Consider the following 57671-nt stretch of genomic DNA (forward strand, 5'->3'; position numbering starts at 1 on the left):
GGAACCGCACAGCTCGGCCTGCTTGAATCGGTAACCGCACGAGGGCGGCGATTGGTCAGAAGCAACAGGCCTTGGCTAAGATGGACGCTGCAGATTTCCGGGGTGCGCGGTCTTCCGTGACGTTCCCGGTGAGAGGTTACAAAATGAGGCAGCAAACAGGGCTTGAGGCGCCGGTCCCGGCAGCTGCCCCACCCAAGCCGGGCAGGAAGCCCGGTTTCAGGCCCGAGATCCAGGGCCTCCGCTCGCTGGCCGTCCTCATGGTCATGACGTACCACATCTGGTTCGGCCGCGTCTCCGGCGGGGTGGACGTGTTCTTGCTCGTCTCGGCCTTCCTCATGACTTTGCAGTTCGTCGGCCGCTACGACGACGGCCGCCCGACGGCACTGCTCAAACACTGGCTGCACCTCTTCCGGCGCCTCATCCCGGCCGCCGTCGTCGTGGTGGTCGCAGTGATCGCGGCCAGCGTCCTCTTCCTGCCCCGGACCCGCTGGCTGGACATCATCGGCCAGGGCTGGGCCTCCCTGTTCTATTCGGAAAACTGGCTCTTGCAGGCCCAAGCCACCGACTATTACGCCTCCAACCACGGACTCGCCAGCCCCTTCCAGCATTTCTGGTCCCTTTCGATCCAGGGCCAGGTCTTCCTTCTCTGGCCGGCCATCTTCGTGGGAGCCGCACTGGTCGCCCGGCGCCACAGGCTGAAATACCGACCCCTGCTGGGCTACATTTTTGCCCTTATCTTTGTCGTCTCCCTGGCCCGTTCAATAGCGTTCACCGATGGCAACCAGACCGAGGCGTATTTCGATACCCCCGCGCGGCTGTGGGAGTTTGCGCTGGGCACCCTCGTGGCGTTAGCCCTGCCGGCGCTTCGGATACCGCAGCCCTGGCGCGTCGGGCTTGGCTGGCTGGGCCTGGCGGCGATGCTCAGCTGCGGCTTCCTGCTCGACGTCCAAGCCTCCTTTCCGGGAAGCATCGCCCTTTGGCCCACCCTGGCTGCAGCCTGCGTGATCGTCGCCGGCCAGACCGGCAGCAGGTACGGAGCCGACCGCTTCCTCAGCACCGGCCCCCTGGTCAGGCTCGGGGACATGTCCTACGCGCTGTACCTGTGGCACTGGCCGGTCCTGGTCATCTCCCTGGCTGCAACCGGCCGCGATCACGCGGGCCCACTGACCGGGGCCGTGATTATCGCGGTCTCGCTGGCCTTGGCCTACCTGACCACCCGTTTCATCGAGAAGCCCTGGCGGCAGTGGAAGTGGCCGGAGCTCCGGCGGCGCCGCGCCGTCACCGCGATTGCGGCCGCCCTCTCCGTCGCAGCCGTGCCGCTCGCCGGACTCCAGCTCAACCTTTACTTTGAGAACCAGGCCGTGCTCGCCAAGGCCGTTCGAAACAATCCGGGTGCCCGCGCGCTGCTTCCCGACTTTGTCAACCAGGCGGACGCTGACGCCGTCCTGCTTCCCGCCCCGGAGAACCTCGGCAAGGACTGGGCGGGCCTGCCCCAGCCCTGCAGCGGAGGGCTGGAGCCACAGGACCGGGTGCTCCGTGAGGCCTGTGCAGAAATCCCGCAGAACGGCACCGGCAAGAGGTCCGTGCTCGTCTGGGGCGACTCGCACGCCGAACAGTGGCTGCCCGCCATTATGCCGGTCAGCCAGGACAAGGGCTGGCGACTTTATGCGATGCTGCTGGGCGGTTGTAAGCCGAGCACCACCGACCAGCACGAGAACGCCGACTGCGACCGCTTCAACGCGCGGGTCACTGCAGAGATCAAACGGAACCCGCCGGACGCCATTGTGGTGGTCGGCACGGCGGCGGCGCCCTCCTCGGCAGAGGAGACGCTGATCCCCGGCCTCGAGGCGAGCCTTAAGACCTGGGCAGAGTTGGGCATTGACGTGGTTCTCGTACGGGACAACCCCCGGTTTGGCTTCAACATGGCGGACTGCGTCGTGACCAAGGGCGCCGACGCGCCGGACTGCAGGCCCGGCCGGGAAGGTCTGGTCGCCGCCACCAGCCCCTTCGATGCTCTGCAGGAAACGGCGCCGGGCGTCGTCACCATCGACATGACCGACCTGATCTGCGAACCGGGCGCCTGTCCGGGCGCCGTCGGGAACATGTTTGTGTATCTGGACAACAACCACCTGAGCCGGACCTACGCCGCCAGCCTGGCACCGATGTTCCGCGACCGGCTCCTGGCTGCCACCGGGTGGGACTAGCCGGCCACTTCCCTCAGCGGCGGGGCTGCTGCGTCTTCCGGCGCAAGCGGACCGCGGCGTCCCGGGGCAGCCGCTTGGTGATGATCCGGTAGAACACCAGCACTGCAACCGCCGAGACTACGAGCCCGATCAGGTTCAGGAAGAGCTGGAGCGCGGACCCCGCCGCCTTCTGATACTCACCCAGCACCAGGGCGACCGCCACATAGCCGGCTGCCGGGACCGTTGTCACCGAGATGAAGACGCCGACCAGGGCCGTCGACCGGCGGCTGATGACGGACAACATGCCGGCAGTTCCGGCCAGCAGGGCGACAATTACGGAGTACGGCCCCGGGTGGTAGATGAACTCCACTGCCGAACCCCGGTCCAGTGCGTCGGTGGGAAAGAGCCCCAGCGGAACGGAGAGCCAGGCGGTCAGGGCCGCCGCCAGCATGGCCACCGGAAAACCCACGCCAAGGGCCAGCGCCGCGCGGCGTCCCAGCCGCCACTGGCGCCGCACGACCGCCACGGCCAGCGCTGCGAGCGGGCCGAACTCCGGGCCGACGGCCATGGCCCCGACGATCGCGATGGTGGAATCGGTGACGATCCCGATCGCCGCAAGCTGGGTTGCCAGGACCAGGAACGCCAGAAAGCTCCAGGTCAGCTTGGAGTCCTCCCCGGTCTGCCGTGACACCTCATCCCAGATCATGGCGTCCGCGCCCTCACCGGGCGCCTCCGCCACGGCCTTGTCCGCGCGGTCGGACAGCAGCAGTTCCGGTGTGGTGACCGAAATCGATCCGCGCTCCTGGACGTTCAGGGCATGAAGCTTTTCGATCAGTGCCTCGACGGCTTCCCGGGCCAGAAAAACCAGGATGACGTCACCCGGCGGCACCACCGAGGCGCCCCGGTGCAACGCCACCTCTGCCACCCCGGGCTCGCCCGAGCAGGACTCGATCACAGCCTGCGAGAGCTCTTCCGGGACACACATCCGCACCTGAACGATCACCGTGGCCTCCTTCGACTCGTAACAGACTAGCCGTGCCGGCCCGTGCCGTGGCGCCGGAGCGGCCACGGATTGGCAATGAAAATTACGGTTCAGTAACATTGATGTTTTTGGAAGCATGCCCGAGGGAGCACGACGTGTCGAACGAGCCCGGTCCAGCCAGTCCGCAGTCCGCGGCGGCCGGCTCGCCGGCGACCCGAAAATCCCGCTACCGGCCCGAGGTGCAGGGCCTGCGCGCCCTGGCCGTCCTCATGGTCGTCACCTACCACGTGTGGCTCGGCCGCGTGTCCGGCGGCGTGGACGTCTTCCTGCTCATCTCGGCGTTCCTGATGACCCTGAGCTTCGCCCGGAAGGTCGAGAGCGGAAAACCGCTCCGGCTCCTGCAGCACTGGTTGCACCTGCTCAAGCGCCTGCTGCCCGCCGTCGTCGTCGTGGTACTCGGCGTGCTGGCCGGCACCTGGGCCATCCTGCCGGCGAGCCGCTGGCCGGACATTCTCGACCAGGCCTGGGCGTCCCTGCTGTACCGGCAGAACTGGCTGCTCGCCGACACGGCCGTCGACTACTACGCCCAGGACCACTCCGGCGCCAGCCCGCTGCAGCACTTTTGGTCGCTTTCCATCCAGGGCCAGGTCTTCCTGCTCTGGCCCCTGATTTTCGCCGGAACCGCCCTGCTGCACCGCGCACTCCGCCGTTGGACCGGCGTCGACGAACGGCTGAACTTCCGGCTGCTCCTGGCCCTGGCGTTCGGGACGGTGTTTGCCGCCTCGCTGGCCTACTCCATCGACCAGACCGCCAACAACCAGGCCTACGCCTACTTCGACACCCGGGCCCGGCTCTGGGAGTTCGCCCTCGGCTCCTTACTGGCGCTCGCCTTGCCCCACCTCAAGCCGGGCAGGGCCCTGCGCGTCGTGCTGGGCTGGGCGGGCCTGGCAGCGATGCTCTCCTGTGGGCTGCTGCTGACGGTGGACCGGTCCTTCCCGGGTTATGTCGCGCTGTGGCCGACGCTCGCTGCCGCGGCGATTATCGTCGCCGGGCAAAGCGGCAGCCGCTTCGGCGTCGACCGCTTCCTCTCGTGGCGGCCGCTGGTCGCTTTGGGGGACAACTCCTACGCCTTGTACCTCTGGCATTGGCCGTTGCTGGTGCTGGCGCTGGCCGGAATGGGCCTCAGCGCCCCCGACCTGTGGCAGGGGCTGGCGATTGTCGCCGTCTCCGTGCTGCTGGCTGTGCTCACCACCCGGTTCGTGGAAAGGCCGCTGCGCGAATGGCACTGGCCGCAACGACAAACTTGGCGCACCGCCGTCGTCATCGCCGCCTGCGGTGCGCTGCTGGCGGCGCCGGTCACGCTCTGGCAAAGCCACATAATTGCCGATGAGGCCGCGGCGGCCTCCCAGCCCAAGGAGTTGACCCCCGGCGCGGCTGCCCTGGCACCGGAGAACGCCGGCAAAACAACGCCCGCAGCCAAGATCATTCCGGTCCCTGCCGCCATGAAAAACGAATGGGCCGACATCGACGGGCTCTGCACAGGCAACAACGTGCCCAGCAACCCGCTCCTGCAGGGCTGTCTGCAAAACAGCCGGCCCGATTCCGCCAGCAAGAAGATCGTGGTGCTCGGCGACTCACACGCACAGCAGTACATGGCGGCGCTGGGCCCCATCGCCAAGAGCCACGGCTGGGAAGTCGTTACCCTGCTCAAGGGCAACTGCCGCTTCGGCGGGGAATCACCCCAGCGCGACGCCGACTGCAACGCCTTCAACAAGGCCAGCGCCGAGTACGTCCTGGAGCACAGGCCCGACGCCGTCTTCACCGTCGCCTCGCTGACCCACAAGGACGCGCCGTACGAAACGGAAGTTCCGGCGTACCTCGAGGGCATCAAACCGTTCACTGACGCCGGGATCGACGTCGTCGGTATCCGCGACAACCCGCGGTTCACCTTGAACATGCCCGAATGCGTGCAGAAGAAGGGCCTCGACGCGGCCGACTGCAACGTTCCGCTGATGCAGTCCCTGGCCGCGTCATCACCACTGGATGCCTACCGCGGCAAAGTGGCGCGGCTCCGCCTGATGGACATGAGTGACTTCATCTGCGCCGACGGCACCTGCCCCGCCGTCGTCGGCAACGTGTACGTCTACAAGGACGACAACCACCTCACCAAGACGTACGTGCAGACCATGATCCCGATGTTCGAGGAGCGGCTGCTCGCGGCGACGGGGTGGAACTAGCCCGGCCGGGAACGGGAGATGCCGTTGCTCACACCGGCCGTACGGAATATGGGGATCGGCGCCGAGGTTCTACTATTTATTCAACACTTCTGCACAGGCCATGCCCGTAATGACGGGCTGGTCATCTGCTGCAACCCCTACCCGTGAACCCAGAAAACAAGGTAAGAGGCGCACTCATGACCCAGCCCGAACACGACCCCTTCGGCTTCATCGGCCTGACCTACGACGATGTGCTGCTCCTGCCCGGGCACACGAACGTCATCCCGTCCGAGGCTGACACCTCCTCGCGGATCTCCAAGCGCATCACCGTGAACACCCCGCTGCTCTCCGCCGCGATGGACACCGTGACCGAGTCCCGGATGGCGATCGCCATGGCCCGGCAGGGCGGCCTCGGCGTCGTGCACCGGAACCTCTCCATCGCCGACCAGGCGGATCAGGTGGACCGGGTCAAGCGCAGCGAATCCGGCATGATCACCAACCCGCTGACCATCGGGCCCGAGGCCACCCTCGCCGAACTGGACGAAATCTGCTCGCACTACCGGGTCTCCGGCCTGCCGGTGGTGGATGAGGGCATGCGCCTGCTGGGCATCGTCACCAACCGCGACACCCGCTTCGTGCCCGAAACGGACTTCCCGATCCGGCTGGTCAGCGACGTCATGACCAAGATGCCGCTGGTCACCGGCCACGTGGGCATCAGCCGCGAAGAAGCCTCGCACAAGCTCGCCACCAACAAGATCGAGAAGCTCCCGCTCGTTGATGACCAGGGCCGGCTCAAAGGCCTGATTACCACCAAGGACTTCACCAAGGCCGAGCAGTACCCGCTGGCCACCAAGGACGACGAGGGCAGGCTGCGCGTCGGCGCCGCGATCGGGTTCTTCGGTGACGGCTGGGAGCGCGCCATGGCCCTGATCGACGCCGGCGTGGACGCCCTCTTCGTGGACACCGCCAACGGCCACTCCCAGGGCGTCCTGGACATGATCCGCCGGCTGAAGTCGGACCCGGTTGCCGCGCATGTGGACATCATCGGTGGCCAGGCGGCCACCCGCGAAGGCGCGCAGGCACTGATCGACGCCGGTGCCGACGGCATCAAGGTCGGCGTGGGCCCGGGATCCATTTGCACCACCCGCGTGGTGGCCGGCGTCGGGGTTCCACAGATCACCGCGATCTACGAATCCGCGAAGGCCGCCATCCCGGCGGGCGTGCCGCTGATCGCCGACGGCGGCCTGCAGTACTCCGGCGACATCGGCAAGGCCCTGGTCGCCGGCGCCGACACCGTGATGCTCGGCTCCCTGCTGGCCGGCTGCGACGAGTCCCCGGGCGACCTGATTTTCGTCAACGGCAAGCAGTTCAAGCTCTACCGCGGGATGGGCTCACTCGGTGCCATGCAGACCCGCGGGAAGAACACCTCATACTCCAAGGACCGGTACTTCCAGGCCGACGTCTCCGGCGACGACAAGCTCATCCCGGAAGGCATCGAGGGCCGGGTCGCCTACCGCGGGGCCGCTGGCCTCGGTGGCGTACCAGCTGGTCGGCGGCCTCCGCCAGACCATGTTCTACACCGGCGCCCCGACCGTCCCCGAGCTCAAGGCCCGCGGCAAGTTCGTCCGGATCACCCCGGCGGGGCTGAAGGAATCGCACCCGCATGACATCCAGATGACGGTGGAGGCACCGAACTACGGTTCACGCTAGTCAGCACCCGCATGTCCGAACTCCTGCCGGCGCGCGAGCCCAAGCGCAAACTGGCGCTGCGCCCCTACGCCCGGGCCGTGGCGCAGGTATTGCGGGTGAGCTTCCGGGCCTCTCCCGCCGCCGTCATCATGAAGGTTGTGGGTTCGCTCATCTCGGCCCTGCTGCCGCTGGTCACCACGTATTTCGCGGCGCTGACCACGACGGCGCTCGCAGCCGCCTACGCCGGGAACGCCGCGGCCGGGCAGCAGGCCATCGTTTATGTCATCATCACGGCGGCGCTCGGCCTCTTCTGGGGAGCGTTCAGCAGCGTGGACCGCTACATCCAGCAACTGATGAGCTTCCGGGTCGGCGCGATCGTGGGCGACCTGATGTACGAACGGTTCCTGGCCCTGGAGTTCTGGCGCTACGACGACAAGGAAACGGTGGACCTGTACGACCGGGCCAAACGGTTCTCTGACTCCTACGCCCGGGTCCTGGACCGGATCGCGGCCATCTTCACCCAGCTGGTTTCGGTGATCCTGGCCGTCGGGGCGCTGCTGCTGGTCAGCTGGTGGATCGCGGTGATCGTGCTGGTCGCGATCGTGCCCAGCGTCTACCTGCAGTTCCGGCTTTCCCGGGAGCAGATCGCGCACTGGAACACACAGGTCGACTCCCGACGGCAGCGCCGGATGATCGAAACCAACCTCCTGCGGCCGCAGCACATCGCCGAGATGCGGCTCTACGGGGTGGTCGGGTACCTGATGGGGCTGCGTTCCCGGCTCCGGGATGCCGATGAGAAACGCCGGCTGGATTTCCAGAAGCGCTACATCCCCAAACAGCTCGCCGCGGACGCCCTGCAGTACGGCGCCGAAGTGGTGTCGCTGATCTGGGTGGTCGGGCAGATCATCGCCAGGGCTCAGCCGGTGGGGCAGTTCCTCTATGTGCAGCAGATCGTCAGCCGCGCACTGTCCACGGCCAACAGCCTGGTCTCCTCGCTCAGCTCCATCGACGAGGACCTGGCGAACCTCAAGGACTACGAGCTGTTCATGGCGCTGCCGGTGCACTCCGGGCACGCCCCGCCCCTGCTTCAAGCACCGGGAGTGGTGGAGCTGCGGGACATCCGCTTCACCTACACCGGAAGCGAACTGGAAGTCATCAAGGGCATCTCGCTGACCATCCGCCAGGGCCAGCACATCGCCATCGTCGGTGAGAACGGCGCGGGCAAGTCCACCCTGATCCGGATCCTGGCCGGACTCTACCGGCCGGACTCCGGGCAGGTGCTGCTCGACGGCGTCGACCTCGCCGCCGTCGACGTTAAGTCCTGGCACCGCCACCTGGCCGTGCTGAGCCAGGAGTTCCTGAAATACGAGTTCGCCACCGCCGCGGAGAACATCCTCTTCGGCGACGTGGACGCCCCCCGCGACGACGAACGGATCCGCCGGGCCGCGGCCGACGCGGAGGCCCTCGAATTCATAAACAAGCTGCCCAACGGGCTGGATAACCATGTCAGCAACTGGATGGAGGATCCGCGCGGTCGTAAGGGCAGCGGACTCTCCGGGGGCCAGTGGCAGCGCCTCGCCATGGCCCGCAACTTCTACCGGAACGCTACTTTCATGGTGATGGACGAACCGACCTCGGCGATTGACGCACTCGCCGAGCACCGGATCTTCACCCGGCTCTTTGCAGACCGCGACAGTACGATCATCGCCATCAGCCACCGGCTCGCGACCATCGAGAAAGCCGACGTGGTCTACATGCTGGAGGACGGCCGCGTGGTGGAGCAGGGTACCCATAAGGAACTCGTGGCCTTGCGCGGGCGTTACTTCCGGATGTTCGAGTCCCAACTCGCCGTGGACGAAGCCGGGGGGCTCTAGGGGCCCGTCACGGTGGTGCGAACCCGTGCCAGGCTCGGTGCCGCGGGAACACTGCTGAAGCCAAACGTTACGGCGGGCCGGATGGCGGCGAGAGCCCCGGCGTCGGCGCCGTCCCAGCCGACCTGGGCGGAACTGATGCGGTGCAGGTCCGTTACGCCGTAATACTCCTGCCGTCCGCCCTTGGCGGTTCCGGCAGTGCTCGCGCCGGGGCTGATCCGGGCTGCGAGCGGGCTGACCGCCCGCAGCCAGTACGGATGCACCGCCACCGGCCGCGGGATCAGGCGAACCAGGCTTCCGAGCCTGGCGCGGACGCCGACGGCGGCGCGGACGCCGAGCGGACCGGCGTCGAGGCTCAATTGCCGGTTATCTAGGGAGGCCGCGACATCCACCACCCGGGTCTCATCAAAGTTGTAGACCGCGGCAATGAAGTCGCAGATCTCGGCGGTCGGAGCAAGCAGGACTCGGTGGCCGGAGGGCAGTTCCACCATGGCGTCGGCGAAGGAACCAAAGGGGGACAGCTGCCAGATGCCCGCCACCACCCGGAGGCCTGATTCCGTTCCCAGTCCGGCGATGTGGCCGTCGAAGACCCAGCGTGTACCCATGCCGCCAGCGTACCGTCCGAGCAACCGCGCCAAACAAGAACGGGCATGTCCTCCGGGGAAAGGAGGGCATGCCCGTTCTTGGTGCGGGTGGTTCGCGGCAGGCGCGGTGCTAGGAGGTTGTCACCGAGGTGTCGTCGATGAAGAAGTAGGTCTTCAGCGAGGAGTCCTCGACGCCCAGGAAACGCAGCGTGACGCTCTTGCCCTTGAAGGCGGACAGGTCCAGGGTCTTCAGCACGTAGCCGGTGGACTTATTCAGGTTCGAATAGGTGGCCAGCGTCGTGGTGACACCCCCGCTGACGGCCTGGACCTTCAGGGTGTCGTAAGCGGTCGCGGTGGTGGTCTCATCCGTCAGCGTCTTGAGGTAGAAGGACAAGGTGGAACCGGCCACGGAGGACGGGATGGAGATGGTCTGGTCCAGCCGGTACGACGTCGACTGGCCCCAGCCGTTCAGGCCCGCGAAGCCGCTGCCCGTGCGCGCACTGGTTCCGGTTTCAAAAGTGTCTGCGTGGTCGGAGGTCCAGGACACCGCGCCGCTCTCGAAGCCGGGGTTCAGCAGCAGGTTTCCCGACGGCGGCGGCGGGGTGGTGCCGCCGAGCAGAGCCATGGTGGCCGTCGCGTCGGAGAGCCCGGCGCCGCAGCCCTTGGTGCAGCCGCCCGGCATGGCGCGGGTGCCCTGCCGGAGCGTGGACTCGACCTGCGCCGGGGTCAGGGCGGGGGACTTGGCCTTCATCAGCGCCACGAGACCGGCGACGTGCGGGGTCGCCATCGAGGTCCCCTGGTAGCTGGCGTACCCGGCGCCGCCCGGGGCAGTGGTCCCGGTGTTGATCGTGGAAAGAATGCCGCCGCCGCTGACCCCGGTGTCACCGCCGGGTGCGGTCAAATCCACCGTCGCGCCGTAGTTGGAGTAGTAGGAGAGGGAACCGCTCGGGTTGCTGGCCGCGACGGTCACCACGGAGTTGCAGTTGGCCGGGCGGGAGCCGGAGGCGTCCTGGTTGCTGTTGCCGGCCGCCACGACGACGGTGGTGCCCCGGGACACGGCGGAATCGATGGCGGCCTGGTAGGTGGTGCCGCAGGCGCCGGAGCCGCCGAGACTCATGTTGATGACCTTCGCAGGGTTGGCGTTGGCCGGGATGCCGGAGACGGTCCCGCCGGCGGCCCAGATGATCGCGTCGGCAATGTCCGAGAGCGATCCGCCGCACTTGGCAAGCACGCGGACCGGCAGGACCTTGGCATTCGGTGCCACGCCGGCCACGCCGGTGGAGTTGCCGGTCACGGCCGCGATGGTGCCGGCCACGTGGGTGCCGTGCCAGGAGGAATTGGAGGCGGCGGTCTGGCCGCATTCCCCGGCGGCGTACCAGTCGCCCTGGTCCTGGGCGTTGGCATCGCGGCCGTTACCATCGCGGGCCGCCGTGGCGTCGGAGACGAAGTCGTAACCCGGCAGCACATTGCTGTCCAGATCCGGGTGGGCGGTGATGCCGGTGTCGATCACGGCGACGGTCGATCCCGACCCGGTGGAGACGTCCCAGGCGCCAGGGATCCGCATGCCGTTTGCCGCCGTGAAGTCCCACTGCTCGCTGTAGCGCGGGTCGTTGGGTGCCAGCACCGCGGTCATCCGCGCATCGGGTTCGACGGCGTCAACCGCCCCGGAGGCGACGATTTCATTCATGAAATCCTTGGCCGCCTGGTCGGACAGGGCCGCGTCGGACGCGATCAGGGTTCCGCCCGTGGCCAGGGTGCGCAGTTCCCGCACGCTGACGCCCTGCTGCCTTGCAGCCTTGCCCCAGGCATTCGCGCGGCCGTTGGGCGTGGCGTTGCCGGGGGACTTCTTGAAGCTGACGATGAACTGCGTATAGGCCTCGCCGGCGTGGACCTCCGGTGCCGGGGCGTTCTCAGCGGCGACGGGTCCGGTGCCCGGGGCGGCGAGGACCGGGTTGACGGCCAGGCTCATGGTGCCGACGACGGCGGCCAGCGACAGGACAAGGACGCGGGACTTCCTGAGTGATGTACTTCCCATGGGTTCTGCTTTCTGTGACCGGGCATTGCGGAATGCCTGGAACTCGGGTTGGAGGCTACCGGTAATAACGTCGGCCGGCCGAAAGTAACCGTAAGGTCCTTTTCAGGTTTTGTAAACTCTTGACAACATTAGTCAACTCGGGGTCGACTCTCGGTTTGCCGTTGGCCCTTTGCCGGGCCGGCGGAGGTGTCAAGTAAAGTGGGGACGTGACTTACGAGATTGAGATTGGCCGTGGCAAGCGTGGGCGTCGTGCCTACTCCCTGGATGACATTGCGATCGTCCCCAACCGCCGTACGCGCGACCCCAAGGACGTTTCTGTCTCCTGGCAGATCGATGCCTACAAGTTCGACATGCCCGTCATCGCCGCACCGATGGATTCAGCCATGTCGCCGGAAACGGTCATCGCGCTTGGACGGCTCGGCGGTCTCGGCGTCCTGGACCTGGAGGGGCTGTGGACCCGCTACGAGGATCCGCGGCCGGTACTGGACCAGATTGCCGCCCTCGAAGACGAGACCAACAGCCCCGCCGTCACGCGCCGGATGCAGGAGCTGTACCAGGCCCCGATCCAGCCGGAACTGATCACCTCCAGGTTGGCGGAGATCCGCGCCGCCGGCGTCACGGTTGCAGGATCCCTGACCCCGCAGCGCACCCAGGAGCACTACAAGACCGTGGTGGCTGCCGGCGTCGACATTTTCGTCATCCGCGGCACCACAGTGTCGGCAGAACACGTCTCCAAGGACCACGAGCCGCTGAACCTGAAGCAGTTCATCTACGAACTCGACGTTCCCGTGATCGTCGGCGGCGCTGCCGGCTACACCCCCGCCCTGCACCTGATGCGCACCGGCGCCGCGGGCGTGCTGGTCGGATTCGGCGGCGGCGCCACCACCACCACCCGCCGCGCCCTGGGCATCCACTCGCCGATGGCCTCCGCCATCTCCGACGTCGCAGCCGCCCGCCGGGACTACATGGACGAGTCCGGCGGACGGTACGTGCACGTGATCGCCGACGGCGGCATGGGCAGCTCCGGTGACATCGTGAAGGCGATCGCCATGGGCGCCGACGCCGTGATGCTCGGCAGCGCCCTCGCCCGTGCCCAGGAGGCCCCCGGAAAGGGCTGGCACTGGGGCCAGGAAGCGCACCACCTCGAGCTTCCCCGCGGTGACCGGGTCAACGTAGGCACCGTCGGACCGCTCGAGGAAGTCCTGTTCGGGCCGGGCCACCACACCAACGGCACCTCGAATCTCGTCGGTGCGCTGCGCCGGTCGATGGCGACCACAGGCTACTCGGACCTGAAGGAATTCCAGCGCGTCGACGTCGTCGTCTCGCCGTACGAGGGAAACTGACCCTGGGGCAGGGCCGGCCCCGGCCCTGCCCATCCGGAGAACTAGGAAGTAGTGTGGTGCACTACGAGGTTTGATCCGGATGGAGGCGTGAGATGAACAGTTTTCCCGGTGGTGCTCCGATGGCTGGCGGCGCGCTCGGCCCGGCGGAGCGCGAAGCGTCCCTGGCGGCCCTCAAGGCGAGCACGCAACCCGGCAAGGAACTCGACATTCTCATCGTCGGCGGCGGCATCGTCGGCGCGGGGGCCGCGCTGGATGCGGTGACCCGCGGGCTGAGCGTAGCGATCGTCGAGGCCAACGACTGGGCAGCCGGCACGTCGTCGCGGTCCTCGAAGCTCATCCACGGCGGCCTTCGCTACCTGGAAATGCTGGACTTCGCCCTGGTCAAGGAGGCTTTGCACGAGCGCGGCCTGATTCTCTCCGTCCTCGCCCCGCACCTGGCCCGTCCGGTCCCGTTCCTCTACCCGCTGACCAAGCGGTTCGTGGAGCGGCCCTACGTTGGCTCCGGCATCGCCCTTTACGACGCCATGTCCATCACGGGCGGCCACAGCCGGGGAGTTCCGTTCCACAAGCACCTGAGCCGGCGCGGCACCCTTCGTGCGGCGCCGAGTCTGAAGGACGATGCCTTCGTCGGTTCGATCCGCTACTACGACGGCCAGGTCGACGACGCCAAGTACGTCGCTAACCTCGTACGCACGGCGGCATACTACGGTGCCCACGCCGTGAATCAAATGTCGGTCGTGGACTTCCTGCGCGAGGGCGAGCGGGTGGTCGGCGCCAAGGTCGTCAACCGCGAGGACGGTTCCAGCTTCGACATCCGGGCCAAGCAGGTCATCAACGCGACCGGCGTCTGGACCGACGAAACCCAGGCCATGGTCACCGACCGCGGCCAACTCAAAGTCCGTGCCTCCAAGGGCATCCACCTCGTCGTGCCCCGGGACCGCTTCCAATCGACGGTCGGCCTGATTCTGCGCACCGAGAAGTCGGTGCTGTTCGTCATACCGTGGGGCCGGCACTGGATCATCGGCACCACCGATACCGACTGGCACCTGGATAAGGCCCACCCCGCGGCGTCCAGCAAGGACATCGACTACATCCTCGAACACGTGAACAAGGTCCTGAAGCGGCCCCTCACCCGCGAGGACGTCGAGGGCGTCTACGCCGGCCTTCGACCACTGCTGGCGGGGGAGAACGACTCGACGGCCAAACTGTCCCGCGAACACGTGGTGGCCCACCCGGTGCCGGGCCTCGTCGTCGTCGCCGGCGGCAAGTGGACCACCTACCGGGTGATGGCGAAGGACGCCGTGGATGAGGCGACGCGCAGCATGGACGAGCGCGTTCCGCCGTCGTGCACCGAGGGCATCCCACTGCTGGGCGCCAGCGGCTTCAAGGCCGCCTGGAACAAGCGCAACCGGATGGCCGAGGAAACCGGAGTCCACGTGGCCCGGGTCGAGCACCTGCTCAACCGCTACGGTTCGATGGCACCGGAAGTCCTGGCGCTGATTGGTGAGAACCCCGACCTGGCCGAGCCGCTGCCAGGAGCCGACGACTATCTGGCGGCCGAGGCGGTCTACGCCGCGAAGTTCGAAGGCGCCCGCCACGTCCAGGACGTGCTGACCCGCCGAACTAGAATCTCGATCGAGGCCTGGGACCGCGGCGTGTCCGCGGCGCCGGTAGTCGCTAAGCTGATGGGCGAGGTTCTCGGCTGGAGCGATGCGCAGCGCGAGAGCGAAATCAAGCACTATCTGGCCCGGGTGGACGCTGAAAGGTTGAGCCAGGAGCAGCCGGACGACGAATCCGCGGATGCGGCGCGTCTGGGTGTCGAGGACATCGTTCCGCTGCGCTGATCGAAGGCGCTGTACGGCGACCACCGGCCGGCGTGCACCAACGCCATATCGAAAGGGACACCTCTTGGCGGAACCACTGGACCGGTACGATGCCGACCTCACCACGCCGCAGATGGTGATCCTTGAGCTGGACGCGAAGGACAAGTTCGACGCCTCCGCCCAGCTCGCCCAGCGGATGTACGACGCCGGCAGGATCTCCGATCTTGAGGGGTTCCTGGAGCACGTCAATGCCCGCGAGCACCAGCTGGCCACCGGTCTTCCCGGCGGCGTCGGCCTGCCCCATGCCCGCAGCGAATTTGTGTCCCGCATATCGATCGCGGTGGGCATCACAAAATACGGCCGTGCCCTCGACTTCGGCGCCGCCGACGGGCCGGCCACCGTGGTGCTGCTGATTGCGACGCCGGCAAGTTCCTTCTCGGACCACCTGGAGGTGCTGGCCACCCTGGCGCGCTCGCTGTCCAAGGAATCCTTCCGCGAGTCGCTCCGCCGCGCCTACGACCCCGAAGTGATTGCGGAACTGATCAACTCCAGTCTGGTGTTCTTCGACCACTAGCACGTTTCGTTGTTCTACAGGCGGACGAAGTACGGTTAAGGGGTGCTGAAAACCGCCCTCAAACCCCGCTGGATCGCAGGCCTCGTGTTTGCGCTCGTGATATCCGGGGTCTTTGTGCTGCTCAGCCAGTGGCAGTTCGGCCGCTCTACGAGGGCCGAGGCGCCGGTCTCCACCGCGACCGAGGACCCCCGGCCGCTGACGTCCGTCCTGAAACCGGGGGAGTTCTTCCCGGGATCGGTCTCCGATCAGATGGTCACGGCCACGGGCCGCTACGACCCGCAGAAGCAGGTGCTGGTTCCCAACAGAATCAACGACGGCGCCAAAGGGTTCTGGATCGTGTCCGCCTTCGCCGTGCAGGGCGCTCCGCCGCTTGCCGGTGCAGCGGCCACCCCGCAGACGTGGGTGCCGGTGGCCCGGGGCTGGGTCGCCGACGCAGCGGACGCCCCGGCCCCGCCGTCGGGCACCGTTCAGCTCACCGGCCGGCTCATCCCATCCGAGGCGCCGCTGCCGAACACCGACCCCGGACCGGGCCGTGCAACGGCTGTGTCAGTCGCCGAACTGATCAACCTCTGGGACGTCAGCAGCTACCCCGGCTTCGTCGCCGCCAGCGCCGAGGCATCCGCCGGCTCCGACGTGGCCGTTTCCGGCCCGGCGAAGCCGCTGAAGATCGGTCCGCAGCCGCCCGCGCAGACGGTGAACTGGCTCAATCTCTTCTACGCCGCCGAGTGGGTCGTCTTCGCAGGCTTTGCACTGTTTATCTGGTGGCGCCTGGTCAAGGACGACTACCGCCGCGACCTGGAGGATGCCCAGGATGAGGAAGCGGCCCGACTGGCCTCCCCGGGCGGAGTGCACAGCAGCGATTTCCCTGACAACGACCCGCAACCCACCAACCCGAGAGTGCAATCATGATCGAGCCCAAGCCGGCCATCCAGCCGCAGCAGCCCAACGGAACGGGACGCCCCGGCAGCAAGAAGCGCCGCTTCGGCGGCACCGAGGCGCAGATCCGTTCCGCGCTGAAGTTCTACAAGGTGCTCGCCTACCTCACGGGGTCCATGCTGCTGCTGCTCTGCGCGGAGCTGATTGCCCGGTACGTCTTTGGCCAGTACCTCTTCGCGGGCGGAACCAACGCCGTCACCGGCCAGCCGTTCGGCTTCGGGTTCGCCGGCGCGGAACCGCCCGGCGTTCTCGGGGGAGTGAACGTCTCGGTCGCGGTGCTGATCGTGCACGGCTGGATGTATGTCGTCTACCTCATGTCCAACTTCCGGCTGTGGACGCTGATGCGCTGGCCCTTCGCCAAGCTCATCGTCCTGGCCCTCGGCGGCGTCGTGCCTTTCCTGTCCTTCTTCGTGGAGAAGAAGTTCCATGCTGAGGTGGAGGCAGAACTGGCCTCCAATCCCCAGGCGCCGCAGCGCTATTGAGCGACCCCGGAACACGAGCCGGCCTGCCCTGTGAGTTCGCTTACCCGCGGCTTCCCGAATGTGCGGCGGAGCATCGGGGCAAAGTAGGCTAGTACGGTGACCACTCCCACTGCATCCCAGACGTCCCACAGGCCCGTGCTGGTTGTTGACTACGGTGCCCAGTACGCGCAGCTGATTGCCCGCCGCGTCCGGGAAGCAAACGTGTATTCGGAAGTCGTTCCGCATACCTACAGCACCGAGCAGCTGCTGGCCAAGAACCCCGCCGCGATCATCCTCTCCGGCGGCCCCGCGAGCGTCTACGCCGAGGGCGCCCCGTTTGTGGGCCCGGACCTGTTCGAGTCCGGCGTCCCTGTCTTCGGCATCTGCTACGGCTTCCAGGCCATGGCCAACGCACTCGGTGGCAAAGTCGCCCAGACCGGTCTGCGGGAGTACGGCGCCACCGAGACGAACGTTATCGGCGAAGGCCGGTCTATCCTCGAGGGAATGCCCCAGCACCAGAGCACCTGGATGAGCCACGGCGACTCGGTCCACGAAGCCCCGGCCGGATTCGAGGTCCTGGCAACGACGGCGGGAGCGGACGTCGCTGCTTTCGCCAACGAGGAGAAGTGCCTCTACGGCGTCCAATGGCACCCCGAGGTGAAGCATTCAGCGTACGGCCAGCAGGTCCTGGAGAACTTCCTTTTCAAGGGTGCGAAGCTGGAACCTAACTGGACCACCGGCAACATCCTTGAAGAACAGGTCGACCGCATCCGGGAGCAGATCGGCGACTCACGCGTCATCTGCGGACTCTCCGGCGGCGTCGACTCCGCCGTGGCCGCAGCCCTCGTCCAGCGCGCCGTCGGCGACCAGCTGACCTGCGTGTTCGTAGACCACGGACTGCTGCGCGAAGGCGAAGCCGAACAGGTGGAACGCGATTTCGTGGCCGCCACCGGCGTAAAGCTGTACGTAGCCAACGAGCAGGAGCGCTTCCAGGCCGCCCTGGCCGGCGTGAGCGACCCGGAGACCAAACGGAAGATCATTGGCCGCGAGTTCATCCGCGCGTTCGAGGAAGCCGAACTGGCCATCATCGCCGAGGCCGCGGCGCACGGCGAAAAGATCAAGTTCCTCGTGCAGGGCACCCTGTACCCGGACGTAGTCGAATCAGGCGGCGGCGAGGGCGCGGCGAACATCAAGAGCCACCACAACGTCGGGGGCCTGCCCGAGGACCTGCAGTTCGAACTCGTGGAACCACTGCGTGCCCTGTTCAAGGACGAGGTCCGCGCCGTCGGGGCCCAGCTGGGCCTGCCGCAGGAAATCGTCGGGCGCCAGCCCTTCCCAGGCCCGGGCCTCGGCATCCGGATTGTCGGCGAGGTGACCAAGGAGCGGCTGGACCTGTTGCGCAAGGCCGATGCGATCGCGCGCGCCGAGCTGACCGCGGCGGGCCTCGACAATGAAGTGTGGCAGATGCCCGTAGTGCTGCTGGCGGATGTCCGCAGTGTCGGCGTCCAGGGCGACGGCCGCACCTACGGCCACCCGATTGTGCTCCGCCCGGTGTCCTCCGAGGACGCCATGACGGCCGACTGGTCGAGGCTTCCCTATGACCTGCTGGCCCGGATTTCGAGCCGGATCACGAACGAGGTGGAAGGCGTCAACCGCGTCGTGCTGGACGTCACGAGCAAGCCGCCGGGAACCATCGAGTGGGAATAGCCTGACAGTGGCCGGCCTCCTGAGAGGCCGGCCACTTTCGTTTTGGCGGGCAGAGGCGCGCCGAAGCATTTCGTGGCACTAATTTGGTGGGAGCCAGTGTTGCGGCCCGCCACTGATGCCTGATCCGGGCTACGCTCGAAAGCATGCCGGTATGGTCCAGGGCGTTCCGCGCGAACACAGAAACCGTGAGCACAGAAAAGAAGGCAGCAGTGTCAGTTGGTCAAGGCCACCCCGAAGGCTCCGAGGAGTTCAGGAAATGGCTGTCGGGTCTTAAACCCGTCACCGGAGCAGACACCATGCTGCGCTTTACGAAAACACCGGAAGGCTCCATCGAGCTGACCCATGCCCATCCCTCGGGATTGGCCCAGCTGATGGCCGGCCGGCGCACCCGCCTGTCCACCCTGATCCGTGACCGGCAGCAGTACATCGTCGCCGCCCGGGCCTCCCGCAACCTCCGGTCCAAAATCTTTGAGCTCGCCAATGACCGCGGCATCGACGCCGGCTACTTTTCCGCCGGCACCGTGGTCTGGACGTCCGCTGTCGGGGGCAAGCCGCAGCGGGTTTCAGCACCGGTTATGCTCGCCGCGATATCCCTTACCGCGCGTCCGGGCGAAGATGACTACGAACTGCAACTGACCGAGCAGGCGCGCATCAATCCCGCCCTGGTCCGGCATCTGAAGAACATCCACGGAATCGTTTTCGACGTGAACGCGGTGACCCGGATGGCGTACAGCACGGCACGGTTCGACCCGCAGCCCGTCCTGGACCGCCTGGGCACGCTGATCCAGCCGATCCACGGCGCCGAGATCGAACACAATCTGCTGGTCTCGACGTTCGCCGATCTCTCCGGCAACCTGGACGATCCGTGGATCAACGCGAACAACCCGGTCGTGGCGTCGCTCGCCCGTGCTGCCGCCGGTGCACCGGTGGAGGTTGCCGAACTCAAGGACAACCGGTTCCCGAGCACCGACGAGCGTGACCCCGCCACTGAGCTGCTCCTGCTCGACGCCGATGCTGACCAGCAGTACGTCGTGGACGCCGCCCGGGCCGGCGATTCGCTCGTGGTCAGCGCTCCGCCGGGCACCGGCCAGACCCAGACCGCCATCAATACCATCGGGGCCCTGATCGACGAGGGCAAGAGCGTCCTGGTGGTCGGTGACCGGCGGGCGAGCCTCGGGGAGGTCTCCGCCCAGCTCGAAGCGCTCGGCCTCGATTCCGCCCTGGTGCAGCTGGCCGGCAACTCCACGCCGCTGCAGCTCAAAGGCCAGCTGGTCCGCGCGATCGTGCGGAACGAAAAGTCACTTGAACCACAGCTGAAGAACCTGCATGCAACGCTGACCGAGCACCGGCACGCACTGATGGACCATGTCGCGTCGCTGCACAACGTCCGCCAGCGCTGGGGGTGCTCACCCTACGAAGCCATGCAGTCGCTCGCGGCGCTGACCGCGATCCACCCGGCGCCGGCGACCACGGTCCGGCTCAAGCGCAGCGTGCTGGACAATATCCGCGACCGCGAGGAACTGGCGGGGCGACTCCGCCGCGCTGCCGAGCTCGGCAGCTTTAGCCGCGCCTCGGCCCTGAGCCCGTGGCACGGCGCCCGGTTGCTGACCCGCAAGGAGACCCAGGAGGCGCAGCAGGTGGCGCGCTCCGTCGCGGAGAAGCTTCCGCAGCTGCGTGAACGGATGAACGGTGTCGCCGAGCATGCCGAAATCCGGCTCGGCGAAACCTTCACCGAGTGGGGTGACCAGATCGACCTGCTCGTCGCGGTCCGCGAAAGCCTGGACAAGTTCACCCCTGACATTTTCGACCGTCCGGTCCATGACCTGATCTCGGCCACCGCGCCGTCCTCCTGGCGCCGGGAGCGGAACATTGACATGCCGTCCATGCAGCGCTCGCGCCTGCGCCGTGTCGCGAAGGAATATGTCCGCCCCGGCGTGCACATCGCGGATCTGCACAGCTCCCTGGTTCTGGTTCAGGACCAGCGGGCAACCTGGGCAGACTATGCGACCAGCCAGCGCCACCCCGCAGTGCCCTCAGGCCTGGCCGAGATCAGCGGGCTGTACCGGGAACTGCGGTCCGAACTTGCCGAGCTGGGTGCCGCCCTTCGGCATACCCGCGACGGCGGTGCACTGCACGACACCCCGTACGACGAACTGGTGGACCGCCTGGACCGCCTCGTCGCGGACACCGGCACGCTCGAGACCCTGCCCGAGCGGACGCTGTTGATCGAAAACATGCGTGAGCACGGCCTCGCCGAGCTGCTCACCGACCTCGCCGAGCGAGAGGTGCCCGCTGAGTCCGTCGCTGCCGAGCTTGATCTGGCCTGGTGGCAGTCCGCGCTGGAAGCTATGATCAGCGGCGACGATTACCTGGCCATGTCCGACGGGGACGCGCTCCGCCAGCTCGAGGCAGAGTACCGGCTCGCGGACAATGCCCACATCGCCAGCGGTGCTGCCCGGCTGCGCTGGAAGCTGGCTGAACGGTGGCGCGCGGCCCTCAGCGAGTACCCCCGGCAGGCGGAGCTGCTGCGCAGCCTGCTCAAGGACGGGCGGGTAACGCCGGCTGCCCTGACCGCGCAGTCCGCGGAGCTCATCCCGATGCTGGTGCCGGTCTGGTCCGTCAGCCCGTACCTGCTGACCAGCCTGTTGCCGGCCGAACAACGCTTCGAAGCAGTTGTTATCCTCGACGCCGAGGCAACCTCGCTGCAGGCCGTTTTGCCGGCCGTGGCCCGTTCCGGCCAGGTCATTGCGTTCGGCGACGACAAGATCGCCAGCCCCCGCAGCTTTACCGTGGGCGTTGAACGGCTCGCCGCAGGGGAAAGCTCGCACCAGCGGGTGGAGAGCGCGTACCAGGCCTTGGCCGCCGTGCTGCCGGTCCGGAAACTCCGGACCGTCTACCGCGCCGTGGACGAGGACCTCGTGCGTCAACTGAGCAAGAATTTCTACGGCGGCGAACTTCGCCGCCTCCCGGAAGGCCAGTCGGCGACCGGCCTGGAGCGCGCCCTGACGGTGGAATACCTGCCCGACGGCACAGGTCTGCCCAGCGCGGACCAGGACGGCGTCGAATCGGTCATTGCCGAAGTCAACCGCGTGGTGGAACTGGTTTTTGAGCATGCACGGCTCCGGCCGCGCACGTCCCTGGCGGTGGTTACCGGCAGCCTGCGCCACGCCGCCCGCATCGGTGAGGCCATCCGGCTGCAGCTGCCGAACTACCCGCTGCTGGGCGGTTTCTTCACGGCCGGCACCGAGTCGTTCCGGGTCGTGGACCTGGAACGGGCCCAGGGTCTGGTCCGTGACCGGATCATCTTCTCGCCCGGGTACGGCCGCACACCCCACGGGCGCGCGCTGCACAGCCTCGGCCCGCTGTCCGTCGACGGCGGGCGCGCCAAGTTCGCGCTGGCCATGACCCGGGCGCGCCGTTCGCTGCATGTGCTCAGCTGCTTCCGCCCCGAAGACCTGGACGTGACCCGGCTTAGCCACGGTGCCGTGGACTTCTACGAACTCCTGGACCGCGAAATCGCGGGCAACTCCGACCTCGGCAGCCCGGCCTCCCGCGCCGCAGCGAGCGAGCAGTCCCTCGGTGCGGACCCGCTGGTGGCCGACCTCGGGGACCGGCTGCGCGCCCGCGGGGCGCGGGTCTGGCATCAGTACGACGGCGTCCTGGACATGGTGGCCGCGGCGGACCCGATGCACACCATCGGCCAGGACGATGCCGAGATCCCCAGCCCGGTGGCCATTGAGTCCGACGGCACCGAGCGGTACCGTCGGATGACGGTGCGGGAGCGCAGCCGTCTCCGCCCGCAGCTGCTGGAGCGGCTGGGCTGGCGGTACATGCCACTGTGGACCATAGAGGTGTTTACCGATCCCTCGGCCTGTGCCGACCGGATCGGCAGCTACCTCGGTTTGGAGAAGCCTGTGCCCGCGAGCCGGCTGCGCACCTCGCCCGGCTTCTCGGACGACATCGAGAACCTGAGCGGGGAAGACGCCCGGGACCTGGGCGGAAAGCCCGGCGTTTCGCGGCGCGGGGGAGCCCCGGACGCTCCCGCCCCACCCGAAGAGGCTATGAGCGACGAGGAGGCCGGCAGCGTGAACGCTGACCGCGATGAGCAGACCCGCAACCCGGACAAGCAGGGCCAAGAGCCGGTGCGCGCCGCAGCGCCTGAGGGAGTGCTGCCCAACAAAGCGGCGGAGGACGATCCGCGCCGCTGGGGCGACCAGCCCGGCAGCTACGACCACGACGCCTGGCTGCAGGAGCAGAAACCCCCGCACTGGGGCTAAGGCCGTGTAGCCGCACGGAAACGTCGCCTGCACCCGGCTAACCAACTCCCGGACCCACCAGCACAAAAAACAGTTTGCCCTGGGTGGATGCTCCGGCGAGTCTCCGCGCCTGGTCCGGGTCCGCTGCCACCACCATCAGCCCGTCAGCGTCTCCGGCGTCGAGCCACTGACCGGCCCTTCCTCCCTGTGCGGAGGTCCAGAGCACTGGAACTGCGGACGCGAGCACCTGAGAGGACGCTGCCTGCTCATAGCCGTTGCCGCTGGTCATCACCACGTTAACCAGTTGTCCCGGCGACACGAGCTGGACGGACGCCGGGTCCGCCATCCGCAGCGGTACGGCGCCCGCCCCGGACGGGCTCCCGGCCAGCAGCCCGGGTCCGACGAGCAGGGAGTCCGAGAGAAGCTGGCCCTGCCGCAGGGCGACCGCGAGCTGTTTCCCCGCCAGGGCCGTCTGCTCGAGGGAACCGCCGGGAAGAACCGCGGGCGGGACCCGGACCGCGGCAAAATCGCCGGCCGCTAGCGTCTTACCGGCGGGCAGATCCCGGGCCGCTGCCCAGGCCGACACCGTGGGGTCCGGCTGCGGCGTCAGTTGCTGGACTGCCATGCCTGCGGCGAGGCACAGCAGGAGGCTGACGGCAAGCCTGCGGTTCCGTCTGAGCCAGCGGCGGAGGCGCGGCCTGCGCGGGAGCGGAGGGAAAGCTCCGGGCCGTCCAGCGCTGCGCGGCGGCCGGGACAACCGCGAGCGGCCGGAGCGGCGCTGCCGGAAGGACGGCGACTCCTTGGCGGAAGCCGGGGCCGAAAAGGGTGGGCGGATCCTGCGGCGGGGCATGGAACCACGCTACGGAAGCTGCCCGGCCAGGTCAGTCGTGCGGATTGGCTATGTGGACAATCCGGTGCCCGGAGTGGGGCGCCGAAGAAGGACCTGCCCTAGTTGGCGGCGGCGGAGGGAGCCGGCGTCGGGGCAGCAGGTGCCGCCGGCGCGGGCGAGGGGGTCACGGCGCTGCCCTTGGAGTCCCGGGAGTCTGTCCGGTAGAAGCCCGAGCCCTTGAAGACGACGCCGACGCTGTTGAACTTCTTGCGCAGAGTTCCGTGGCATTCCGGGCAGGACGTCAGGGAGCTGTCGCTGAACGACTGCACGATCTCGAAGGCGTGGCTGCAGTCCTTGCAGGCGTATGCGTACGTGGGCACTAGGTTCCTCCTCTAGGACAAACGAGCAGGTCCCGTGCTGCTGTGGGCAGTTCGCCGTTCCCCGGTAAAGGTGAACGCTATCCGTCCGCCGAGAACAACCGGCGTTAGCAGTCGCAGGGCCTGAGTGCTAATTCTAGCACTCGCGTGTTGCAGCTGGGAAAGTCAGGGGAGCGGCACAAGACCGCCGGGCGTGAGGGCGGCGGCCACCTTGCGGTCAAAGGATTCGGCGGGAATGCTGCCTGCCGGCAGGATCTCGGTGTCATAGACAATGGCCGCTGTCGGCAGCGGGCCAGCCTCCTCAACGGCCCGGACCCAGGGCAAACCGGCGAGGGCCGCAAGGAACTTGTCGTAATAGCCGCCCCCCTGGCCGATCCTGTTGCCCGAACGGTCCAGTGCCGTAGCGGGTAGGAACACTCCGGCCGCGCCGAGCATGACGGAGCTGTCGAGCCGTTCACCTTCCGGCTCCTGGATCGGCGCGTAGCGGCTGCGGACAAAGCCCGAGGCAGGCGTCCAGTAGACCCAACTCAGCGTCAGCCCCGGTTCGCAGACCGGCAGCAGCACCCGGTGGCCGGCGTGGTGCAGCGCCACCAGCAGCGGCAGCGTGGGGGGCTCGACGCCGACGCCGAGGTAGGCGGCGAAGGTACCGGGCCCGCCGCCGGCGGCAGCGGACGCCCAGGCCGCGCCGTGGCCGGCCAGCGCCGCGCCGGCGGCATCCAGGTCGGCCTGTGTGAGGGCGGACCGGCGCTCCCGGTGCCGGGACCGGATGTCGTCCTTGAGGCTCACTGCAAGTCCTTTCGGCTCGGGAGGCAAGCTGCCCGCGGACCGGCAAGCTGCCCGCGGATCGGCCGCCATACCGGCGGGCGGCAATTACCTGAAGTTTTGCCCCCTCGGTTAGATTAGTCCAGTGATTACACCCAACGCCTCCGTTCGCAAGGCCGTCATCCCCGCTGCGGGCCTCGGCACCCGCTTCCTTCCCGCCACCAAGGCGATGCCGAAGGAGATGCTGCCTGTCGTGGACAAGCCGGCCATCCAGTATGTGGTTGAGGAAGCCGTGAACGTCGGCCTCAACGACGTCCTGATGATCACGGGCCGCAATAAGCGCGCCCTTGAGGATCACTTCGACCGGGTTCCGACGCTCGAGGCGGCGCTGGAGGCCAAGGGGGACACCGCCAAGCTCGAGTCCATCCAGGCCGCCAGCAACCTTGGCGACATTCACTACGTCCGCCAAGGCGACCCGATGGGCCTGGGCCACGCCGTGCTGCGCGCCAAACAACACGTGGGCTACGAACCGTTCGCCGTGCTGCTGGGCGATGACCTCATCGATGCCCGTGACGAACTGCTCAGCACCATGATTGAGGTTCAGGCAAAGACCGGGGGATCCGTCGTGGCCTTGATCGAGGTCGACCCCTCGCAGATCAGCGCGTACGGCTGCGCCGACGTCGAGGCGGTTGAGGGCGAGGACTACGTTCGGATCAACAAACTCGTAGAGAAGCCCTCTGCCGAGGAAGCCCCCTCGAACCTGGCGATCATCGGCCGTTACGTCCTCCACCCGGCCGTCTTCGAAGTTCTCGAGCGCACCGAGCCCGGCCGCGGTGGCGAAATCCAGCTCACCGACGCCCTGCAAGAACTGTCCGCCGGAGACGGCGAAGGTTACGGCGTGTACGGTGTGGTTTTCCGCGGCCGCCGCTACGACACCGGAGACAAGCTCAGCTACCTGAAGGCCTGCGTCCAGCTGGCCATCGACAGCGAGGACCTTGGCCCCGGCCTGCGTGACTGGCTGCCCGGCTTCGCTTCCAGCCTGACGAAATAGTCCCGTGGGGGGCAGCTTCACCTGGCCGGTGACCCTGGAGTGCGGCGAGCTCGTCCTGCGGCCGATCCGCTACCGGGACCGCAAGGAGTGGAGCGAGCTCCGGGCCCGGAACGAGAAGTGGCTGGCCCCCTGGGAAGCGTCCAACCCGGTCCCGGGCGGCGGCTTGCCGGACTACCGGCAGATGGTCCGCTCGCTTAAGGCGCAGGCCGCCCAAGCCACCGCGTTGCCCTTTGTTATTGCCGCCTGGACCCCCGGCTTCAGGGAGCCCGTGATCGTCGGGCAGTTGACGGTCTCATCGATTGTCTGGGGTTCGGCGATGATGGCCACGCTCGGGTACTGGGTCGATCAGGACCGCGCGGGCCACGGCATTGCACCGACTGCAGTCGCCATGGCAACGGACCATTGCTTCCGCACCCTGGGCCTGCACCGGATGGAAATCAATATCCGGCCGGAGAACCGCCCCAGCCTGCGGGTGGTGGAAAAGCTCGGGTTCCGCGATGAGGGTTTCCGGCCGCGGTATTTGCATATCAACGGGCAATGGGCGGACCACCGCAGCTTCGCGCTGACCGCTGAGGAAGTGCCCGAGGGCCTCCTAACGCGGTGGTTGGACAGTCGTACCGCGTGAAGTCCGAAAACCCGGCCTGACCAGCCCCTTTGTCATTCGTCGGGTTTTGCCAGTTGGCTCGCGACACACCGCCCGCAATGCCGCCTGCCGCGCCGACTTGCTCATACGGTTTTGATTGTGGACTTCCCTCTCAGCAGCTCAGTGATTCTTGTCATTGTCGTTGCACTCTGGATCGTATGGGTAGCTCCCTACCTGCTCCGGAACAGCCGTCAGTTGCGGCCGGCGGGAGACTTCCTGATGGACGCCGCAGATGTAGAAAAAGCTAACCCCCAAGCCGGATACGCCATGACGATGGCGGCCCCGCAGGAGAAACCGATGACGATGACGCAGCGCCCCGAGTCCGCCCCGGATTCCCGGGAGACCGATGACCGCAAGGCCGAAGCGGCGCCCCCTTCCGCCTTCCGCATCCGCTACGGACGGTTGTCGCTTGCCCTGCTGGGCGTGCTCTTTCTGCTCACCGGCGTCGTCTCCGGTGTTTTGCGGCTTTTCGGGCTTGGCTCCGGCTGGCTTCCGGCTCTGACGCTGCTTGGCGCCGTCGGTTCGGTCGCGCTGCTCCGTACGCTTGCCGTACGGGACCGCCGGCGCAGGGTCGACGCCGCCTTCCGGTCAGCGATGGGCGCTCCGGTGCGTGAAGCTGCGCCCCGCCCGGCGGAACGGGCCGCCGGCCTTCGCGCTGCGAGCCCCGTGAAGGAAAGCCCGCTGTTCGATGCCGAAGCCGGCGTCGCGCCCGCCAAACCCGCGCACAAGCCCCTGACAGCAGAGGACCTGCGCCGCGCGGCACTCGCCGAGGCCGCCGCGTCCGGGGACACCTCCTTGGTCCCTGCCGGGAATCCCGACCCCGCTGAAGGTGCCCGCTGGGAGCCTGTCGAAGTTCCTAAACCGACTTATGTTGAGGCGCCGAAAGCGGAACGAGCCGCGCCGGAGCCGCTGGACCTTCCTGAGGCGCCAAAAGCGGTGGGCAAGCCATCTCTCAAGCAGGCCGCTGTCCGCCAGCCGGAGGCGACCGCCGAGGCGAAGCCGCTGGGCAAGGGCCAAAGCGCGTTGAGCAACCTCGACGACGTCCTCCAGCGCCGCCGCGCCTGATTTGATTTCTGCCCCGGGCAGCCGCAGATTCGGCTGCCCGGGGCTTTTTGCTGCCTGCGGGCTGTAGCCTGACGGGCATGACGCGAATTTGTGTTGCCGGGGGAACCGGACAAGTCGGCCGCGAGGTGGTCCGGCAGGCGCTTGCCGCAGGGCATCGGGTGGCGGTGCTCAGCCGGAACCCGCCGCCGGGAGGCGCCGGGCACGACGACAGTGCGGAGTACTTCCACGGCGACGTCACGACCGGGGAGGGGCTGGCCGCGGCCCTGGCCGGCGCCGACGTCGTTATCGACTGCCTCGAGGGACGCTCGGGCAAGGCCCTGAAGACCTTCGCCGATGGCGGGGCGCGGCTGCTCGCCGCAGCCCAGGACGCCGGCGTGCCGATGGCCGTTCTGCTCTCAATCGTCAATTGCGACCAAAGCACCTTTGGCTACTACCAGTCCAGGGCGGCCAAGGAAAAGGTCTACGAGTTCTCTGGCCTGGAAACCGTGGTGCTTCGCGCCACCCAGTTCCATTCCTTGCTGGCAGGTGTTTTCGCTGCAGGTGCCAGGGTGCGGGTGATCCCGGTCGTGAAGGGCGCCAGATTCCAGCTGATCGCACCGGCCGACGTCGCCACAGCACTGCTCGAGGTGGCACTGGCGGGTCCGTCCGGCCAGCGGCACCGTGTCGACACTATCGGTGGCCCTGAGATAACCGACATGCGCGAACTCGCGCGGACGTGGCAACGCGTCGCCGGCCGGCGCGGCCGGCCCGTAGCCTTTCCGCTGCCCGGCGGCATGGGCAAATACCTGCGCGCCGGGCTCAACCTGGTCCCCGAAGCGCGACACGGCACTCAGACGTTCGATGGCTGGCTGGCAATGCACGCCGATAGTTTGTAGCCTAGGAACGTTGATAACGCCGTTCCCAGCGGGAGCGGCGTTGTTGCGGGGCTATAGCTCAGTTGGTAGAGCGCTTCGTTCGCATCGAAGAGGTCAGGAGTTCGAATCTCCTTAGCTCCACAATTTGCAGGGGTTTTGTGAGCCCTTGAGCCTTTGGGATACGCCCTTTGATACCGCCCGGCCGTCGCCATATTTTGTGCCCTGCTTCTCTTCATTCGTCTTACGGGATAAGCGGTCCGGCGGTCCGTACGGCGGAGACTACGTCAAGGATTCCCTGAGCGGCTGCGTGCGCGTCATCAGGATCGGTGACAAACGAAGCGTGCGTAGCCCCGCCGATGACGCGGTGCAGGCTGTTGGTCGAGAGTGCGGCAAGAGCCTCCTGCGAACCGGACCAGCCGGGCGCGCTCCCACTGCCTGCCGTCAAAACCACCAGCGGCTTGTCGGCAAAGTCCCTCAGGGCAGCGGCCTGCTGCGCCGAGGAGCCCGCTTGCACGTACTCGTCCACCGTGCTCCTGAGATGATCCGGTGTAACGCCGGCTACCCGGCCCAGACCAAGCCGCGACGCGCCCGCGGCCAGTGCGGATAGGCGGTTCGCGGTGTCGGTGTCCGGGCGGGTGGAGTGCGCTGCTCCCGGGGTAGTTGCCGGTGCGGTGGAGTCGACGAGGACCAGCCCGGCTACATCGCCTGGATAGAGGGCGGCGAAAGTCAGCGCGTAGAGGCCGCCGAACGAATGTCCCGCCATTACGTAGGGTCCCGGAACGTTCCCGCGCTGCAGCAGCGTATGGAGGTCAGCCGCGATCCGGGCGCCGTCTTGCACGGTGCCTGCCGGCTCGCTCCACCCGCGACCTGCCCGGTCGTAGACGCAGACACGGGTGTCACGGGCAACGGCCGGGGTGATCAATTCGAGGTCCGAGGACATTCCTCCGGCGCCCGGTTCGAGCAGGACGGTCGGGCTGCCCGAGCCGGTGCACTCCAGGTACAGGCGGTGGCCGCCGACGTCGACCAGCTGGCCCTGTGCCGGAGAACCTGCCGCGCCCGCCGCCTTACGCACGGTTTCGAAGCCACTGCCCAGAGAAGCCACCACCAGCATCGCGATTACCGGGTAGAGCAGAAACCGCCCGATCCGGCTGCGAAGCTGACGATTGGCCTGAACGATCATCCAGACGGCCAACACCAGCACAGCGGGAGGCCACGTCCAGGCGAGCACTTCCCGCGCTGGCGGCCCGAACGCCACGAGAAGGGACCCCGTCAGTTCCAGAAAGAGGGCCGGAGCTACGGCCCATTTCTGTGGCTGCTCAGTAAACTGCACCGTTAGTACAGCCAGCGTGGCCCACCCCAGCGAAAGCCCCCACAGGACGGCTCCGGTCACGCTGCTCTCGGTTGCCGGAATGAACGGGGCGGCGGCCATCAGCGAAGCAGCGAGGACACCGGTGAACAGCGAGGCGGCCACGATCCAGCCGGTGCGTGTCTTCTGTGATGGAGCAGGACGACGCGGATGGGCCTGGTCACGGGCTACGGCGCTGGCGGGGGTTGCTGCGGTCATTTCCTGCTCCGGAGAGATTGTCATGCGCCCATGCTGTCATCCAGCGGTAGCCGAAGTACTCGTGAAAAATGCCCTGTATGGAAAGGATTCCGCGTCCGGTTGCCGAGTGGGTACTGTGGCCCCATGCACCGAGTAGTCGCCCTCGCCGTGCCGGAGGTGGTCGCTTTTGACCTCGCCATTCCGGCCCAGGTCTTCGGCCACGAGGATGAGCGGCGACGATACTCCTTCCGGGTCTGCGCAGCGCAGCCTGGCCTGGTGCCGACCACCTCCGGATTTTCCATCCAGGCACAGTACGGGCTTGAAGCCTTCCGGTCCGCGGATACCATCGTGGTGCCCGGCTATGAACCCCTTGATGACCCTTCCCCCGAGGTCTGTGAGGCTCTACGACAGGCCTTGGCGGCCGGAGCCCGCGTCGTCTCAGTGTGCACCGGAGCCTTCGCTCTCGCTGCTGCGGGCCTCCTGGACGGCAAGCGGGCAACCACTCACTGGAGGAGTGCCGAGCGCCTACAGACCCTGTACCCGGCCGTCGCCGTCGACGCGGACGTCCTGTACATCGATCAAGGAAGCGTCAGCACGAGCGCAGGCGTCGCAGCAGGAATTGACCTATGCCTTCATCTGGTCCGCAAGGACTACGGAACCGAGGCCGCGAACAGCATCGCACGCCGCATGGTGGTGGCTCCGCACCGGGAAGGGGGCCAGGTCCAGTTCATGGAACGTGCAGTCGCCGCACCTTTGACCCTCTTCGCAGAGACTTGCGCCTGGGCGAGGCAGAAGCTGGCCGAACCGCTCACCGTCAATGACATGGCCGCCAACGCGGGCTGGGCGCCCAGCAGTTTCGCACGGAAATTTACCGCCGAAGCAGGAATAACACCTTTGCGGTGGCTCAACGATCAACGCCTAGCCGAAGCATGCCGACTCCTGGAAACGACTGACCTGACGGTGCAGGCGATAGCCTCCAGAACCGGGCTGGGAACGACGGCGAACTTCCGGCTCCACTTCGCCCGGAAACTCGCCACCACACCCTCAAACTACCGCCGCCTCTACCAAGGCAGGAACCGGAAGGCCGCCCCCGCCTAGGTGTACTGGGCCATTAGGTTGGTGACACTCGGTTGATGGGTGTGGTTCCGATGCCGGTGTGGATTCGTTCAGTGTTGTAGTGCTGGAGCCAGGGCGCAAGGGCTGCTTGGCGGTGGTTGCTGCTGGTGAAGACCTGCCGGTAGGCCCATTCGGTTTGCAGGGTGCGGTTGAAGCGTTCGGCTTTGCCGTTGGTCCAGGGGCAGTGGGGCTTGATGAAGCGCTGGACTGCGCCAAGGTCGGCGACTGCCTGGCGGAACGCGGTGGAGTTGCGGTAGGCAAAGGCGTTGTCCGTGAGGACGCGTTCGATGCGGTCGATGCCGTGCCCGGCGAAGTAGGCTGCGGCGCGGGTGAGGAACGCGGCCGCGGTGGCGCCCTTCTCGTCGGGGAGGACTTCGGCGTAGCCGATGCGTGTGTGGTCATCGATCGCGACGTGGACGTAGTCGTAACCAATTCCATTGCCTCGGACCCGTTCCGAGCGGCCGTGGGCCCGCCAGCCGCCTCCTTCCGGGATGCGGCCGAGTTTCTTGACGTCCAGGTGGATCATTTCCCCGGGCCGTGAGCGTTCGTACCGGTTCGCCGTGGTCCTGGCAGCCCGGATCGGAGCGCCGGTCAGCGGGTCACAGTCCGCCAAGTGCGCGACGCCGTGGCGGTGCAGGATCCTGCCCACGGTCCGGGCCGGGACGCCGGTCAGCGCCGCGATCCGCAATGGCCCGAACCGGACAGAGCGCCGGGCGTCCAGGACGGCTTGTTCACGCTCGGGACTTGTCCGGGCCGGTGATGACTTCGGGCGGCTTGAGCGGTCCCGCAGTCCGGCCGTTCCTTCGGTCCGGAACCGTCGGACCCACCGGTACGCGGTCTGCCGGGAGACACCGAGCTCCGCGGCGATATGGGCGACCGGCCGGCCTGCGGCCACCCGGTCAACGATGAGGCGTCTTCCATGAACTGTCAGTCGGGCATTAACGTGGGACACGAGGACCTCCGAGCGCGAAGTGTGTGAATTAGACAGCTCCACTTAGCCCGGAGGTCCTCCTCGTTTTCAAGCCTCTAGTGTCAACAACGTCCCGGCTCAGTACACCTAGGCCTTCCGGGGCGTTTGTAGAGCGCGAAGTCCAGCAGAGACACGATCCCGCAACTCCGAGGAACACCCGGGCGGGCCGGGGCCTGTCCGGATACGTCGGAGGGACCTACACTAAAGCATTCCGCAAGGCCGGTGAGTGGGTGCTGCCGAGCGGGCAACCGAAAATCAAGTTCAGCTCGGGAAGGTCCGGCCATGGGCGAAGCCTCGCAGAAAGCGAATCGAGCGGTCTCCGAAGCGGCCTCCGCAAGCCGGAGCCCCGCGTTGACGGCTCTCGCCCGGGCCGGATTCGTCTTCATCGGGCTGGTCCACATTCTGATCGGAGCCATTGCACTCCAGATCGACAAGGGGCAGGGCGGCCAGGCCGACCAGTCCGGGGCGATCGGATCGCTCGCCTCCAAGCCGGGCGGCCCGCTCCTTCTCTGGGCCGGGTTTGCGGCCTGTGCTGCTCTGGCCCTCTGGATGATCAGCGAGGCAGTCTTCGAGGCCCGCTCTGAAACCGACGGGAAAAAGAAGCTGCAAAAGGCGGGGGCGGCCGCAGGAAAAGCAGTTGTGTTCGGTTTCCTGGCCTTCACGTTCTCGGTCTTCGCGGCCGGGGGCAACAAGAACTCCAGCCAGTCAGCCAGCGACTTCACCGCCAAGCTGATGGGTGCACCAGCCGGCGTGGTGCTCCTGATCGTGGTGGGTCTCGCCATCATCGGCGCCGGGGCCTACTACGTCTACCGCGGCGTCACCCGGAAGTTCATGAAGGACCTGCAGGACCCCGGTCAGGTGCGCACCGCTGTCGAGTGGCTCGGGACCATCGGCTATGCCGCCAAGGGCCTGGTCCTCGCCGTCGTCGGCGTCCTGATCATCGCCGCGGCGGCTACAGCGGATCCGTCGAAGTCTTCGGGCTTGGATGGCGGACTGAAAACCCTCGGGTCCCAGCCTTACGGCGTCGCCCTGCTTGGCGCCACTGCGGCCGGGCTGATCTGTTACGGCCTGTACTCGATGGCCCGCGCGCGGTACGGGCGGTTCTAACGCGGCAGAAGACTCCCTGATGGTGTCTTAAGACAAAACGAGAGGCGCACCACTGTGTCAGTGATGCGCCTCTCGCTGGTGCTGAGGTCAGTCCTTTTTAAAGGCGTCTTTGACCTTCTCGCCGGCCTGCTTCAAATCGCCTTTGGCCTGGTCAGTTTGGCCTTCGGCACGCAGGCTCTCATCGCCTGTGGCGCTACCGGCAGCTTCCTTGCCCTTACCGCCAGCCTTCTCGGCAGCGTTCTCAATCTTGTCGCCTAGTCCCATGGTGTTCCTCCTCTGGTTGGCAGCCGATTGATACGGCCATAGCCCTATCCTAAGCCTACTTACCGTCATGATTTCAAGTAGCAGCGTGTCGGAGCGGAAAGATGGGCTACCACAAGGGGGTGCGGCCCGGACTGAACGGGAGACTGGAGGGCTAGGACATCTGCGGCCCAAAGTCGGTCCGGTACATCACCTCGGTGAGCGGATCGGTGACAGGGTCAACGATTCCGTCGAATTCGGCGGCGAAGTCGAGGCCGTCCGCCGTCTCCACCCGGGAGAGCTTCGTCAGGACACCGATTTCGGCGCCTTCCACCAGGCTGAAGGGGATGCCGAAGTGCCGGAAGTTCAGGTTGCCGGCTTCCAGGGTTGTCCAACCGCGGGCCGAAGGGCGCTTGTCCCTGTGGTCCAGCGTCGGGGAGCACTCCGGGCAGCTGCTGTAGCGGGTGAGCTCTTCGACGTCGGCGCGGGTCATCAGCGCCGGCATCGGCGGCTCGTTGTCGGTGCCGTGCCATGCACGCACCCGGTCCAGATCATCCAGGAACGGCGCCCACGCTGCTTGGCGGTCGACAACCGCGCTCACGCTGGAGCAGGTCGGGAGGTGGACCTTGCCGGAACCGGAAATGATGAAGCAATCCCCGGAGGCGGTCCACCGGTCGACGAGGGCTTTCTCTTTGCGGACCGTATCGGCCAGCTGGGCGAGGAGTTCCTCGTCGGACAGCTGCCGCTGGCTGGTAAGGTCGCCCTCCTGAACGCTCAGCCCGCTCCCTGCGGAGTTCGGCCGGTCGTCGGCTGTGTCGGTCATCGTGCCCCTTTCTGCGGCGTTTTCAACGAGCCTACCGGGGGAGCGGGCAACCTCCCTCCTCGTCCGCGCCCCTGCTGGTCGCACCCGTCCCGCTCATGCGGGAAACTGGAGCCATTCGGCCTGGGGGAGAATGGCCATGTGGCCGCAACCACGAACCAGGAAATGAGGAACGCCATGACTCTCAAAGAGCGACTGCACGAGGACGTCGTTGCCCACATGAAAGCAGGCAACAAGACGGCGCTGACCACCGTGCGGAACGTCCTGGGCGAGATCGGCACCCGCGAGAAGTCCGGCAAGACCCCGGTGGAGCTCGATGACGCCCAAGTCACGACGCTGCTCCAGAAGGAAGCCGCCAAGCGGCGCGACACCGCCCGCATCTACACCGAGGCCGGTGAAGCGGACCGCGCCAGCGCGGAAGTCGCTGAAGCGGAGATCATCGAGGCGTACCTGCCGAAGGCGCTCACCCGCGGGGAGGTCGAAGCGATCGTCGACGAGGTCATCGCATCGCTCAGGTCCAGCGGCCAGGACCTTTCCCTGCGGTCCATCGGCGCTGTGATGAAGCCCGTCACGGCCAAGGTGGCCGGGCGGTTCGACGGAAAGACCGTCAGTGAAATCGTCCGCGGCCGTCTCGGCTAAGTGCCGTCCCGGCCCAGGACGGTGATGTCCAAAGGCATGCGGTTGGAGCGGCGCAGGCGTCCGGCGAACACGCTGCGCACCCCGCGGGTCAAAAGGGTCGACTTGGTCAGGTCCCGGAACTCGGCGGCGTCCGAGCCGACGAGGCCAAGGAGCGGGCGTGCGGCCTCCCCGGGGGTCTGGCCCCACAGTGCGACCACCACCTGTAGCGCGCCCAGGCGCTGCTCGTACCCCGGCTGGCTCGTGATGCGCCCCAGCAGGTCCGTCGTCACCAGCCCCGGGTTGAAGCCGTGCACCCGCACGCCGGTGCCTTTGGTCTCCCGCCGCAACGTCTCGGTGAACTGGCGGACCCAGCGTTTGCTGGACGCATAGGCGTTCTGCAGCGCGACCGGCCCCTGGTCGCCCTGGCCATAGACGTTGACGAGGTCCCCGCTGCCGCGGGCAAGCAACACCGGCAACGCGACCCGCGAACCGTGGAAAGTGCCCAGAATGTTCGTCCGCACCACGCGGGTGAAGTCGTCCACCGGCGTCATCGCCGTCGGCCCGTAGACCCCGGAAACGCCGGCGTTATTCACCCAGATGTCGAGCGCTCCGTGGCGGAGCGCTTCGTCGCGCAGGGACTCGACGTCGGCCAGTTCACTCACGTCGCACCGACGGCCGAAGGCCGAAATCCCCTCTGCCCTCAGCCGGTCGACGGCGGCCGTAACGTCCCCGGACGTCCGCGACGCCAGAACCACCGTTGCGCCTTGGCCGCCGAGAAGCCGGGCCATGGCGTAGCCCAGGCCCCGCGACGAACCGGTCACGACCGCCACCCGACCGTGAAGGACGCCCGACTGCATCTCCATGCTTCCCTCATACGCGTCCGGGCGCAGGAGGGCAAGTGCCCGGAGGTGACGGGCCCCGTTTGCTGCCACTTCGCCGGGCGGGCCGTGTTTTTCCCAAGGAATTCCACAGGAATTTCCTTCCAGCGAGGAACGGCGCTCCCGGTTCGGTAACGTTGCGCGCGGCTGGTCTGATGGCATCGCCCGCCAGCCCAATATCCGTACTCTGGAAGGATCACCCCTTGGCAGGAATTTTCAGCTGGCTCAGCCCGCTCGGCACGGCAGGTAAGGCAACCGTCGTCGCCGCCGTCGTAGTCACCGGCGGTGCCGGCGCAGCCATGGCCGCCACCGAGCTGACCTCGGACCCTGCCGCCACCGTCTCCGCGGAGCCGACGGCGACCGAGACGCCAACCCCTCAGCCCACCGCTGACCCCACCGAAACGGCTCCGGCTCCGGAACCGACCGAGACGACTCCGGCTCCGGAACCGACCGAGACGACTCCGGCTCCGGAACCGACCGAGACGGCTCCGGCTCCGGAACCGACCGAGACGACTCCGGCTCCGGAACCGACCGAGACGACTCCGGCTCCGGCTCCGGAAGAGACCGAGCCCGCGGAGACAGCACCCGCGGAGAAGGGCAACAGCGCCTGGGCCCACGAGAACGCCGCCGCGCACCGCGCTGCCGGTCTCGCCAACGCCGCCCAGCACCGCAGCGAGCACGCCGCCACCCCTGCCGCTCCGTCCTATGGGGCAGGCACCGCAACGTCGGCGGTCCCGGCCCAGGCGCCCGTGGCACCGAAGGCAGCACACCAGAAACCTGGCAAATCCGGCAAGTAGCTGGCCCCGGATAGCCCCGCACCGTTCCACTGACCCAGTTCAGGCGCGGCGCGGGGCTTGTTCGTTTAACCGCCGGGCATCCTTGCTGGTTCCGGGAACGAACGTCCCGGGTGTGCGGGGCCGCGCCGGTCCGGGATAGTCTGAAAGCCGGCCCACAAGCACGCCAACGGGCGCGGCCTGCGCGTCACCGCCTTGCGCACCACGCCCCGGCGCACCGGGTCTCCCAGTTTCTGGCGGCACCGGCACCGCGGGCAACCCCGAGAGGACAGCACCATGAGCCTGATCAGGCTGCACGACGTCAGCGTCCGCTTCGACAACACCCAGATTCTTCGGGAGGCGTTCTTCAAGCTCGAACCCGGAGACAGGGTGGGCTTGATCGGCAAGAACGGGTCCGGCAAGACCACGATCCTGAAGCTGATCCTGGACCAGGTGGCTCCGGACTCCGGTGCGGTGAGTGTCGAACTGGGAACCAAAGTGGGGTACTTCTCCCAGTTCTCCGAGCTCAACGGTGAAGCGACCATCACCGAGGTGCTCGACGGCCTGTTCGGTGAGATCAAAGCGGTGGAGGCCGAACTGGCCGCCATCGATGCCGCAATCGCCGAGGACCCCGCGCCGGCTCAGCTGGACCGGATGATCGACCGCCAGGCGGCACTGTTCGAGGACATGGACCGCCTGGACGGCTGGGACTATCCCCGCCGCATCGATTCCGTGCTGACCACGCTGGGTTTTGACGCCGCGCACCGCCACTGTGCTATCGACGCGCTTTCCGGCGGCTGGCGCAACCGGGCGGCACTGGCCAAGATCCTGCTGGAGGGCCCGGACGTCCTGCTGCTTGACGAGCCCACCAACTTCCTGGACGTGGCCGGCGTCGAATGGCTGGAAAGCTGGTTCCGCGACTTCAAGGGAGCCGCCGTGATCGTCTCGCACGACCGGACGTTCCTGGACGCCGTCGTCACCCGGATCATTGAGGTGGAGAACCACCACCTGCACGAATATCCCGGGAACTTCGCCGAATACGTGGTCCAGAAGCAGTTCCGGCTTAAGACCCTCGAACAGCAGTTCGTGCACGAATCGGAGCTGCTTGCCTTTGAGGCAGAGGGGATCGCGGACCGCCGGGACGCCGCCAAGTCCGCCAGCCGCGGGCTCGGCAACCAGCTCGCCAAGATCAAGAAAGCCCGCACGCCCCGGCCGGTCGACCAGATCGTCACCGAGATCTACGGCGGCCTGCACGTGAAGGATGTGCTGTGCCGGGTGGAGGGCCTGGGCAAGGCCTACGGCGACAAGTCCCTCTTTGAGGACCTGAGCTTCGAGGTCCGCAAGGGCAACCGGATCGCGGTCCTGGGTGCGAACGGCAGCGGGAAGTCCACTTTGCTGAAGGTGCTGACCGGCGAGGAGCCGGCCGATTCCGGTGAAGTGGTCTGGGCCAAGGGTCCCGGATTCGTCTCCTACAACCGGATGCTGGCGGATCTCGACGACGGCGACACGGTCTCGCACGCTGTCAACGCCCTGCCGGACAGCCTGGCCCTCACCGCCACGAAGAAGTCCGTCAACCGTTTCCTGGCGATGTTCCAGTTCTCCGAGGCGGACCTGAAGCAGAAGATCGGCAACCTCTCCGGCGGACAGAAAGCACGGGTGGCCATGGCGCAGTGCCTGCTCTCCGGGGCTTCGGTGCTGTTGCTGGACGAACCTACCAACCATCTGGACCTCTCGAGCACCCAGGTGATGGAACGGGCCCTGCTGCACTTTCCCGGCGCCGTTGTGGTGGTCAGCCACGACCGTTACTTCACCGAAAAGATCGCCACCCGCCAGCTGATCTTTGGGGCCGCCGGCGCCGGCCCGGGCGAAGTGGCGCAGAGGGCCGCTTAAGCGGGGCGGGCAGGATAATAGGACTATGGCCGAGCAGCGTCAGGACCGCGACCACGATCCGTGGGAAGAATTCGACCGGCTCCAGCCGGCCGCGCCGGACCGCGTCGCCGGCCAGCCTGGCGGCGAGCCGCACGGCTTCGGCTTCCGCACCGGGGTCCGCAGTGCCCGCGTAGCGGTCGGCTTTGCAGTCTACGCCCTCGTCCTCGGGACCGTACTGGTGGGGCTGGGTGTCATTTACTTCGTCGGCCACAGCCAGTGGCTCTGGCTGGGGCTGATGGTGTTGATCGAAGCCGGCTTCGTGCTCGCCTTCCTTCGACTCGTGGCCCAGGCCCGCAACCGCCACTCAGCACCCTAGCTCAGGCAGGGGCTTTGCGCCCGGGCTGCCGGCGCGGCTCAGCGGCGCACCTTAGCCAGAAGCTCAACCCGGACGCCGGCGCCTCGCCGTCACGGCAAGATAGCCGCCGAGCGCGCCGACGCCGCCGAGACCGGCAGTGAACAACGCCTTGGGCCAGTTGCGCCAGCGGTCCGGCTGGACGGACACGAGCTCGCCGATGGCGCCGATCAGGGCCGCCGTGATCACTCCCGCCACGATCCGGTTGCCGGTCCGTTCGGCCCGGTCCATCAGCCGGTCCAGCTCATCGGCACGGAAATGCACATCGAGGCCGCCGCGTTCCAGCACCTCCAGCAGCCGCCGCGCCAGCTCGGGTGCCTCCGTGCCGAATCGCAGCGCTTCCCAGCCGAGCTTTTTCAAGCGTCCCGCTAGCGCCTCAGGGGAAACCGAGGCGAGGATGAGCCGGCGTGTGAACGGCGTCAGCACTGTGGTGAGCTCAAAACCGGGATCCAACCGCTTGCCCAGCCCATCGGCCATGACCAGCATCTTTAACATTAGCGCCGCTTCGCGCGGCAACCGCAGCCGGTGCGCGCGCAGCAGGCCCGCTAGCTCGGCCAGGACCGGGACGGTCGGTACCTGTGCCAGCGGCCGGCCGGTGTAGCGTCCCAGAAGACGGCCTACGGCCGCCTGCAAACCGCTGTAGCCGGCGGCGTCGTTGGCTCCGCACAGCTGCACGATCGCCGTCGTGAGCCGTCCGGCGTCCTCGTCGACGAGTCCCATCAGAAGGCGGACGAGGTTCCAGCGGGTGGCGTCGTTGATCTGGCCGACCATGCCGAAATCTATGATGCCGAGACGTCCGTCCGGTTCCACGAAGAAGTTGCCCGGGTGCGGGTCGGCATGGAAGAAGCCGTCCTCGAACACCATCTTGAGCAGCACGTTGCAAGCCCGCACAGCCAGAACAGCGGTGTCGATCCCGGCCCCGTGCAGCGCGTCGATGTCACTGATTTTGATGCCGTGGACGCGTTCCAGGGTAAGGACCCTCGACGTGGTGGTTTCCCAAAAGACCCGGGGGATGTGAACGCGGCTGTCACCGGCGAAGTTTGCCGCGAACTGCTCGGCGTTCCGGGCCTCCTGCATGTAGTCGAGTTCCGCGCGCATGGTTTGGGAAAACTCATCTACCAGCGCTGCCACGTGGAAACCGGCCACGGTGGCCGAGGCTTGTTCGGCCCGTTTGGCGAGTTCAGCCATGACTTCCAGGTCGTCATTCACTTGCGCCACGACGCCGGGGCGGCGCACCTTCACCACGACGCCGATCCCGCCCTCCGCGGTTTTCCCGACGGTCGCTTCGTGCACCTGGCCGATGGAACCGGTGGCCAGCGGAACGTCCTGCAGGGACGCCAGCAGCTGCTCCGCGCGCGGGCCCAGCTCCTCGGCCACGACGGCGCGGACCTCGTCGGCGGGTACGGCCGGGGAGGCGTCCTGGAGTTTCGCCAGTTCGGTGGCGTATTCCGGCGGCAGCACGTCGGTGCGGGTGGAGACGATCTGGCCGAACTTGATGTAGACCGTCCCGAGTTCCTCCAGGGCAAGCCGGACCCGGACTGGCAGGGGAACTCCGGCAGTCCCGGGAAGCTGCGCCGGCGGCCGGCCCGGGAGGTGCAGGCGGTCCAGACCCAGCCAGGCCAGCACGAAGCCCAGCCCGTGCCTGCCCAGGGTCTCCACGATGTGCCGGAAACGGTCACCCCGAGCGCTCATGCCGCCAGACTACACGCGGCTCGGGCAGCCCGGAGCGGGCCCTACAGCACTGGCGGGCGGGGGCCGGTTAGAGCCAGCCCTTCTTCTTGAAAATGCCGTACATGACCGCCGCGGTGCCCGCCATCATGCTGATCGCCATCGGGTAGCCGTAGGTCCAGTGCAGCTCCGGCATGTTCTCGAAGTTCATGCCGTACACGCCCGCCACGAACGAGGGCGCGAAGAAGATCGCCGCCCAGGACGAGATCTTCTTGACCTGTTCGTTCTGCTCCGCGCTCGCCTCGTTCTGGCGGTTGGCGGTCAACGTGCCGTCCAGGGTCAGCGCGTTCTGCAGCAGGTCACGGAAGGAATCAGCGCGGGAGATCAGCCGCTCAACGTGGTCTTCGACGTCGCGCAGGCTGTGCTGCAGTTCCGTGTCCACCTCGTACTTCTCAAAGCCCCGGCGGAGCTGCTGCATCATGGCGGGCAACGGGTGGATGGCGCGCTGGAAGTGGATGACCTCACGGGCCAGTTCGTAAATGCGCCGGGACACGAGCGGATCGCCGCTGAAAAGCTGGTCCTCGATCTCGTCTATGTCGTTTTCCAGTCCGGCGACGACGGGCCCGTAGTCGTCCACCACCTGGTCCATCAGGGCGTAGAGGACGGCTTCGGGGCCGTGGCACAGCAGGTCGGGACGGCGCTCCATCCGGCGGCGGACCTGGCCGACGACGGCCGTTTCGGCATGCCGGACAGTCACCACGAAGTTGCGGCCGGTAAAGACGTGAAGTTCACCGAACTCCACGGTCTCGGTGTCGTCCAGGTACCTTGCGGGCCGGAGCACCGTGAAGAGGTTGTCGTCATAGCGTTCCAGCTTGGGACGCTGGTGCGCTGAGATGGCGTCCTCCACGGCAAGCCCGTGCAGACCGAATTCCGCTGCCACAGCGGCCATCTCCTCTTCGGTGGGCCGGTACAGGCCAATCCAGGCCATGCCCCCGTGCTGGGTCAGGGTGTCAAAGGTCTGTTCAAGGCTGCTCGGCTCGGCCCGCCGGACGCCGTCAACGTAAACGGCGTTGTCGATAATAGTCACGGAGCTATTATCCAGCGTCCGTCCGGGGTTCGGCCGCACGTGCACGGTGCGGGGGCCGGCCGGGGGCCAGCGCGGCGCCCTCCACCAGACGGCCGATGAGCGGCTCGGTGCGGTACTGGATGTGGGTGTGCAGGGCCAGCACTGTCTCGGTCCGGATCACGCCCTTGATCCGCAGGATGGACCGGAGCGCGGACTGGAGGTTGTGCGTGTCCGTCGCCACCACCCGGCACCACACGTCGCCGCGGCCGGAAATCTCATGCACCTCGAGGACCTGGGGGATCAGGCGCAGGGCACCGACGACGCCGTCGAGCTCCCGGTGGTTCACTTCAATCGTGACGAAGGCGACGACGTCGTACCCCACCGCTTCAAGGTCGATTTCCCGGCCGCCGTCGTGCAGCAGCCCGGAGCGCAGCATCCGCCGGACCCGCGACTGGGCGGTGTTCCGCGCGATGCCCAGGGCGTCGCTGAGTTCGGCTATCTGGATCCGGGGATCTTTGATGAGTTCCAGCAGGATCTTGAGGTCCGTGGGATCCAAACTGTTCAAATCATCACTCCAGCTCACTACAACAGCCAACAATTGACTGTTTTGCTCAATTCTGGCATATGAAGCGGCCTGAACGATCCATCGGTGCAGCATTCTTGGGGTATCAATGTTTACCGGGTCTGCGCCTCCCTACCGGGTCTGCGCTCGGTCCGTTTCGATGCAGGGGCGACGCCATGACTGTCTTCAGCGAACTTCGCATGCGTCCCGCCACGGCAGACCGCTGGGGCTGGGACGCGTCCGTTACCGCTCGGCTGGTGATGGCCGGAGTCGTGATCTTCACGCTGCTGGTCGGCGCCAACCTTGCTACGCCGCTGTATCCGTTGCTGCAGGCCAAGCTGGGCATTTCGGCGCTGGACGTGACCGTGGCCTTCTCCGCCTACGTGCTGGCGCTGGTGGCCACGCTCATTCTCGCCGGTCACTGGTCCGACCATATCGGCCGGCGGGCCGCCCTGGTGCTGGCCGTGCTGGCGGGCCTGGCCGGCGGGTTCGTTTTCGCCAGCGCGGGCAGCCTTCTGGCGCTTTCGGCGGGCCGGGCGCTGCAGGGGGCAGCGGTCGCGCTGGCCACCGGGGCCAGTTCGGCGGCCCTGCGCGAGCTGCTGCCCAGCCGCCCCGAGTGGGCCTCGCGGTTCACACTGCTGGCGTCCGCCGGCGGTGTGGCGGCGGGACCGGCCATCGGCGGGGTGCTCTCCCTGCTGCCCGGCCCGACGTCCACGCCGTACTACCTGCACTCCGTGCTGCTGGTGGCCCTGCTGGTGCCGCTGTACCTGCTCAAGGCCAGGCCCGCGATCAGCTCGGTTGCCGGTCCGCAGCCGTTCAAGGTCCTGGCCCCGCGGCGCCCCTCTGTCTCACACGAGGCGCGGGGTGCGTTCTGGCTGGCCTCGGCCGTCGGCTTCCTCAGCTTCGCCGTCTTTGGCTTCTGCCTCTCGCTGGCCCCGGGGTACTTCGCCCAGATCGTGCACGCCGACTCGCGGCCGCTGATCGGTCTGCTTGCTGGTCTGACCCTGGCAGCCTCCGCCCTGAGCCAACTGCTGGCCGTCCGCGGGCCGTTTGTGGTTCCGGCCGGACTTTTCCTGTTGTCCGGATCAGTGCTGCTGATCGCCGCGGCCGCTGCGTGGAGCAGCCCGTGGCTGCTGATCGGCGCCAGCATCACTGCGGGGCTCGGCCAGGGCGTCGCCTTTAGAACGGTGTTCAATGAGGTCGCGGGGAAGGTCGAGGCGGGCCGGCATGCCCAGATCATCAGCACCGTCTACGTCATTACCTACCTCGGCAGCGCCTTCCCGGTGATCGGCCTCGGACTGGCGGCCGGCGTGGTTGGCCTGCACACCGCCGTCGCCGGTTTCGTCGTGCTGTGCGCCGTCTTTGCCCTCGGCCTTGCTGCGGTGACCCTGCGGGGAGCCCTGCGCAGCTGGTACGGCAGGGGCGGCTAGTCCGGCAGGGGGCCGTGGTTGCCCTGGATGTGATCGAACACCAGGGTGGTCTCGGTGTGGCCCACCACCGGGTCGGTCGCCAGGTTATCCAGCACCCAATCGCGCAGATCCTCGGTGGTAGCAACCGCGATGTGCAGCAGGTAGTCCACCGAGCCGGAGGTGTGGAAGGTGGACAGCACGGCTGGCAGCTTGGGGACCCGGGCCGTGAAGCGGTCGATCTGCTCGCGGTCGTGGGCCCGCAGCCGGACGGCGATCAGGGCCTGCACGGAGCGGCCCACCGCGGCGAGGCTGAGTTTGGCCTCGAAGCCCTGGATGATGCCGCGCTCGGACAGCGCCCGGGTGCGCATCAGGGCAGTGGAGGGGGCGATGCCGACGAGTTCGGCCAGCTGCTTGTTGGAAATCCGCGCGTCGGCGACCAGCGCGGCGAGCAGGCGTTCGTCGATGGCGTCCAGAGGTTCAGCCGCGCCGGACCGAACATTCTTCGTGGTGCTGCTCACGGATCCTCCTCGATGTGGTCTCTGTTCATCGTAAACCTGCTCTTCGGCCACTTCCATTCGAAACACCTGTGCCGTCCCGAATAACTGCCGGATACTTGCCGCATTCAATGGTGAATATTCGTAAGGAGTACGGTGCTTTCTCAAGACTCGCTGGCGGTCCACGCCGGCCGAACGGGCCTCACGGAGCTCGGCGTCCACGCCGTGCCGATTGACCTCTCCACCACAGCGCCGCTGCCCTCGGTGCACGACGGTGGACTCGCGTACGAACAAATGGCTACCGGCGGGCCGCACCTGACCGGGCAAAGCACGGTCTACCAGCGGCTCTGGAATCCCACCGTCGCACGCTTTGAAGAAGGCGTGGCCGTGCTCGAAAATGCTCCCGAGGCGGTGGCTTTCGCTACCGGTATGGCAGCCTTGAGTGCTGTGCTGCTGGCCGTCGTCGCCACCGGCAAGAAGCACGTGGTGGCCGTCCGGCCGCTCTACGGCGGCAGTGACCACCTGCTGGCCTCAGGCGTCCTCGGCACCGAGGTCACCTTCACCACAGCTGCCGGGATCCGGGCGGCACTGCGCCCCGACACCGGGCTGGTGATCCTGGAGACGCCAGCCAACCCGAGCCTGGAACTCGTGGACCTAACCGCTGCGGTAGCGGCCGCCGACGGTGTGCCGCTCGTGGTAGACAACACCTTCGCCACGCCGGTGCTTCAGCAGCCCTATCCGCTCGGCACGGCCATGGTCCTGCACAGCGCCACCAAGTTCTTTGGCGGCCACGGCGATGCCATGGGCGGCGTCGTCGCCGCTTCCCCCGAATGGGCCGTCAGGCTGCGCCAGCTCCGGGCGATCACCGGCGGCATCCTCACACCCTGGCCGGCCTACCTGCTCCACCGCGGCCTGGCCACACTGCCGGTCCGGGTCCGCGCCCAGCAGGCCGGAGCCGCCAAGGTGGCGGCCGCCCTCGCGGGGCACGGGCTGGTCCGCCGCGTCTACTACCCGGGCCTGCCCGAATGCGACCCGCTGGGGCTGATCGGCACCCAGATGGCGGGACCGGGCTCACTGCTGGCATTTGAGCTGGCCAGTGCCGGGCACGCCGAGCGCGTTCCGGCGGCCGTCAAGATGATCACGCATGCCGTCTCACTGGGCGGTGTGGACACCCTCATCCAGCACCCTGCCGGGCTGACCCACCGGCCCGTGGCTGCAGAGGCCAAGCCGCACGCGGGTCTCTTGCGGGTTTCCGTGGGGCTGGAAGACCCGGCGGATATCATCACGGATCTGGTCGGGGCGATCGAGGCAAGCCGCTAGGGCTTTGCAGGCCCCGCCGTTGCCGGCACGTGCGGAACCGTCGGAACGCCGGCGGGATGCGCGACGGCGGTGATTACCGCCGTCGTGCAGGCCAGCCCCATCACGGCCAGGGCCAGGGCCGTCCAGCCCAGCGATTGGAAGAGGAGGCCGCCGGCCCAGCCGATGACGCTGGAACCGAGGTAGTAGGCGAGGTTGTACAGCGACGCGGCCTGGGCGCGGCCGGTACTTGCGATGACACCGGTCCAACCGGAACCGATGCTGTGGGCCGCGAAGAATCCGCCGGTAAATAGCAGCAGTCCGGCCAGGATCAACGGCAGTTGCTGGGTCAGCGTCAGCGCGAGTCCGGCCACCATGAGGACAGTGCCGGTTATCAGCACGTTGCGCCGGCCAAAGCGCTGCGTCAGCGCCGCAGCCCAGCGGGCAGTCACGGTACCGGAGAGGTAGGCCAGGAAGATCAGGCTGATCAATGAAGCCGGCAGGCTGAACGGTTCACCGGACAGCCGGAAGCCCAGGTAGTTGTAGACGGCTACGAAGCCGCCCATCAACAGGAAGGCCTGGACGTAGATGGCCAGCAGGCGCGGATTCCTGCCGTGCGCGGTCAGGACCGCCAGGGCGCCCCGCAGGCCGCTGGCGGCGGCGGGGGTGAACTTCCGTGCTGGCGGAACCAGCAGCAGGAACAGGACAGCGGCGGCGGTGGCCATCAAGGAAACGGCGAGGGCGGCCGCCCGCCAACCCCAAAGGTCCCCGACCGGGCCGGCCAAGAGCCGGCCCGCCAGGCCGCCCAGGGTGGTACCCGCCACGTAGGTGCCGGCGGCGAGCGCGGCGTGGGCTTTGTTGACCTCCTCGTTCAGGTAGGCGATCGCGATGGCCGGAATACCGCCCAAGGCCATGCCCTCCAGCGTCCGGAGGCCCAGCAGGACCGGGAAACTTGGTGCCAGCGGGGCCAGCAGGCCCAGAACTGTGGCCGCGGAGATGCCCCAGGCCATGGCGCGCACCCGGCCGATGCGGTCGGCCAGGAAAGACCACGGCAGGACTGTCACGGCCAGACCCACTGTGGCGAGGGAAATCGTCAGGGCTGCCTCGGCCGCTGTCACCTGCAGTTCGCCGGCGATGAGCGGCAGCACCGCCTGGGTGGAATAGAGCTGGGCGAAGGTCGCGACGCCGGCGAAGGCCAGACCTGCAAGAATCCGGCGGTAGCCCACGGAGCCCTTGGCATGGCCGAACCAGGGGTTAGCTTCCCGATCCGTCCTGGCCATGCTGGCGCCGGCCGCTGTTGCCGGCCGCGGTGTGGCCCCCGGGGGCGGCGGCCGGCCGACGGAAAGGTAAACGGGACATCTGCCCAGAATAGGCTTCCCCACAGCCATGCTTCCAATGCATGATTTATATGAAAGCAATAGCAGAAACGGAACGATCCGGGAGCCGAGATGGACGTGGAACACAGACAGCTGGTCCAGTTGCTGCCGCTGTTGCCGTTGCTGGCCGAGCTGGGGCGCACGCAACACATCACGGAAACCGCGGCCGTCCTGGGGCTGCCGCAGTCGACGGTCAGCAGGGGGATCGCGAGGGCCAGCAGCATCATCGGAACCGAGCTGCTCATCCGCGACGGGCGCGGCGTGCGCCTGACCCCTGCCGCGAAGGCGCTCCTGCCGCACGTCGAGGCGGCACTTGGGGAGTTCCAGTCCGGGTTGGACCTGGTCCGGCACGAATCGGCCGTGGTGCGCGGCAGGATCGCGGTGTCCTTCCAGCACACCTTCGGGGAGGCGATGCTGCCGCTGCTGATCAGCGCTTTCCGCAGCCGGCATCCGCAGCCGGCCTTCGCCCTCAGCCAGGGCGCGCGGGACGGCTGCCTGGCGGAACTGGCAGCCGGCGATGCGGACCTGGCCCTGACAGCACCCGTCGCGGCGCCGACCCGGTTAATCTCGTCCGCTGCCCTCTATCGGGAGCCGCTGCGCCTTGTCGTCCACCACCGGCACCGGCTCGCCAAGCGGCACCGCGCACGCCTCGAGGACATCCGGCACGACCCGTTCGTTGCCATGGGCTCCGGCTACGGCATGCGATCGCTGACGGATGCCTTGTTCCGGGAAGCTGGCTTCCGGCCCCGCGTGGCCTTCGAAAGCCAGGATTCGCACACCGCCCGGGGCCTGGTCTCGGCCGGACTCGGCGTCAGCATTCTCCCGCCCGGCGGTCTAGCCCCCGGACGTCACACTTCCGGCCAGTCAGGTGACCTGGGCTGGGTTGAACTCGCGCTGGATTCCGGCCTTGCGTTCCGTGAAATCGGGCTGGCGTGGCGCGAGCGGCCCGGGGGCGCGGACGCCGAACCCGACCCGGTACGGCTGTTCCGGGAGCTGGTACTGAGCGAGGGCCCGTCCTTGCTGGCCGGTTTTGTCCGGGGCCGCTCCGGCAGCTGAGCCTCGGTTGGCGCGCGCTCGCGGGTTTGCTTCGGGCTCGCGGTGTGGAGACGGCGAGTCCGGACCGAACCCGCGAGCCGGAGGAACCCGCGCAGCGTTCAGCCGAGCAGCCCGGCCAGAATTTCCGCGACCGAACCGGACCGCGCCCGCTGCCACCCGGTTCCGGCCCACAGGTTGAGCCGCTCCGCGTCCCCGGCTGCGGCGGCAGCGGCACGCAGCGGCGCGGTGAGGTGGTGCACGGCGGGGTAAGCTTCCGGCGCATCGGGGTGGTCGCGGACAAACTCGTTGACCAGCGCCCGGGCCTGCCGTCCGGTAAAAGCACGGGTCAGTGCGGTCTGCGTGAAGTGCGGATCCGCCAGGGCGTCCTTGTGCAACTGCCGGGTGCCGCTTTCGTCGGTGCGGAGCAGCGCAGTACCGAGCTGTCCAGCCTGCGCCCCGGCGGCCAGGACGCTTTGAAGGTCCGCGGCGCCCATGATTCCGCCGGCGGCGACCAGGGGGAGGGCGACGGCGGCGCGCACCGCGGCGGTCAGCTCCGCCGTCGTGCCCGGAACGCCGGACCCCGGAACCTCTGCAGCGGCGAACGCTGCGCTGTGGCCGCCGGCGCTCGCGTGCTGCACCACTAGGGCGTCCACCCCCTGTTCGGCCGCCTGCCGCGCCTCGGCCACGGTGGTGACGGTGGCCAGCACCGCCGAGCCGGCCCGCTGCAGGGCGCGGACGACGTCCGCCCCGGGCAGCCCGAAGGTGAAGCTGACCAGTTCCACCGGGTCAGCGAGCAGGGAGTCGATCTTGCCCTGCCATTCGTCGTCGTCGTCAAGGCGCAAGCGCGGCAGCTCCACGCCGTAACGCCGCGCGTCGGCTGCCAGCCGCAGCCGGTACTGCTCCACTTCCGCCAGCACGGCAGCCGAAGGCGGAAGCTGGGCCGGATCCGGAACGAACACGTTCAGGCCGAACCGCGTGCCGGCGTCCCGCGCTGCGCGGATGTGCGCCTCCATGGCGGCCACATCCTTGTAGCCGGCCGCCAGGAAGCCCAGGCCCCCGGCCCGGTGTACGGCGGTCACGAACGCGGGGGTGGAGGTTCCGCCCGCCATCGGTGCGGCGATGACCCTGGTGCCGAAGATGTCCTGCGACATGGCTCGCTCCTGTCGGTAGTCAGTAGGCTTGTCCGGTGACTCATTCTGACATCCCCCCTGCGGCCGGTGCCGCTTCGCCTGCTGCCTCCGGCGCCGTGATCGGCCTCGACATCGGGGGCACCAAGACCCGCGGCGTCCGGTTCGAGGGTGGCCGGGCCGTGGCCGATGAATCCGTGGGCAGCGCCAACGTCCAGAACGTGTCGGCCGGGGAGGCAGCCGGCAACCTCGCGGAACTGTTCGCCCGGATCGGCGGCGGCAGCGTTTCCCAGGTTTACGCAGGCGCCGGCGGCATCGACACCGACGACGACGCCGCCGCGCTCGCCGCCCTGATCGCCCCGCACGTTCCGGGCGCCAGGATCACCGTCGTGCACGATTCGCGCCTCCTGCTCGCGGCAGGCGGGGCCAGCACCGGCGTCGCCGTGATCGCAGGAACCGGCTCGGCCGCGTGGGGCCGGAACGCCCAGGGCGAGGAAGCCCGGGCCGGCGGCTGGGGCTACCTGCTCGGGGACGAAGGCAGCGGCTATTGGCTGGGCCGCGAGGCCGTACGCCACAGCCTCCGCCGGATGAACCAGGGCCTTGATCCGGATGAGCTCACCCGGGCGCTGCTGGACTCGTGCGGCGTCGACCACCCGAACAAGCTGATTGCCTTGTTCCATTCGCCTGCGACCGGCCGCCGCTTCTGGGCCCAGCGGGCACGGCTGGTCGTCGATGCGGCGGACGCCGGCCATGCACCGAGCCAGGCGCTGATCAACCAGGCCGGTCTGGACCTCGCCGCGCTGGCCGGGCAGGCCGTACGGCAGCTTGGCATCGAGGGGCCGGTCATCCTGGGCAGCGGGTTGGGCATGAACGTGCCGCGGCTGCAGGAATCGTTCCGCAGGGCACTGACGGCCGCAGGTATCACCGACGTCCGGGTGCTGCGGCAGGAGCCTGTTTTCGGGGTCCTCCAGCTCGTGGCCGAGCAGGGCTAACCGCCCTTCAACGCGGGCGCTGCTTTAGCGCCCCCTGCTGCTTTAGTGCCGTCGACGGGGGCGCAGCGGCACCCCGGGCAGCGGCGGTGCCGGGATCCGGCCGGATTCCGGGCCGGCGTCGGGACCATGCCCGGACACCAGCCCGAATCTGGCCTGCGCTGCGTCCGCCTCGAGGAGACCGGCCTGGGCTTCCCACTCCAGCCGCCACTGCGCCACCTCATCGTGGCTGCGACCGACGAAGTTCCACCACATCAGCAGTTCCTCCTCGAACGGCTCACCGCCCAGCAGGATGAAGCGCGTGCCCGGCGCGGCGTCGAGCTCCAGGGTGCTGCGCCCTGAGCCGAGGTAGCCCAGCGGTCCGGGCAGCACCTCCTCGCCGTCGAGGACCAGGGCGCCGTCGAGTACGAGGACGGCGTGCTCGAACGCCGGCTGCAGCGGCAGGCTGATCCTGCCGGCGCCGCTGATGTCGGCCCCCACAATCGGGGAGTACGTCGTCGCCGGCGAGGTGGTGCCGGCGAGCGTCCCCACGATGACGGTCGCGGCGTAGCTTTCACCGCGGATTACCGGCAGCTCGCGGTGCTGCTCGAACGCCGGGTCCCGGTGCCGTTCCGCGTCCGGCAACGCGACCCAGAACTGCAGCCCGCGCTGCAGCGGCAGTTCCGGTGACGGCAACTCCTGCAACGGGGCGCCTGGCACGTCTCCCGCCGGAAGCGCCGCCGGGGGAAGCACCGCGAACTCCGAGTGCGAGATGCCGCGGCCGGCTGTCATGATGTTCAGTTCCCCGGGCCGGACGATCACGTCGCTGCCCACACTGTCCCGGTGCCGGATGGTCCCGGTCAGCGGCCATGTGACGGTCTGCAGCCCGGTGTGCGGGTGGGGGAGGACGGACATGGCCACCCGATCCGGGCCGAAGCTGTCCAGGAAACACCACGCGCCCACCGTGGGCAGTCCCCGCTGCGGAAGGGTCCGGGAGACGTTCATGGCCCGGACCCCGCCCAGCGGGACCTCCCGCGCCGGCCACAGTTGCAGGCACGGCCCGCTTGCGGCGCCGTCCACGCTGTGCGCGGCCGGGCAGACTTCTTCAGGCGGAAGGACTTCGAGGTTCGTCACAATCAAACTCTAGACCGCGGCCGCACCCGCTGTCCGGGGCGGTTTTGGCCGCTCATTGGGTATCTGCGCCCTGGCCAGGCGGCGTGTCCGTGGCAATGTGCCCCCGGGCGGGGCCGGTGGGTTGCCGCGTTAAGCTGGATCAATGACCCTGCAATTCGACACCCGCCCCGCCGCCTACGGAGTCATCATCCGCGATGACTCGCTCCTGCTGGCCTACTGGAAGCAGGGCGGCCGCGAGGGCTGGACGTTGCCCGGCGGCGGCCTGGACCTTGCGGAGCACCCGGTGGACGGGTGCCGCCGGGAGATTTTCGAGGAGACCGGCTACGACGCCGAGATCGGCGCCATGCTCGGGATCGACGTCGGCCACTGGCCCGCCGAGGCCAGGCTCGACGGCGGTGTGCGGGACTTCCAGTCGCTGCGGCTGGTCTACGAGGCCAGCATCGCCGGCGGGGAACTGCGGCATGAGGTCGGCGGCAGCACCACCCATGCGGCGTGGGTGCCGCTGGCCGAGGTGGCAGGACTGAACCGGGTCTCGCTGGTGGACGCCGCTCTTCGGCTGTACCGGGAACGGCCGCTGGACGGCAGGCTTCCCTGAGCCGGCGGCAACTGCGCACCGCGCCTACCAAAGCGAACCCTAGCCACCTGCGCCGTTGACCGTTACGCTGGACAAACCGCGGCCGTGACGGCCGCCCGATGACCGGGGAGGTGGAAGCAATGACTGCAACGGATCCGTGCGCCCGGCGCGCAACTCCAAGCCACTTCATTACTCCAGCCCCGGCCCGCCGCTTCTCCTAGCCTGCCGCCACTGAACGGTCTTCTCCCAACGCACGTTCGTGACCGCAGCGGGCAGCGCCCCCGGGGCCCATTAAAAAGGGTTTCCAGTGAATCTTCAGCGCAAACAACACACCGCCCTTCGCGGCCCGGCCCGTTTCGGCTTCACCGACGCCGTCGCGGACCTCTTCGCCAGTTCTCCCGTCCCCGGCGGAACCAGCGCGGGCAGGGTGGTCCGCGTGGACCGCAACCTCGTGCTCGTCGCGGCCCACAGCGGCCAGTTCCACCTCGCCTACCCCAAAACCGGAGACCTCCCGGCCACCGGGGACTGGGTCTGGCTCGGCAGTAACTACTCGGGCGAGCCCGCCATCCTCGGCGTGCTGCCGCGCCGGTCCGAACTGAGCCGGAAGCGCGCCTTCGAGTCCTCCTCGGAGGCGCAGGTGCTCGGAGCCAACATGGATCTGGTCGGCGTGGTCGTGCCGGTGGACCGCCCGCTTACCCACAACAGGCTCGAGCGAACCCTGGTCGCGGCCTGGGACTCCGGCGCCACCCCGCTGGTGGTGATCACCAAAGCCGACCTCGCAGAGGTGGCGGATGACGTCGTCGGCCAGGTTTTGCTGCAAGCTGCCGGCGTAGAGGTGGTCACCACCTCGGCCGAGCGCGGTGACGGCCTTGATGAACTGCTCGCGCATCTGCCGCCCGGAAGCACCATCGTGCTGCTCGGTCCCTCCGGCGCAGGAAAATCCACCCTGATCAACGCCCTCGCCGGTTATCAGGTGCAGGAAACCGGCCCGGTCAGGGCCGGCGACGGCAAGGGCCGGCACACCACTACGTCGCGCGAGCTGGTTCCACTGCCCGGCGGTGCGGTGCTGATGGACACGCCCGGGGTGCGCGGCTACGGGTTGTTCGACGCCGACGACGGCATGGACGAAATGTTCGGCGACCTTGGAGAGCTCTTCTCCCGCTGCCGCTTCGCCGACTGCGCGCACGGCAGCGAACCCGGCTGCGCCGTGCAGGCCGCGCTCGCCGAAGGCGGCCTGGACGCTCGCCGCTGGTCCAGTTACCTCAAGATGCAGCGCGAACAGGCGGCGCTGGCCCGTCGGCGGGACGCTGCCGCCCAGCGGGCGTACCAGCGGGAATGGCACCAGAAAATGGTCATCGCCAGCCGCAGCTAGCGCGCCGCGGAACGGCTCGGCATTGAGCGCGGCGCGAAAGGAACAGGAACGAGAAACGGGAAAGGGGCCGGTAAAGGAAACGGCAGGGGGCGGGCCGGATAACGACGTGCATGCCCGGGCCCGGGACCGGCACCCATCCAGAGCCGGGACAGCGCCGAATGCCAACGGTAGCTCCGGCACCGCCGGCGAGGATGCGGCCCGTTTCCCCGAGGCGGGCCGCATCCTCGCCGGTGCTGCACGCTACGCTGGGTTCCAGCCGCTTTACACCCGAAAATCAGCAAGCATATGATCAGGTGGCTGGACCGTCCATGTTGCCCCCGACAGTGAGGTAAGCCCGGAATGGCAGAGGCCATGATCGAGTTCCAGAGCGTCACCAAGCAGTATCAAGGCGGCCAGGCCGCCGTCGATGACCTCACCATGTCCATCGACAAGGGTTCCATCACCGTCCTCGTCGGCCCGTCAGGCTGCGGCAAGACTACCTCGCTGCGGATGATCAACCGCATGGTTGAACCGACCGCGGGCACCATCACCGTGGACGGGCAGGACATCACCTCCGTTCCGGCCGCGCAGCTGCGCCGTTCGATGGGCTACGTCATGCAGTCCTCGGGGCTGATGCCCCACCGCTCCGTGCTGGACAACATCGCCACCGTTCCGCGGCTCAACGGCGTGTCCAAAGCGGCGTCCCGCAAGCGCGCCCAGGAACTGCTCGACGTCGTCGGCCTTGCCTCTGGGCTGGGCCGGCGCTACCCCTCACAGCTTTCCGGCGGCCAGCAGCAGCGCGTGGGCGTAGCCCGTGCCCTCGCCGCGGACCCGCCGGTGCTGCTGATGGACGAACCGTTCAGCGCCGTGGACCCGGTGGTGCGCGATGAGCTGCAGAAAGAACTGCTCCGCCTCCAGCGCGACCTGGCCAAAACCATCGTGTTCGTCACCCACGACATCGACGAGGCCACAGTACTGGGCGACAAGGTGGCCGTCTTCGTCACCGGCGGGAAGCTGGCGCAGTACGCCACGCCCGAAGAAATCCTGCGTGCCCCAGCCAGCGACTTCGTCGCCTCCTTCGTCGGCCATGACCGCGGCTTCCGGCACTTGGCGTTCAGCCCCTCCGACGGCGTGACCATCCATCCGGTGGACACCGTCCGTGTCGACGAACTCGATCGCGGCACCGGTACTGGGGCAAACGACTGGCAACTCGTGGTTGACAGTGACGGCCGGCCGCTGGGCTGGAGTGCGCCGGGCGCCGGCCCAGCCAAGGTCCCGGGCGGGTCCCTCTTCCGGAAGGGCGAGACCCTCCGGCGTGCGCTCGACGCGGCCTTGTCTTCGCCGTCCGGGCTGGGCGTGGCAGTGGATGCAGACGGCCGCGTGGCCGGCGTGATCACCGCCGAAGAGGTGCTCGCCGTGATCGCCGCGGACCGCCGGGTGCGGCAGGGCGTGGTCTGATGGAGTGGTTCCTGGCCAACAGCGGACACGTCTTCAGCCTTGCCGGCCAGCACCTCGTCCTCGCGGTCCTGCCCATGGTCTTCGGCCTGCTGATTTCCCTTCCGCTGGCCCAGCTGGCCAGGCAAAACCGGACGCTGCGCACGGTGGTCCTTACTGCCTCCTCGTTGCTGTACACGATTCCGTCGCTGGCGCTTTTCATTATTCTTCCCACCGTGCTGGGGACCCGGATTCTGGACCCGGCCAACGTGGTGGTGGCGCTGACCATCTACGCTGTGGCGCTCCTGGTCCGCGCCGCCCTGGATGCCTTCGACTCCGTCGACGAGGACCTGCAGCAGGCCGCTGTGGCCATGGGCTTCAGGCCGCTGGCACGGTTCCTGCAGATCGACCTTCCGCTGTCCCTGCCGGTCCTGTTCGCCGGGCTCCGGGTGGTCTCGGTCAGCAACATCTCCCTGGTCAGCGTCGCCGCGCTGCTGGGCATCGGTAATCTGGGGATGCTCTTCACCTCAGGACTCCAACGCGACTTTGTCACCGAAGTACTGGTCGGCATCATTGCGATCCTGGTGCTGGCGCTGCTGATGGACGCGGCGCTGGTGCTGCTGGAGCGGCTGCTGACGCCATGGGCCCGGGCGGGCACCGGGAAATCAGGGCAAACCAGTGAACCGGCGGCCGCGCTCCCGCTGTCCGGCGCGGCATCGGGGGCGTCCGTATGAGCAACGTCTTCACCGACACCTTCGCCTGGCTGGCTGACCCGCAGCACTGGGCCGGCAGCAGCGGCATCCCGGTGCGGCTCGCCGAGCACCTGCAGTACACCGGGCTGGTCATGCTGATCGCCACCGCCATCGCTGTTCCGATCGGGCTCTACGTCGGGCACACCGGCCGCGGGCGGGTGGCAGTGGTGGCACTCGCCGGGGCGCTGCGCGCGCTGCCGACCCTCGGGCTGCTGACGCTATTCGTCCTGCTCGCCGGAATCGGTTTGATGCCGCCGGTCTGGGCGCTTGTCATCCTGACCGTGCCGCCGCTGCTGGCGGGCACCTACGCGGGAATCTCCAGCGTGGACCGCAACGTCGTGGACGCGGCCCGGGCCATGGGCATGACGGAGCTGCAGGTGCTTTTCCGGGCCGAATTCCCGAACGCGCTCCCGGTCATGTACGGCGGTTTCCGCACCGGCGTGCTCCAGGTGATCGCCACCGTGTCGGTCGTCGCTTACATCAACCTGGGCGGGCTGGGCCGCTACCTCTTCGACGGTCTCGTGCTTTCCGACTTCCCGCAGATGCTGGGCGGCTCGCTGCTCATTGCGGTGCTCGCGATCGCCGTCGACTCTTTGCTTGTTCTATGCCAGCGGCTCTTCCTGACCCGCGGAGCCGCCCGCACACCGGACCGCAGCCACCAGGCCGCGGTTGATCTCACAGACCCCGCGACCGTGGAGGCTGTTGTTCAAGGAGGTACGTCATGAAGGAAATCCGCCAACGAGCACTGGGCAGGCGCGCATTCGGCGGCCTGGCCGCCGGCGTCGGCCTGGCCCTGGCACTGTCCGCGTGCGGCGGCTCGTCCAATCCGCTGTCCTCGGCGCCTGCCAGCGGCGGCTCCTCCGGGAGTGCCGGCGGGGCGCTCGTGATCGGCTCAGCCGACTTCACCGAAAGCCAGATCATCGCCGAAGTCTACGCCGGGGCGCTTAACGCGGCCGGAGTCACGGCCAGCACCAAACCCAACATTGGCTCCCGCGAGGTCTACTTCAAGGCCGTGCAGGACGGCTCCGTCGACGTCATTCCCGACTACAGCGGCAACCTGCTGCTGCACGTGAACAAGGACGCCACCGAGGTCTCCGCCGAAGACATCGTCAAGGCGCTGCCCGGCAAGCTCCCGGACGGCCTCGGCGTGCTGGACGCGGCCAAGGCCGAGGACAAGGACGCCATGGTGGTCACGAAGGCCACCGCGGAGAAGTACAAGCTCAAGTCGATCGAGGACATGGCCAAGGTCTGCAGCGAGCTTGTCATCGGTGCCCCTGCAACCTTCGCCGAACGCGCTTACGGGCTGCCGGGATTGAAGAAGAACTACAACTGCGTGCCCAAGAAGCTTGAGCCGTTCAGCGACGGCGGCGGCCCCGTCACCGTCAAGGCCCTGCTCTCGGACCAGGTCCAGGTCGCCGATATCTACACCACCACCCCGGCCATCGCGGACAACGATCTGGTGGTGCTGGAAGACCCGAAGAACAACTTCATCGCCCAGCAGGTCCTTCCGCTGTACAACAAGGCGAAGATGACGGACAAGGCGAAAGAGGCGCTCAATGCCGTCTCCAAGCAGCTCACCACCGAGGACCTGATCAACCTCAACCGGGCGGTCGGCGGCAGCCAGAAGCAGAATCCCAAGGACGCCGCTGCGGCGTGGCTGAAGGACAAGGGCCTGGTCAAGTAGGCTCGAGACGATAACCAACGACGGCGGCTGCCAGCCGGATCCACCCGGCCCGGCAGCCGCCGTCGTTTCCGCCATTCGAGGGCGTCCGGAGGTTCCGGCAGCGGCGTGAGGCAAGTCTCAGCTGAAGTCCATCCCCGCTGTGGCATATTTGATGAATGGCAGAATTCAAGCAGTCCACCAAGCTTCATAATGTCCTCTACGACATCCGTGGACCGATTCTTCAGGCCGCCCAGCAGATGGAGGCAGAGGGTCACCGCATCCTCAAACTGAACATCGGCAACCCGGCCCCGTTTGGCTTTGAAGCGCCGGACGCGATCCTGGTGGACATGATCCGCCACCTGCCGCACGCCCAGGGCTACAGCGATTCCCGCGGCATTTTCTCCGCCCGCACCGCCGTCTCGCAGTACTACCAGACACGCGGAATCCAGAACATCCACGTCGATGACATCTACCTGGGCAACGGCGTCAGCGAACTCATCACGATGTCGCTGATGGCCCTGCTGGACGACGGCGACGAGGTGCTCATTCCGACCCCGGACTACCCGCTCTGGACGGCTTCCGTGGCCCTGGCCAGCGGGAAGCCGGTGCACTACCTTTGCGACGAGGAATCCGGCTGGCAGCCTGACCTGGACGACCTCGAAGCGAAGATCACGCCGCGGACCAAGGGCATCGTGGTGATCAACCCCAACAACCCCACCGGCGCCGTCTACCCCGAGGAAACGCTGCGCAAGATCGTCGCCCTGGCCGAAAAGCACGGACTGGTGATCTTCGCCGACGAGATCTACGAAAAGATCCTTTACGAGGACGCCGTGCACGTGAACATGGCCAGCCTCACGGACGATGACGTGCTCTGCCTTACCTTCAGCGGACTCTCCAAGGCCTACCGGGTCTGCGGCTACCGGGCCGGTTGGATGGCCATCTCGGGCCCCAAGAAGGACGCTGCCGACTATTTGGAAGGCATCAACCTGCTGGCCAACATGCGCCTGTGTGCCAACGTGCCGGCGCAGCATGCCATCCAGACCGCCCTCGGCGGCTACCAGAGCATCAACGACCTGATCCTGCCGGGCGGCCGGTTGCTGGAGCAACGTAACAAGGCGTACGACATGCTGAACGCGATCCCCGGCGTTAGCACCCAGCAGGCCCGCGGCGCGATG

48 protein-coding genes, 1 tRNA gene and 2 pseudogenes (1 of these 51 only partly in view) are annotated in these 57671 nt (G+C 67.7%); 33 read left to right on the forward strand and 18 right to left on the reverse strand.

The genetic code is table 11. From position 1 onward, the window contains the following. Positions 1 to 143 precede the first annotated feature (143 nt). The gene (locus QFZ61_RS07765; RefSeq protein WP_307034839.1) at positions 144 to 2204 is read left to right on the forward strand and encodes an acyltransferase family protein; all 2061 of its coding nucleotides are present in this window, start codon (positions 144 to 146) and stop codon (positions 2202 to 2204) included. A 13-nt stretch (positions 2205 to 2217) separates the two neighbouring features. On the opposite strand, the gene QFZ61_RS07770 is transcribed toward QFZ61_RS07765, so the two are convergent. Then, on the reverse strand, positions 2218 to 3186 hold the full coding sequence (locus QFZ61_RS07770; RefSeq protein WP_307034841.1) for a DUF389 domain-containing protein: 969 nt from the start codon (positions 3184 to 3186) through the stop codon (positions 2218 to 2220). A gap of 134 nt (positions 3187 to 3320) precedes the next feature. On the opposite strand from QFZ61_RS07770, the gene QFZ61_RS07775 reads away from it, so the two are divergent. The 3 genes and pseudogenes from QFZ61_RS07775 (at position 3321) to QFZ61_RS07785 (ending at position 8944) form a co-directional block, all read left to right on the forward strand. Beyond that, entirely contained in the window at positions 3321 to 5402 is a 2082-nt protein-coding gene (locus QFZ61_RS07775; protein WP_373427138.1) for an acyltransferase family protein, read from the forward strand. 176 nt (positions 5403 to 5578) lie between these two features. Further along, positions 5579 to 7091: pseudogene (gene guaB, locus QFZ61_RS07780) on the forward strand (IMP dehydrogenase). 11 nt (positions 7092 to 7102) lie between these two features. Beyond that, positions 7103 to 8944, forward strand: coding sequence for an ABC transporter ATP-binding protein (locus tag QFZ61_RS07785; protein WP_307034843.1), 1842 nt, complete (start codon positions 7103 to 7105; stop codon positions 8942 to 8944). Here the strand turns inward: QFZ61_RS07785 and QFZ61_RS07790 are convergent. Then, a complete protein-coding gene (locus tag QFZ61_RS07790) occupies positions 8941 to 9546 on the reverse strand; it encodes a hypothetical protein (RefSeq protein ID WP_307034845.1) in 606 nt (201 codons plus the stop codon). The two genes, QFZ61_RS07785 and QFZ61_RS07790, sit on opposite strands and share 4 nt — an antisense overlap. Positions 9547 to 9655: 109 nt before the next feature. Beyond that, positions 9656 to 11560, reverse strand: a complete 1905-nt coding sequence (locus QFZ61_RS07795) for a S8 family peptidase (protein ID WP_307034847.1) — start codon at positions 11558 to 11560, stop codon at positions 9656 to 9658. 206 nt (positions 11561 to 11766) lie between these two features. Here QFZ61_RS07795 and QFZ61_RS07800 point away from each other — a divergent pair, with 206 nt between their 5' ends. The 7 genes from QFZ61_RS07800 (at position 11767) to QFZ61_RS07830 (ending at position 22681) form a co-directional block, all read left to right on the forward strand. Then, complete coding sequence (locus tag QFZ61_RS07800) at positions 11767 to 12903, forward strand: GuaB3 family IMP dehydrogenase-related protein (RefSeq protein WP_307034849.1); 1137 nt, start codon at positions 11767 to 11769, stop codon at positions 12901 to 12903. Positions 12904 to 12995: 92 nt separating this feature from the next. Beyond that, positions 12996 to 14747, forward strand: a complete 1752-nt coding sequence (locus QFZ61_RS07805) for a glycerol-3-phosphate dehydrogenase/oxidase (RefSeq protein ID WP_307034851.1) — start codon at positions 12996 to 12998, stop codon at positions 14745 to 14747. Positions 14748 to 14811: 64 nt separating this feature from the next. Next, the gene (locus tag QFZ61_RS07810; protein WP_307034853.1) at positions 14812 to 15300 is read left to right on the forward strand and encodes a PTS sugar transporter subunit IIA; all 489 of its coding nucleotides are present in this window, start codon (positions 14812 to 14814) and stop codon (positions 15298 to 15300) included. Positions 15301 to 15342: 42 nt separating this feature from the next. Beyond that, complete coding sequence (locus QFZ61_RS07815; RefSeq protein ID WP_307034854.1) at positions 15343 to 16209, forward strand: SURF1 family protein; 867 nt, start codon at positions 15343 to 15345, stop codon at positions 16207 to 16209. Next, the gene (locus QFZ61_RS07820; RefSeq protein WP_307034856.1) at positions 16206 to 16718 is read left to right on the forward strand and encodes a DUF3817 domain-containing protein; all 513 of its coding nucleotides are present in this window, start codon (positions 16206 to 16208) and stop codon (positions 16716 to 16718) included. The genes QFZ61_RS07815 and QFZ61_RS07820 overlap by 4 nt, the downstream gene beginning before the upstream one ends. Before the next feature lie 96 nt (positions 16719 to 16814). After that, on the forward strand, positions 16815 to 18404 hold the full coding sequence (gene guaA, locus QFZ61_RS07825) for a glutamine-hydrolyzing GMP synthase (protein ID WP_307034858.1): 1590 nt from the start codon (positions 16815 to 16817) through the stop codon (positions 18402 to 18404). A 143-nt stretch (positions 18405 to 18547) separates the two neighbouring features. Beyond that, the gene (locus QFZ61_RS07830; RefSeq protein ID WP_307034860.1) at positions 18548 to 22681 is read left to right on the forward strand and encodes an AAA family ATPase; all 4134 of its coding nucleotides are present in this window, start codon (positions 18548 to 18550) and stop codon (positions 22679 to 22681) included. Positions 22682 to 22718: 37 nt separating this feature from the next. Here QFZ61_RS07830 and QFZ61_RS07835 read toward each other — a convergent pair whose 3' ends face one another. From QFZ61_RS07835 to QFZ61_RS07845, 3 genes are all read right to left on the reverse strand, one after another. Next, complete coding sequence (locus QFZ61_RS07835; protein ID WP_307034862.1) at positions 22719 to 23285, reverse strand: RcpC/CpaB family pilus assembly protein; 567 nt, start codon at positions 23283 to 23285, stop codon at positions 22719 to 22721. A 323-nt stretch (positions 23286 to 23608) separates the two neighbouring features. After that, a complete protein-coding gene (locus tag QFZ61_RS07840) occupies positions 23609 to 23869 on the reverse strand; it encodes an FmdB family zinc ribbon protein (RefSeq protein WP_307034863.1) in 261 nt (86 codons plus the stop codon). 162 nt (positions 23870 to 24031) lie between these two features. Next, positions 24032 to 24652: a 5-formyltetrahydrofolate cyclo-ligase gene (locus QFZ61_RS07845; protein ID WP_307034865.1), complete on the reverse strand. Its 621-nt coding sequence runs from the start codon at positions 24650 to 24652 to the stop codon at positions 24032 to 24034. 121 nt (positions 24653 to 24773) lie between these two features. Here QFZ61_RS07845 and galU point away from each other — a divergent pair, with 121 nt between their 5' ends. From galU to QFZ61_RS07870, 5 genes are all read left to right on the forward strand, one after another. Further along, complete coding sequence (gene galU, locus QFZ61_RS07850; RefSeq protein WP_307034868.1) at positions 24774 to 25679, forward strand: UTP--glucose-1-phosphate uridylyltransferase GalU; 906 nt, start codon at positions 24774 to 24776, stop codon at positions 25677 to 25679. 4 nt (positions 25680 to 25683) lie between these two features. Further along, entirely contained in the window at positions 25684 to 26304 is a 621-nt protein-coding gene (locus QFZ61_RS07855; protein ID WP_307034870.1) for a GNAT family N-acetyltransferase, read from the forward strand. Positions 26305 to 26619: 315 nt separating this feature from the next. Next, positions 26620 to 27387: a hypothetical protein gene (locus tag QFZ61_RS07860; protein WP_307034872.1), complete on the forward strand. Its 768-nt coding sequence runs from the start codon at positions 26620 to 26622 to the stop codon at positions 27385 to 27387. Between the two features lie 77 nt (positions 27388 to 27464). Further along, on the forward strand, positions 27465 to 28262 hold the full coding sequence (locus QFZ61_RS07865) for an SDR family oxidoreductase (protein ID WP_307034874.1): 798 nt from the start codon (positions 27465 to 27467) through the stop codon (positions 28260 to 28262). A gap of 47 nt (positions 28263 to 28309) precedes the next feature. Next, positions 28310 to 28382, forward strand: a tRNA-Ala gene (locus QFZ61_RS07870). A gap of 100 nt (positions 28383 to 28482) precedes the next feature. On the opposite strand, the gene QFZ61_RS07875 is transcribed toward QFZ61_RS07870, so the two are convergent. Further along, positions 28483 to 29829, reverse strand: coding sequence for an alpha/beta fold hydrolase (locus QFZ61_RS07875; RefSeq protein ID WP_307034876.1), 1347 nt, complete (start codon positions 29827 to 29829; stop codon positions 28483 to 28485). 99 nt (positions 29830 to 29928) lie between these two features. On the opposite strand from QFZ61_RS07875, the gene QFZ61_RS07880 reads away from it, so the two are divergent. Further along, entirely contained in the window at positions 29929 to 30882 is a 954-nt protein-coding gene (locus QFZ61_RS07880) for a helix-turn-helix domain-containing protein (protein ID WP_307034878.1), read from the forward strand. Between the two features lie 13 nt (positions 30883 to 30895). Here the strand turns inward: QFZ61_RS07880 and QFZ61_RS07885 are convergent, their stop codons facing one another. Then, on the reverse strand, positions 30896 to 31852 hold the full coding sequence (locus tag QFZ61_RS07885; RefSeq protein ID WP_307034879.1) for an IS481 family transposase: 957 nt from the start codon (positions 31850 to 31852) through the stop codon (positions 30896 to 30898). Positions 31853 to 32152: 300 nt separating this feature from the next. On the opposite strand from QFZ61_RS07885, the gene QFZ61_RS07890 reads away from it, so the two are divergent. Further along, positions 32153 to 32977, forward strand: coding sequence for a DUF1206 domain-containing protein (locus tag QFZ61_RS07890; RefSeq protein WP_307034881.1), 825 nt, complete (start codon positions 32153 to 32155; stop codon positions 32975 to 32977). An 87-nt stretch (positions 32978 to 33064) separates the two neighbouring features. Here the strand turns inward: QFZ61_RS07890 and QFZ61_RS07895 are convergent, their stop codons facing one another. Continuing rightward, entirely contained in the window at positions 33065 to 33241 is a 177-nt protein-coding gene (locus QFZ61_RS07895) for a CsbD family protein (protein ID WP_307034883.1), read from the reverse strand. Positions 33242 to 33392: 151 nt separating this feature from the next. Then, the gene (locus QFZ61_RS07900; RefSeq protein ID WP_307034885.1) at positions 33393 to 34040 is read right to left on the reverse strand and encodes a hypothetical protein; all 648 of its coding nucleotides are present in this window, start codon (positions 34038 to 34040) and stop codon (positions 33393 to 33395) included. Positions 34041 to 34214: 174 nt separating this feature from the next. Between QFZ61_RS07900 and QFZ61_RS07905 the strand changes: the two genes are divergently transcribed. Continuing rightward, positions 34215 to 34676, forward strand: coding sequence for a GatB/YqeY domain-containing protein (locus tag QFZ61_RS07905; RefSeq protein ID WP_307034887.1), 462 nt, complete (start codon positions 34215 to 34217; stop codon positions 34674 to 34676). Here QFZ61_RS07905 and QFZ61_RS07910 read toward each other — a convergent pair. Next, positions 34673 to 35518: an SDR family NAD(P)-dependent oxidoreductase gene (locus QFZ61_RS07910; RefSeq protein WP_307034889.1), complete on the reverse strand. Its 846-nt coding sequence runs from the start codon at positions 35516 to 35518 to the stop codon at positions 34673 to 34675. The two genes, QFZ61_RS07905 and QFZ61_RS07910, sit on opposite strands and share 4 nt — an antisense overlap. A 218-nt stretch (positions 35519 to 35736) precedes the next feature. Here QFZ61_RS07910 and QFZ61_RS07915 point away from each other — a divergent pair, with 218 nt between their 5' ends. From QFZ61_RS07915 to QFZ61_RS07925, 3 genes are all read left to right on the forward strand, one after another. Beyond that, positions 35737 to 36330, forward strand: coding sequence for a hypothetical protein (locus QFZ61_RS07915; protein ID WP_307034891.1), 594 nt, complete (start codon positions 35737 to 35739; stop codon positions 36328 to 36330). A 273-nt stretch (positions 36331 to 36603) separates the two neighbouring features. Beyond that, entirely contained in the window at positions 36604 to 38196 is a 1593-nt protein-coding gene (locus QFZ61_RS07920; protein ID WP_307034893.1) for an ABC-F family ATP-binding cassette domain-containing protein, read from the forward strand. 25 nt (positions 38197 to 38221) lie between these two features. Then, the gene (locus QFZ61_RS07925) at positions 38222 to 38551 is read left to right on the forward strand and encodes a hypothetical protein (RefSeq protein ID WP_307034895.1); all 330 of its coding nucleotides are present in this window, start codon (positions 38222 to 38224) and stop codon (positions 38549 to 38551) included. Positions 38552 to 38614: 63 nt separating this feature from the next. Here QFZ61_RS07925 and QFZ61_RS07930 read toward each other — a convergent pair whose 3' ends face one another. From QFZ61_RS07930 to QFZ61_RS07940, 3 genes are all read right to left on the reverse strand, one after another. Continuing rightward, positions 38615 to 40279, reverse strand: coding sequence for an AarF/ABC1/UbiB kinase family protein (locus QFZ61_RS07930; RefSeq protein ID WP_307034897.1), 1665 nt, complete (start codon positions 40277 to 40279; stop codon positions 38615 to 38617). Between the two features lie 67 nt (positions 40280 to 40346). Then, on the reverse strand, positions 40347 to 41342 hold the full coding sequence (gene corA, locus QFZ61_RS07935; protein WP_307034899.1) for a magnesium/cobalt transporter CorA: 996 nt from the start codon (positions 41340 to 41342) through the stop codon (positions 40347 to 40349). A 7-nt stretch (positions 41343 to 41349) separates the two neighbouring features. Further along, a complete protein-coding gene (locus QFZ61_RS07940) occupies positions 41350 to 41886 on the reverse strand; it encodes an Lrp/AsnC family transcriptional regulator (protein WP_307038061.1) in 537 nt (178 codons plus the stop codon). Between the two features lie 173 nt (positions 41887 to 42059). Between QFZ61_RS07940 and QFZ61_RS07945 the strand changes: the two genes are divergently transcribed. Further along, positions 42060 to 43313: an MFS transporter gene (locus QFZ61_RS07945; protein WP_307034901.1), complete on the forward strand. Its 1254-nt coding sequence runs from the start codon at positions 42060 to 42062 to the stop codon at positions 43311 to 43313. Here the strand turns inward: QFZ61_RS07945 and QFZ61_RS07950 are convergent. Continuing rightward, positions 43310 to 43810, reverse strand: coding sequence for an Lrp/AsnC family transcriptional regulator (locus tag QFZ61_RS07950; RefSeq protein ID WP_307034903.1), 501 nt, complete (start codon positions 43808 to 43810; stop codon positions 43310 to 43312). The two genes, QFZ61_RS07945 and QFZ61_RS07950, sit on opposite strands and share 4 nt — an antisense overlap. A 132-nt stretch (positions 43811 to 43942) precedes the next feature. Between QFZ61_RS07950 and QFZ61_RS07955 the strand changes: the two genes are divergently transcribed. Next, positions 43943 to 45106, forward strand: coding sequence for a PLP-dependent aspartate aminotransferase family protein (locus QFZ61_RS07955; protein WP_307034905.1), 1164 nt, complete (start codon positions 43943 to 43945; stop codon positions 45104 to 45106). On the opposite strand, the gene QFZ61_RS07960 is transcribed toward QFZ61_RS07955, so the two are convergent. Next, positions 45103 to 46362 (reverse strand): MFS transporter, encoded by a 1260-nt coding sequence (locus QFZ61_RS07960; protein WP_307034907.1) that lies wholly within the window; start codon positions 46360 to 46362, stop codon positions 45103 to 45105. The two genes, QFZ61_RS07955 and QFZ61_RS07960, sit on opposite strands and share 4 nt — an antisense overlap. A 168-nt stretch (positions 46363 to 46530) precedes the next feature. On the opposite strand from QFZ61_RS07960, the gene QFZ61_RS07965 reads away from it, so the two are divergent. Next, positions 46531 to 47514: a LysR family transcriptional regulator gene (locus tag QFZ61_RS07965; RefSeq protein ID WP_307034909.1), complete on the forward strand. Its 984-nt coding sequence runs from the start codon at positions 46531 to 46533 to the stop codon at positions 47512 to 47514. Between the two features lie 98 nt (positions 47515 to 47612). Here QFZ61_RS07965 and QFZ61_RS07970 read toward each other — a convergent pair whose 3' ends face one another. Then, the gene (locus QFZ61_RS07970) at positions 47613 to 48644 is read right to left on the reverse strand and encodes a nitronate monooxygenase (RefSeq protein WP_307034911.1); all 1032 of its coding nucleotides are present in this window, start codon (positions 48642 to 48644) and stop codon (positions 47613 to 47615) included. Between the two features lie 35 nt (positions 48645 to 48679). On the opposite strand from QFZ61_RS07970, the gene QFZ61_RS07975 reads away from it, so the two are divergent. Then, positions 48680 to 49612, forward strand: coding sequence for an N-acetylglucosamine kinase (locus QFZ61_RS07975; protein WP_307034913.1), 933 nt, complete (start codon positions 48680 to 48682; stop codon positions 49610 to 49612). Between the two features lie 42 nt (positions 49613 to 49654). On the opposite strand, the gene QFZ61_RS07980 is transcribed toward QFZ61_RS07975, so the two are convergent. Next, positions 49655 to 50722: a pirin family protein gene (locus QFZ61_RS07980; RefSeq protein ID WP_307034915.1), complete on the reverse strand. Its 1068-nt coding sequence runs from the start codon at positions 50720 to 50722 to the stop codon at positions 49655 to 49657. Between the two features lie 142 nt (positions 50723 to 50864). On the opposite strand from QFZ61_RS07980, the gene QFZ61_RS07985 reads away from it, so the two are divergent. The 7 genes and pseudogenes from QFZ61_RS07985 to QFZ61_RS08015 form a co-directional block, all read left to right on the forward strand. Next, a complete protein-coding gene (locus QFZ61_RS07985) occupies positions 50865 to 51317 on the forward strand; it encodes an NUDIX hydrolase (protein WP_307034917.1) in 453 nt (150 codons plus the stop codon). Positions 51318 to 51603: 286 nt separating this feature from the next. Then, positions 51604 to 52770, forward strand: a pseudogene (rsgA, locus tag QFZ61_RS07990) (ribosome small subunit-dependent GTPase A). Between the two features lie 237 nt (positions 52771 to 53007). Beyond that, complete coding sequence (locus QFZ61_RS07995; protein WP_307034919.1) at positions 53008 to 54105, forward strand: ABC transporter ATP-binding protein; 1098 nt, start codon at positions 53008 to 53010, stop codon at positions 54103 to 54105. Then, positions 54105 to 54815, forward strand: a complete 711-nt coding sequence (locus QFZ61_RS08000; protein WP_307034921.1) for an ABC transporter permease — start codon at positions 54105 to 54107, stop codon at positions 54813 to 54815. Before QFZ61_RS07995 ends, QFZ61_RS08000 begins: the two co-directional genes overlap by 1 nt. After that, positions 54812 to 55558 (forward strand): ABC transporter permease, encoded by a 747-nt coding sequence (locus QFZ61_RS08005; RefSeq protein ID WP_307034924.1) that lies wholly within the window; start codon positions 54812 to 54814, stop codon positions 55556 to 55558. Before QFZ61_RS08000 ends, QFZ61_RS08005 begins: the two co-directional genes overlap by 4 nt. Continuing rightward, the gene (locus tag QFZ61_RS08010; RefSeq protein ID WP_307034926.1) at positions 55555 to 56517 is read left to right on the forward strand and encodes an ABC transporter substrate-binding protein; all 963 of its coding nucleotides are present in this window, start codon (positions 55555 to 55557) and stop codon (positions 56515 to 56517) included. The genes QFZ61_RS08005 and QFZ61_RS08010 overlap by 4 nt, the downstream gene beginning before the upstream one ends. Positions 56518 to 56672: 155 nt before the next feature. Then, positions 56673 to 57671: the 5' portion of a pyridoxal phosphate-dependent aminotransferase gene (locus QFZ61_RS08015; protein ID WP_307034927.1), read on the forward strand. 222 nt of this gene lie beyond the right edge of the window; the window shows 999 of its 1221 coding nt (coding positions 1–999); it begins with the start codon at positions 56673 to 56675; its stop codon lies off the right edge, out of view.

The sequence above is a fragment of the Arthrobacter sp. B3I4 genome (genome assembly GCF_030816855.1).
Lineage (GTDB): Bacteria > Actinomycetota > Actinomycetes > Actinomycetales > Micrococcaceae > Arthrobacter.

Bases quoted from the DNA above. Each gene is read 5' to 3' on its own strand.
- QFZ61_RS07875 (WP_307034876.1), bottom strand. From the start codon at position 29,829: ATGACAATCTCTCCGGAGCAGGAAATGACCGCAGCAACCCCCGCCAGC.
- QFZ61_RS07835 (WP_307034862.1), bottom strand. From the start codon at position 23,285: ATGGCAGTCCAGCAACTGACGCCGCAGCCGGACCCCACGGTGTCGGCC.
- QFZ61_RS07890 (WP_307034881.1), top strand. From the start codon at position 32,153: ATGGGCGAAGCCTCGCAGAAAGCGAATCGAGCGGTCTCCGAAGCGGCC.
- QFZ61_RS07905 (WP_307034887.1), top strand. From the start codon at position 34,215: ATGACTCTCAAAGAGCGACTGCACGAGGACGTCGTTGCCCACATGAAA.
- QFZ61_RS07900 (WP_307034885.1), bottom strand. From the start codon at position 34,040: ATGACCGACACAGCCGACGACCGGCCGAACTCCGCAGGGAGCGGGCTG.
- QFZ61_RS07970 (WP_307034911.1), bottom strand. From the start codon at position 48,644: ATGTCGCAGGACATCTTCGGCACCAGGGTCATCGCCGCACCGATGGCG.
- QFZ61_RS07925 (WP_307034895.1), top strand. From the start codon at position 38,222: ATGGCCGAGCAGCGTCAGGACCGCGACCACGATCCGTGGGAAGAATTC.
- QFZ61_RS08000 (WP_307034921.1), top strand. From the start codon at position 54,105: ATGGAGTGGTTCCTGGCCAACAGCGGACACGTCTTCAGCCTTGCCGGC.
- QFZ61_RS07985 (WP_307034917.1), top strand. From the start codon at position 50,865: ATGACCCTGCAATTCGACACCCGCCCCGCCGCCTACGGAGTCATCATC.
- QFZ61_RS07965 (WP_307034909.1), top strand. From the start codon at position 46,531: ATGGACGTGGAACACAGACAGCTGGTCCAGTTGCTGCCGCTGTTGCCG.
- QFZ61_RS07880 (WP_307034878.1), top strand. From the start codon at position 29,929: ATGCACCGAGTAGTCGCCCTCGCCGTGCCGGAGGTGGTCGCTTTTGAC.
- QFZ61_RS07930 (WP_307034897.1), bottom strand. From the start codon at position 40,279: ATGAGCGCTCGGGGTGACCGTTTCCGGCACATCGTGGAGACCCTGGGC.
- QFZ61_RS07865 (WP_307034874.1), top strand. From the start codon at position 27,465: ATGACGCGAATTTGTGTTGCCGGGGGAACCGGACAAGTCGGCCGCGAG.
- QFZ61_RS08005 (WP_307034924.1), top strand. From the start codon at position 54,812: ATGAGCAACGTCTTCACCGACACCTTCGCCTGGCTGGCTGACCCGCAG.
- QFZ61_RS07895 (WP_307034883.1), bottom strand. From the start codon at position 33,241: ATGGGACTAGGCGACAAGATTGAGAACGCTGCCGAGAAGGCTGGCGGT.
- QFZ61_RS07995 (WP_307034919.1), top strand. From the start codon at position 53,008: ATGGCAGAGGCCATGATCGAGTTCCAGAGCGTCACCAAGCAGTATCAA.
- QFZ61_RS07765 (WP_307034839.1), top strand. From the start codon at position 144: ATGAGGCAGCAAACAGGGCTTGAGGCGCCGGTCCCGGCAGCTGCCCCA.
- QFZ61_RS07830 (WP_307034860.1), top strand. From the start codon at position 18,548: ATGCCGGTATGGTCCAGGGCGTTCCGCGCGAACACAGAAACCGTGAGC.
- QFZ61_RS07945 (WP_307034901.1), top strand. From the start codon at position 42,060: ATGACTGTCTTCAGCGAACTTCGCATGCGTCCCGCCACGGCAGACCGC.
- QFZ61_RS07920 (WP_307034893.1), top strand. From the start codon at position 36,604: ATGAGCCTGATCAGGCTGCACGACGTCAGCGTCCGCTTCGACAACACC.
- QFZ61_RS07860 (WP_307034872.1), top strand. From the start codon at position 26,620: ATGACGATGACGCAGCGCCCCGAGTCCGCCCCGGATTCCCGGGAGACC.
- QFZ61_RS08010 (WP_307034926.1), top strand. From the start codon at position 55,555: ATGAAGGAAATCCGCCAACGAGCACTGGGCAGGCGCGCATTCGGCGGC.
- QFZ61_RS07805 (WP_307034851.1), top strand. From the start codon at position 12,996: ATGAACAGTTTTCCCGGTGGTGCTCCGATGGCTGGCGGCGCGCTCGGC.
- QFZ61_RS07910 (WP_307034889.1), bottom strand. From the start codon at position 35,518: ATGGAGATGCAGTCGGGCGTCCTTCACGGTCGGGTGGCGGTCGTGACC.
- QFZ61_RS07820 (WP_307034856.1), top strand. From the start codon at position 16,206: ATGATCGAGCCCAAGCCGGCCATCCAGCCGCAGCAGCCCAACGGAACG.
- QFZ61_RS07790 (WP_307034845.1), bottom strand. From the start codon at position 9,546: ATGGGTACACGCTGGGTCTTCGACGGCCACATCGCCGGACTGGGAACG.
- QFZ61_RS07795 (WP_307034847.1), bottom strand. From the start codon at position 11,560: ATGGGAAGTACATCACTCAGGAAGTCCCGCGTCCTTGTCCTGTCGCTG.
- QFZ61_RS07785 (WP_307034843.1), top strand. From the start codon at position 7,103: ATGTCCGAACTCCTGCCGGCGCGCGAGCCCAAGCGCAAACTGGCGCTG.
- QFZ61_RS07960 (WP_307034907.1), bottom strand. From the start codon at position 46,362: ATGGCCAGGACGGATCGGGAAGCTAACCCCTGGTTCGGCCATGCCAAG.